The organism is Sphaerisporangium sp. NPDC049457, from assembly GCF_055586705.1.
The window spans coordinates 1-57,671 of the sequence record NZ_JBVJHR010000015.1; the positions used below are offsets into that span (position 1 = coordinate 1).

General features: G+C 72.4%; 36 protein-coding genes (1 of these 36 running past the window's edge). 17 read left to right on the top strand and 19 right to left on the bottom strand.

What is annotated here, in order from left to right:
* Nucleotides 1-92 precede the first annotated feature (92 nt).
* Nucleotides 93-392, bottom strand: coding sequence for a hypothetical protein (locus tag ACZ6QO_RS23165; RefSeq protein WP_465853666.1), 300 nt, complete (start codon nt 390-392; stop codon nt 93-95).
* A gap of 333 nt (nt 393-725) precedes the next feature.
* On the opposite strand from ACZ6QO_RS23165, the gene ACZ6QO_RS23170 reads away from it, so the two are divergent.
* Nucleotides 726-1,649, top strand: coding sequence for an aldose 1-epimerase family protein (locus tag ACZ6QO_RS23170; protein ID WP_465853667.1), 924 nt, complete (start codon nt 726-728; stop codon nt 1,647-1,649).
* Between the two features lie 48 nt (nt 1,650-1,697).
* Here the strand turns inward: ACZ6QO_RS23170 and ACZ6QO_RS23175 are convergent, their stop codons facing one another.
* Nucleotides 1,698-2,171 carry a hemerythrin domain-containing protein gene (locus ACZ6QO_RS23175; RefSeq protein ID WP_465853668.1) on the bottom strand — a complete coding sequence of 158 codons (474 nt, stop codon included), beginning with the start codon at nt 2,169-2,171 and terminating at the stop codon, nt 1,698-1,700.
* A 201-nt stretch (nt 2,172-2,372) separates the two neighbouring features.
* Between ACZ6QO_RS23175 and ACZ6QO_RS23180 the strand changes: the two genes are divergently transcribed.
* Nucleotides 2,373-3,389 (top strand): zinc-dependent alcohol dehydrogenase family protein, encoded by a 1,017-nt coding sequence (locus ACZ6QO_RS23180; RefSeq protein WP_465853669.1) that lies wholly within the window; start codon nt 2,373-2,375, stop codon nt 3,387-3,389.
* Between the two features lie 80 nt (nt 3,390-3,469).
* Here the strand turns inward: ACZ6QO_RS23180 and ACZ6QO_RS23185 are convergent, their stop codons facing one another.
* The 7 genes from ACZ6QO_RS23185 to ACZ6QO_RS23215 all read right to left on the bottom strand — a co-directional run bounded on the left by ACZ6QO_RS23185 (nt 3,470) and on the right by ACZ6QO_RS23215 (nt 15,090).
* Nucleotides 3,470-4,384 (bottom strand): NAD(P)-dependent oxidoreductase, encoded by a 915-nt coding sequence (locus tag ACZ6QO_RS23185; RefSeq protein WP_465853670.1) that lies wholly within the window; start codon nt 4,382-4,384, stop codon nt 3,470-3,472.
* A 65-nt stretch (nt 4,385-4,449) separates the two neighbouring features.
* Nucleotides 4,450-5,319 carry an SAM-dependent methyltransferase gene (locus ACZ6QO_RS23190; protein ID WP_465853671.1) on the bottom strand — a complete coding sequence of 290 codons (870 nt, stop codon included), beginning with the start codon at nt 5,317-5,319 and terminating at the stop codon, nt 4,450-4,452.
* 210 nt (nt 5,320-5,529) lie between these two features.
* Nucleotides 5,530-6,012, bottom strand: coding sequence for an HIT family protein (locus tag ACZ6QO_RS23195; protein WP_465853672.1), 483 nt, complete (start codon nt 6,010-6,012; stop codon nt 5,530-5,532).
* Nucleotides 6,013-6,117: 105 nt separating this feature from the next.
* Complete coding sequence (locus ACZ6QO_RS23200; protein WP_465853673.1) at nt 6,118-7,014, bottom strand: glycosyltransferase family 2 protein; 897 nt, start codon at nt 7,012-7,014, stop codon at nt 6,118-6,120.
* On the bottom strand, nt 7,011-7,922 hold the full coding sequence (locus ACZ6QO_RS23205) for a glycosyltransferase family 2 protein (protein WP_465853890.1): 912 nt from the start codon (nt 7,920-7,922) through the stop codon (nt 7,011-7,013). Before ACZ6QO_RS23205 ends, ACZ6QO_RS23200 begins: the two co-directional genes overlap by 4 nt.
* Nucleotides 7,923-8,113: 191 nt before the next feature.
* A complete protein-coding gene (locus tag ACZ6QO_RS23210; RefSeq protein WP_465853674.1) occupies nt 8,114-13,318 on the bottom strand; it encodes a hypothetical protein in 5,205 nt (1,734 codons plus the stop codon).
* A gap of 152 nt (nt 13,319-13,470) precedes the next feature.
* Nucleotides 13,471-15,090 carry an FAD-dependent oxidoreductase gene (locus tag ACZ6QO_RS23215; RefSeq protein ID WP_465853675.1) on the bottom strand — a complete coding sequence of 540 codons (1,620 nt, stop codon included), beginning with the start codon at nt 15,088-15,090 and terminating at the stop codon, nt 13,471-13,473.
* Between the two features lie 86 nt (nt 15,091-15,176).
* Here ACZ6QO_RS23215 and ACZ6QO_RS23220 point away from each other — a divergent pair, with 86 nt between their 5' ends.
* Nucleotides 15,177-15,866 carry a TetR/AcrR family transcriptional regulator C-terminal domain-containing protein gene (locus ACZ6QO_RS23220; protein WP_465853676.1) on the top strand — a complete coding sequence of 230 codons (690 nt, stop codon included), beginning with the start codon at nt 15,177-15,179 and terminating at the stop codon, nt 15,864-15,866.
* A gap of 86 nt (nt 15,867-15,952) precedes the next feature.
* Here ACZ6QO_RS23220 and ACZ6QO_RS23225 read toward each other — a convergent pair whose 3' ends face one another.
* On the bottom strand, nt 15,953-16,414 hold the full coding sequence (locus tag ACZ6QO_RS23225; RefSeq protein ID WP_465853677.1) for a PPOX class F420-dependent oxidoreductase: 462 nt from the start codon (nt 16,412-16,414) through the stop codon (nt 15,953-15,955).
* 458 nt (nt 16,415-16,872) lie between these two features.
* On the opposite strand from ACZ6QO_RS23225, the gene ACZ6QO_RS23230 reads away from it, so the two are divergent.
* Nucleotides 16,873-19,911 (top strand): helix-turn-helix transcriptional regulator, encoded by a 3,039-nt coding sequence (locus tag ACZ6QO_RS23230; protein WP_465853678.1) that lies wholly within the window; start codon nt 16,873-16,875, stop codon nt 19,909-19,911.
* A 119-nt stretch (nt 19,912-20,030) separates the two neighbouring features.
* On the opposite strand, the gene ACZ6QO_RS23235 is transcribed toward ACZ6QO_RS23230, so the two are convergent.
* The 4 genes from ACZ6QO_RS23235 to ACZ6QO_RS23250 form a co-directional block, all read right to left on the bottom strand.
* Nucleotides 20,031-21,326, bottom strand: a complete 1,296-nt coding sequence (locus ACZ6QO_RS23235; RefSeq protein WP_465853679.1) for a serpin family protein — start codon at nt 21,324-21,326, stop codon at nt 20,031-20,033.
* A 122-nt stretch (nt 21,327-21,448) separates the two neighbouring features.
* Nucleotides 21,449-23,080, bottom strand: coding sequence for a glucose-6-phosphate isomerase (gene pgi / locus ACZ6QO_RS23240; protein WP_465853680.1), 1,632 nt, complete (start codon nt 23,078-23,080; stop codon nt 21,449-21,451).
* A gap of 50 nt (nt 23,081-23,130) precedes the next feature.
* A complete protein-coding gene (locus ACZ6QO_RS23245) occupies nt 23,131-25,485 on the bottom strand; it encodes a glycoside hydrolase family 65 protein (protein ID WP_465853681.1) in 2,355 nt (784 codons plus the stop codon).
* A complete protein-coding gene (locus tag ACZ6QO_RS23250) occupies nt 25,485-26,225 on the bottom strand; it encodes a beta-phosphoglucomutase family hydrolase (RefSeq protein ID WP_465853682.1) in 741 nt (246 codons plus the stop codon). The genes ACZ6QO_RS23245 and ACZ6QO_RS23250 overlap by 1 nt, the downstream gene beginning before the upstream one ends.
* 196 nt (nt 26,226-26,421) lie before the next feature.
* Between ACZ6QO_RS23250 and ACZ6QO_RS23255 the strand changes: the two genes are divergently transcribed.
* Entirely contained in the window at nt 26,422-26,838 is a 417-nt protein-coding gene (locus ACZ6QO_RS23255) for a DUF6157 family protein (protein ID WP_465853683.1), read from the top strand.
* 25 nt (nt 26,839-26,863) lie between these two features.
* Here the strand turns inward: ACZ6QO_RS23255 and ACZ6QO_RS23260 are convergent, their stop codons facing one another.
* Together ACZ6QO_RS23260 and ACZ6QO_RS23265 are read right to left on the bottom strand one after the other, a co-directional pair.
* The gene (locus tag ACZ6QO_RS23260; RefSeq protein WP_465853684.1) at nt 26,864-28,966 is read right to left on the bottom strand and encodes a hypothetical protein; all 2,103 of its coding nucleotides are present in this window, start codon (nt 28,964-28,966) and stop codon (nt 26,864-26,866) included.
* 30 nt (nt 28,967-28,996) lie between these two features.
* Nucleotides 28,997-42,982 carry a hemopexin repeat-containing protein gene (locus ACZ6QO_RS23265; protein ID WP_465853685.1) on the bottom strand — a complete coding sequence of 4,662 codons (13,986 nt, stop codon included), beginning with the start codon at nt 42,980-42,982 and terminating at the stop codon, nt 28,997-28,999.
* Between the two features lie 286 nt (nt 42,983-43,268).
* Between ACZ6QO_RS23265 and ACZ6QO_RS23270 the strand changes: the two genes are divergently transcribed.
* Nucleotides 43,269-43,928, top strand: a complete 660-nt coding sequence (locus ACZ6QO_RS23270) for a winged helix-turn-helix transcriptional regulator (RefSeq protein WP_465853686.1) — start codon at nt 43,269-43,271, stop codon at nt 43,926-43,928.
* 44 nt (nt 43,929-43,972) lie between these two features.
* Nucleotides 43,973-44,548, top strand: a complete 576-nt coding sequence (locus tag ACZ6QO_RS23275) for a dihydrofolate reductase family protein (protein WP_465853687.1) — start codon at nt 43,973-43,975, stop codon at nt 44,546-44,548.
* Nucleotides 44,549-44,553: 5 nt separating this feature from the next.
* Here ACZ6QO_RS23275 and ACZ6QO_RS23280 read toward each other — a convergent pair whose 3' ends face one another.
* Nucleotides 44,554-45,729: an FAD-dependent monooxygenase gene (locus tag ACZ6QO_RS23280; protein WP_465853688.1), complete on the bottom strand. Its 1,176-nt coding sequence runs from the start codon at nt 45,727-45,729 to the stop codon at nt 44,554-44,556.
* 427 nt (nt 45,730-46,156) lie between these two features.
* Here ACZ6QO_RS23280 and ACZ6QO_RS23285 point away from each other — a divergent pair, with 427 nt between their 5' ends.
* From ACZ6QO_RS23285 to ACZ6QO_RS23300, 4 genes are read left to right on the top strand one after another with little or no spacing between them, the layout of a single operon-like run.
* Nucleotides 46,157-48,727: a sensor histidine kinase gene (locus tag ACZ6QO_RS23285; RefSeq protein ID WP_465853689.1), complete on the top strand. Its 2,571-nt coding sequence runs from the start codon at nt 46,157-46,159 to the stop codon at nt 48,725-48,727.
* Between the two features lie 27 nt (nt 48,728-48,754).
* A complete protein-coding gene (locus tag ACZ6QO_RS23290) occupies nt 48,755-49,180 on the top strand; it encodes a roadblock/LC7 domain-containing protein (RefSeq protein WP_465853690.1) in 426 nt (141 codons plus the stop codon).
* Complete coding sequence (locus ACZ6QO_RS23295) at nt 49,177-49,527, top strand: DUF742 domain-containing protein (RefSeq protein WP_465853691.1); 351 nt, start codon at nt 49,177-49,179, stop codon at nt 49,525-49,527. The genes ACZ6QO_RS23290 and ACZ6QO_RS23295 overlap by 4 nt, the downstream gene beginning before the upstream one ends.
* Nucleotides 49,508-50,113, top strand: a complete 606-nt coding sequence (locus ACZ6QO_RS23300) for a GTP-binding protein (protein ID WP_465853692.1) — start codon at nt 49,508-49,510, stop codon at nt 50,111-50,113. The genes ACZ6QO_RS23295 and ACZ6QO_RS23300 overlap by 20 nt, the downstream gene beginning before the upstream one ends.
* 228 nt (nt 50,114-50,341) lie before the next feature.
* Here the strand turns inward: ACZ6QO_RS23300 and ACZ6QO_RS23305 are convergent, their stop codons facing one another.
* Nucleotides 50,342-51,193, bottom strand: a complete 852-nt coding sequence (locus ACZ6QO_RS23305; protein WP_465853693.1) for a M23 family metallopeptidase — start codon at nt 51,191-51,193, stop codon at nt 50,342-50,344.
* 300 nt (nt 51,194-51,493) lie between these two features.
* Here ACZ6QO_RS23305 and ACZ6QO_RS23310 point away from each other — a divergent pair, with 300 nt between their 5' ends.
* The 4 genes from ACZ6QO_RS23310 to ACZ6QO_RS23325 all read left to right on the top strand — a co-directional run bounded on the left by ACZ6QO_RS23310 (nt 51,494) and on the right by ACZ6QO_RS23325 (nt 55,672).
* A complete protein-coding gene (locus tag ACZ6QO_RS23310) occupies nt 51,494-53,047 on the top strand; it encodes an alpha/beta fold hydrolase (protein WP_465853694.1) in 1,554 nt (517 codons plus the stop codon).
* A gap of 122 nt (nt 53,048-53,169) precedes the next feature.
* Nucleotides 53,170-53,346: a LuxR C-terminal-related transcriptional regulator gene (locus ACZ6QO_RS23315; protein WP_465853695.1), complete on the top strand. Its 177-nt coding sequence runs from the start codon at nt 53,170-53,172 to the stop codon at nt 53,344-53,346.
* A gap of 100 nt (nt 53,347-53,446) precedes the next feature.
* On the top strand, nt 53,447-53,917 hold the full coding sequence (locus ACZ6QO_RS23320; protein WP_465853696.1) for a nitroreductase family deazaflavin-dependent oxidoreductase: 471 nt from the start codon (nt 53,447-53,449) through the stop codon (nt 53,915-53,917).
* 282 nt (nt 53,918-54,199) lie between these two features.
* Nucleotides 54,200-55,672 carry a hypothetical protein gene (locus ACZ6QO_RS23325; protein WP_465853697.1) on the top strand — a complete coding sequence of 491 codons (1,473 nt, stop codon included), beginning with the start codon at nt 54,200-54,202 and terminating at the stop codon, nt 55,670-55,672.
* A 95-nt stretch (nt 55,673-55,767) separates the two neighbouring features.
* Here the strand turns inward: ACZ6QO_RS23325 and ACZ6QO_RS23330 are convergent, their stop codons facing one another.
* The gene (locus ACZ6QO_RS23330; RefSeq protein WP_465853698.1) at nt 55,768-56,754 is read right to left on the bottom strand and encodes a scabin-related ADP-ribosyltransferase; all 987 of its coding nucleotides are present in this window, start codon (nt 56,752-56,754) and stop codon (nt 55,768-55,770) included.
* An 80-nt stretch (nt 56,755-56,834) separates the two neighbouring features.
* Here ACZ6QO_RS23330 and ACZ6QO_RS23335 point away from each other — a divergent pair, with 80 nt between their 5' ends.
* Nucleotides 56,835-57,197 (top strand): hypothetical protein, encoded by a 363-nt coding sequence (locus ACZ6QO_RS23335; protein WP_465853699.1) that lies wholly within the window; start codon nt 56,835-56,837, stop codon nt 57,195-57,197.
* A gap of 411 nt (nt 57,198-57,608) precedes the next feature.
* Nucleotides 57,609-57,671: the 5' portion of an Lsr2 dimerization domain-containing protein gene (locus tag ACZ6QO_RS23340; protein ID WP_465853700.1), read on the top strand. It continues 327 nt past the right edge of the window; 63 of the gene's 390 nt are visible here — the first part of the coding sequence; it begins with the start codon at nt 57,609-57,611; its stop codon lies beyond the right edge, outside the window.

Below are 57,671 nucleotides of genomic sequence, written 5' to 3' on the forward strand. Positions count from 1 at the left end.
GGTCACACTGGCGACGCCGACACCAACGCCACGCAAGCCGATGCCACTACCAGCGCAGATCCCAACGCTGATCTCAAAATGCCACTGGAGTACTAGAAGATCCTCCCCTTGATGTAGTCGGCCAGCGCGAGCGCCGCGCCGGCGACGTCGGCGACCGGATGCCGCTTTTCGGCCGACTGCCAGGAGAAGTAGGCGCCGCCGTACCCGACGAAGACCCACAGCGGCAGCCCCACGTCGGCGCGGTGGATCAGCAGCGCGGGCATGTGCTCCCGCAGTTCGGCCGCTACGCCAAGGTCTGCCAGGCAGTCGTGCAGCCGCAGCAGCTTGGCCCCCTCTTCGCGGACCTCAGGGGTCGTGCCGTCTGTCGCCTCCCGCATGATGATCACGTCCATGCCGTGTCCTTCCACACCCCGCAGTGCCGGGACTGTGCGCCCTCGGACGGCCGGTGGTCGCCGACCCTGTACTGCGCTGGAGGGCCGGACGCCGCACCGATATGCCTGATTCAAGACAAACACCGCATTCCCTAGGGCAAGACCCCATCAAGGCCCCACACCCTCGCCGCAGCATCCCCCTAGAAGCGGGGCCGCCGGCGATAGCGCGGGCCCTGCGGCGATAGAACCCCTGGTGGCGGCCATGGAGAGCGCGGCGGCGACGAGGACGCGGGCGGTGTCGGGCACCGGCCGGGTCGCCGGTCTCCGGTGCGAAGGATGGTGTTGAATTGGCGGGTGACGACCATCGCGCCCACCGGAGAGCAGCACACCATCGAGGCCGGCGGCTTCCGTGCCGTCGTCACCGAGGTCGGAGCGGGGCTGCGCAGCCTCACGTACGAAGACCGGCCGCTGATCACCGGCTACTCCGAGCACGAGACCCCGCCCGGGTCGGCCGGGGTTCCCCTGCTCCCCTGGCCCAACCGCGTCGAGGACGGTCGCTACACCTTCGACGGCCAAGAGCGGCAGCTCGCGTTGACCGAGCCCAAGTACGGCAACGCGGCGCACGGCTTCACCCGTACGCTTCCCTGGCAGGTCCTCTCACGCGACGCGGGGTCGATCACCCTGGGCCTGCGGCTGTTCCCGCAGACCGGCTACCCGCACATCCTCGATCTGTCGGTCTCCTACACCTTGAACGGCTCGGGTCTCGTGGTCGAGATCGGGGCGCGCAACGCCGGCGGCACCGTCGCGCCGTACGGCTTCGGCGCCCACCCGTACCTCACCGTGGGCGAGCCGCTCGACGGCGCCGTCCTGCGGGTCCCCGCCGCCGAGTGGGTCGAGGTGAACGAACGCAAGATCCCGGTCGGCAGGCATCCGGTGGATGGCACCAGGTACGACTTCCGCGACGCCCGCCCGATCGGCGAGATCTCCTTGGACACCGCGTTCACCGGGCTTACCCGCGACGCCGACGGGCTGGTCCGGGTGCGGCTCGCCACCGCGGACGGCAGGCGCGGCGTGGAGCTGTGGGGGGGCGAGGGCGTCGAATGGCTCCAGCTCTTCACCGGCGACACCCTGTCCGGCGGCTACCGGCGCGGCGGCCTCGCCGTGGAGCCGATGAGCTGCCCGCCCAACGCCTTCCGCACCGGCGAGGACCTCATCCGCCTCGCTCCCAGAGAGAGCGTCGCCCACCGCTGGGGCATCACCCCCTTCGAGCTGCACTGACGCCCCCGCCGGGCCGTTCCCCGTAGCCGCGCCCGGGGCCGCTTCGCGCTACTTCTGGGCGCTGATCAGGTCGAGTGGGTTGTCGGGGGCGTCGGCCTTGGCCTTCTCCATCTGCTCGCCGAGCTCCTGAAGCTGCTTGCGGCCCATGACCTCGCGCACCTTCGGGAACCACTCCTGCTCTTCTTCCTCCACGTGGTGGCGGACGTTCTCCATCAGGACGGTCATCTTGGCGTCGTACCGCTCGTCCTTCGGGTCGAGGTTCTTGAGCTCCGACAGCATCCACACCACGACGTGGTGCTCCTCGACGCTCTCCAGGACGTGGTCCTCGGTGTCGGGGACGTCCTTGCGGGCGACCGGATAGAAGATCGTCTCCTCGATGTAGGCGTGGGTGGTGAGCTCGCGGACGACCTGCTCGACGATCTGCCGCTTCTCCTTGTAGGCCTGCTCGCCCGCCTTCTCGAACTGCTTGAACAGCTTCTCGACGGTCTTGTGGTCGTCCTTCAACAGCACGATGGCGTCCATGCGCCGCTCTCCCTCTGCTCGTGTGACCTCTGCACCCCCGCTTCCTCCTGTGAGTGATTTGAAACCGCGAGGCCATCGGGCTCTTCCGCCCTCGGGGGGACCGCCACCCCTGACCGCCGCCCCTGACCGCCACGCCGCCCCCGGCCGCCGCGCCGTCGCCCAAGCCCGGCGAGCCGGTGCCCGGCGTGTGACCATGGAGGCATGGCCGAGACGATGACCGCCTGGGTGGTACGCCACCCCGGCCCCATGCAGAGCGGGCCGCTGCGACGCGTGCGGCTGCCGGTCCCTTCGCCGGCACCCGGCGAGGTGCTGGTCAAGGTCGAGGTCTGCGCCGTCTGCCGTACCGATCTGCACCTGGCCGAGGGCGACCTGCCGCCGAAGCGGCCGGACACGGTGCCCGGCCACGAGGTCGTGGGACGGGTCGTCGCCCACGGCGCGGGCGCGGAACGCCTGGAGCTCGGCGCCCGGGTCGGCGTCGCCTGGCTGCACTCCACCTGCGGCGAGTGCCGCTACTGCCTGCGCGGCTCCGAGAACCTGTGCCCGTACGCCGCCTACACCGGCTGGGACGTCAACGGCGGGTACGCCGAGTACGTCACCGCGCTGGAGGACTACGTCTACGAACTGCCCGGCGACCTGCCGGCCGAGCGGCTCGCCCCGCTGCTGTGCGCGGGCATCATCGGCTACCGCGCCCTCGCGCGCGCCGACCTGCCGCCGGGCGGGCGGCTCGGCATCTACGGCTTCGGGGCGTCCGCGCACCTCGTCGCGCAGGTGGCGATCGCCCAGGGCGCGGCGGTGCACGTGCTGACCCGGTCTCGCCAGGCCCGGGAGCTGGCGCTGGAGCTCGGCGCGGCCTCGGCGGGCGAGGCGTACGACCCTCCGCCGGAGCCGCTGGACGCCGCGATCCTGTTCGCGCCCGTGGGGGACCTGGTGCCGGTGGCCCTGAAGGCGCTCGACATGGGCGGCACCCTCGCCGTGGCCGGCATCCACCTCACCGACATCCCCTCGCTGACCTACGAGGAGCACCTGTTCTACGAGCGCACGCTGCGCAGCGTCACCGCCAACACCCGCGAGGACGGCGCCGCGTTCCTCGATCTGGCCACCCGCCACCCGCTGCACGTCACCACGGCCCCCTACGACTTCGACCAGGCCGACCAGGCCCTGGCCGACCTCGCCGCCGACCGGGTCACCGGCGCCGCCGTCCTGCGCGTCTCCGGCTGACCGCCCGCGGGTCCGGGGGGCCGGTACGGCCCTGGCCCGCCGGACGCGCGTGCGTCCGCCGGGACCCGTAGGTCCTGCGGCTACCGGTCGGGGTCGTGGGAGCGCAGGAGCTCCACCACGGCGGTGATGTCGGCGTCCGCCCAGCCGCCCGCGGCGGCCTCCTCGTAACGCCGTTCGACCAGCCGGGCGATCGGCGGCGAGACGCCGTTGGACTCGGCGACCTCGGCGAGCAGCCGGACGTCCTTGGCGCCGAGCCGGGTGGCGAACCATCCCTCGTGGCGCCCGGCGATGAGATCGTCGAGCCGGTTGTGCAGCCCCGCAGCCACGGTCGGCCAGCTGTGGAGCACCTCGCGCAGCAGCGTCCTGTCCAGTCCGGCGGCCTCGGCCGTGGCGACCACCTCGCCGGCGACCGCGACCCCGGCCATCAGCAGGTAGTTGTTGAGCAGCTTGAACGCCGAGGCGTCCCCGGGGTCCGCGCCGCAGTACCAGTGGGCGGAGAACAGCCGCGACCACACCGGCTCCAGGGACTCGGCCAGCGCCCGGTCGCCGCCCACGAGCCCCGCGGCGGACCCGTTCAGCACGGCGTGCGGCGCGCCCAGGATCGGCGCCGCGAGGAACCGCCGCCCGGGGGCCATCTCGCGCAGGCGGCGCGAGGTACGCGGCGAGACGGTGCTCATGTCGACCAGGACGCCCGCGCCGACCGCGTCCTGGCCGGGCTCCGGCTCCCGGCCGTGACCGGTCTGCGCCTCGGTCCGCGCGTCGGCCAGGGCTTCGGTCACGGCGAGGGCGGCCCGGTCGTCGGTGAGGGACATCAGCACCACCTCGGCGTCCCGGGCGGCCTCCGAAGGGGACGACGCCTCCACGGCCCCCGACTCGACCACCTCGGCCGTCCTGCCCGGCGTCCGGTTCCAGACGGTGACGTGGTAGCCCTGGGCCAGCAGCCGCGCGGCCACCGCCCGCCCCATGTTGCCCATCCCCAGCACGGCCACCCGCATGAGCGATCCCCCCTCACCGCCATTGTCCCGGTCGCCTTGCGCCGGACGGGGCGGCAGGGGGTGGGTCACGGTTTGCGGGCGACGCCTCCGACGAAGGTGTAGTAGGTGGCGCTCGTCTCCCAGTGATCGTCCGGTCCTGGGTGCCATTCGGCGAGCGGGACGAACCCGGGCTCCAGCAGCTCGAAGTCGCCGAAGTAGCCCATCAGCTCCTCGCGGGTGCGCCACCGGCCGGTGCCCAGGTGGTCGTTGAAGAGCTTCTCGGCGGCCAGGGCCTGCTTGGACGACTCGGGGCGCTCGTCGCCGGGATTGTGGAAGTTGGACGTGGCGATGAAGCTGCCGGAGGGCAGCGCATCCCGCAGCGTGGCGGCGATGCCCTGCGGGTCCTCCTCGTCGTTGAGGTGGTGCAGGATGCCGAACATCAGCAACCCGATGGGCCGGCTGAAGTCGATGAACGTCCGCAGCGTGGTGTCGGCGAGGATGGCCTCCGGATCGCGCACGTCGGCCTGGATGACCGTGGTGGTGCCGTTGGTGGCCAGCAGCGCCCTGCCGTGCGCGAGGACGATCGGGTCCTTGTCCACGTAGACCACCCGCGTGGCCGGGTCGACCGCCTGGGCGATCTGGTGGACGTTGCCCTGTGTGGGCAGCCCGGACCCGAGGTCGATGAACTGGCGGACGCCCTCCTCGGCCGTCAGGTGGTGCACCACGCGGCGCAGGAAGGCGCGGTTCGCCCGCGCGGCGTTCCTCGCGTCAGGGGCGATGCGCAGCCCCATCTCGGACAGTTCCCGGTCGACCGCGAAGTTGTCCTTGCCGCCCAGCATGTAGTCGTAGACGCGGGAGACGCTCGGCTTGGAGGTGTCGATCTCGGGCGGCAGAGCGGCACGCTCGTCCCTCACCCAATCCGAGTCTTGGTTGCGCTCGTCGTTGCGCTCAGACACGCCCGTCCCCACCTCGCTCGATCGGCTCGCGGAACCGATACCGGACCGAGGAAAATGGTAACCCGTAGTTATGCGAAATATCCCATGATTCCCTAGTCAAGGGCCGCGACCACCCTGTTGCGGCAAGTCTCGCCGATGGCCGATGAAAAAACCTCGCGTCCCGTATGACACGCGTCGACTTTTACCCCAAACCCGACATATACCTCGAATTCATACCATCGGGATGTGTTGTGGGAACATCTCCGCCGAAGGCGCCGCGACCAAGGGCTTCATCGCCTCCTGGAGCGCCCACGCCTCGTTGTGCAGCAGCCGTCGCTCTCTGGGCTCGCAGTCGGCGTCGACCACGACGTTGTCGCCCTCGAAACGCGGGAAGACGTGGATGTGGGTGTGGAACACGTCCTGCAGCGCCACCTCGCCGTCGGCCACGAAGATGTTGACGCCCTCGCACCGGAGCCCCGAACGGCGCAGGCCCCGCGCCACCCGCTGGGCCAGGCGCCACATGTGCGCGCCCACCTCCTCGTCGAGGTCCTCCAGCCCCGAGGCGTGCGCCCGGGACACCACCAGGGCGTGCCCCGGGTTCACCGGGTTGGCGTCCATGACGACGACCACGACCTCGTCCTGGAATACCAGAGTGGCCTCGGCCCGTCCCTCAAGAATGTCGCAGTAAGCACATGGATCAGATGAAATGTCCATATCTGTATGTTCCCTTGTGCGGGAGCGGGCATTCCATCGGGGTGCCACAACGGCCGAGGCCGCCCGGCCGGTCGGCGGCGCGAGCGGAGCGAGGCGACCGGCCGATCAGTCGACGTAGCGCCGGGCCACCGAGGTGCGCTGAGGTTCCTCCAGCAGGCGCAGCCCTCGTTCGACCTCCATCGGCACCACCCGCCTCTCGCGCAGCACCCACGGCAGCCCGGCCAGCGCCGCCGCCACGGCCGAGGCGCTGGCCCGGTCCTTCGGGATCGAACGCAGGACGGCCACCGTGCGGCGCAGCGCGTCGAACGCCGGACGCCGCAGCCAGGCGGTCCACAGCGTGTTGCGGATGCCGAGCCTGCGACGCTGCCTGCGGTCGCGGACGGTGGACGCGGCGTGGTGCACCACGACGTCCTCGGCCCAGCACAGCCACCATCCCCGGGACGCCAGGTCGAGGCTGAGCAGTTCCTCCTCGCCGCCCAGCCACAGCCGCGGAGAGAACCCTCCCGCCTCGCGGAACGCGGTCACCCGCAGCATCGAGGCCCCTGCCAGGATGCTGAGCAGCGCCGGGCCGGGCAGCCACGCAGGGCCGGGGATCGGCGAGTACCGCAGCTCCGGCGTGATCGGATCCTCGCGCAGGATCGGCTCGACCAGGATGCGGCCGGTCACCGAGGCCAGCCCGGGATGGGCGTCCAGCAGGTCGGCGGCCCGCGACAGGGCGCCGGGCTCCCACCAGGTGTCGTCGTCGCAGAAGGCGACGTACGGCGTCGTGACCTCCTCGACCGCGACGTTGCGGGCGACCGCGCCGAGGTTGCGCGGGCTGCGGATCAGCCGCACCCCCGGGAACGCCCGCGCCACCGCGTCCGCGCTCCCGTCGCGGGAGCCGTTGTCCACGACGATGACGCGCGGGCGCTCGGGCACCGCCGTCATGTGCCCGAGCGTGCGCAGCAGCTCGTCGCGCCGATCCATGGTGATCACCACGACGGTGACCCGCCCGTCGGTCATCTACCCGCCTCGACGCCGGACTCCAGGAGTCGCGCGACGGCCTCGACGTGAGCGGGCAGCCGGCGGCGTCCGGCGACCACGAGCGGCAGCCGGAACAGGGCGGCCAGCACGGCCAGGCCGCACGCGGGGTCGCGCCGCGCGCGGGCGGCCATCCGCACGGTCTCGCGCACCACGACCGCGGCCGGGCGGCGCAGCCAGACGGTCAGCAGCGCGTTGCGCGCCTGGACCCGGCGCCGCCCGGCCGGCGCCTCCCGCAGGAGCGACGGCTCGTGCACGGCGACCACGTCGGGCACATAGCACCGGTCCCAGCCGAGCACCGCGAGGTCGTAGGCCAGCAGTTGCTCCTCACCGGGGAAGAACAGCACGGGACTGAAGCCTCCGGCGGCGAGGAACGCCTCGCGGCGCACCACGGACCCGCAGGCCAGGAATCCCAGAACCGGCGGGCCGGGCCGGCCTGGGCCCGCGCGCAGTGGGGTGTCCGCCATCATCGCGTTGATCGGGTCGGGGACGCGTTCCGGCCCGACCAGCATGCGGGCGGCGACCAGGCCGAGGCGGGGGTGGGCGTCGAAGGTCTCGGCGGCCGTCCGCAGGGCGCCGGGCTCCCACCAGGAGTCGTCGTCGCTGAAGGCGACATAGGGCGTGCGGGCGGCCAGCGCTCCCACGTTCCTGGCGGGCGCGCCGAGGTTGTGGGACAGCTGGATCACCTCGGCCTCGGGGAACTCCGCGCGGGCGCGTTCCGCGGTGCCGTCGGAGGAGCCGTTGTCCACCACGATCACCGGCGGGCGCTCGGGGAGAGCGCGCAGCCGGCCCAGCGTGCGCAGCAGTTCGTCCCGGCGGTTCCTGGTCGCGATCACGACGGTGACCGGCACGACGCCGGCCCCGGTGTCCCCCTCGGCAGGCGTCGTCATCACGGTCCCCGTTCTCCCGGTGCGCGAAAGCCCTCGTCGCGACCCATAACCCACGCTGAGCTGGGCAAACCCCGCCGGCATCCCGTCTCCCTGTGACCGTCGGTGATCACATCCGTCCCTGCGGCGAGGCGGGCAGGCGGCGGACGGGAGGCGCGGTCGGAGGGCGGTCGCAGGTACGGGCAGAGGTGCGGTCAGCGGCAGCGGCCGGCCGTAAGGCGGGAGACCTCCCAGCCCGCGCCGTCGAAGGGCGACATGAACTGCGACAGCAGGTCGAGCGCGTAGCCCTGCGTCCGGCCGCCGGGGTCGAGCAGGCTGACCACCTGAGGGCCGTCCGCGCCGCGCAACGTGATCGCGTTCGCCCGGCGCGGGGCGGCCAGCCCCGGCCTGGTGCCGATCGTGAGGCAGGCGATCGGCGTGGCGCCCACCTTCAGGGCCTGCTTCGCGCTGATGGGACGGGTGCGCTGGTCGTAGCGGCGGAACGCCAGCGAGGTCGCCGGGCCGAGCTCGAAGGTGTCGGAGAAGACGTCCTGGCCGATGTCGCGGGCGATGCGGACGCCGAGCCGCACGTCCGGCCGCAGGTCCACCCCGCCCGCCCGCAGGTCGAGATGGTCGTAGTGTCCCTCGAAGCCGGGCGAGACGTAGCCCAGTTCGGCGGGGGCGTGCATCCCGAAGGGGATCCTGCCCGGCCTGATCCGCAGCCACGAGGCGCCGTGGACGGCCAGCGAGAGGTCGCGGATCGAACTGCGGCGCAGTCCGAATCTGCCCTCCATCTGGAAGGCGAGGAAGCCGCTGGTGTAGGGGATGTCCTTGCGCACACTGATCCGCTGTGGCGCGATCGGGCTCACCGACAGGCCGGCGTGGACCTCCAGCAGCCGGGTGGGGACGGGCTTGGAGGACAGGTCCACTGATAGATCGGGATTCATCCGGATGGTGGTGTCGGAGGCCAGGTCCCTGACGGCGAACGAGGCGCCCAGCAGTTCTCCCTGCGCCGGCCGGTACACCCGCGACACCAGCGCCCCCTCGACCGCGAACAGCCCGTCCAGCGTGTTGGCGCCGCCGTCCGCCCTGTACGACAGGCGCGGCACGACAAGGCCCTTGCCGGAGGCGTCCCCGCCCTCGATCGTGAAGGCCGCCGGCACGTCCGCGAGCCGCACCGCTCCCGACGCCGTTCCCGTGGCCGTTCCCGAGTCGTCCCGCCCGGGAGGGGAGGCGGGCGGGACGACGGTGACCTTGGCGTCGAGCCGCTTGACGGGGGCGGAGTTCTGGACTCGGACGCGGGTCTTCCTGCCGTACGTGCCGTCGATCGCGACCACCCCCGGGACCGGATCGACCGCGGCCCGCCCCCGCACGACGCCGTACGCGGCGCCGGTGTCGGCCTCCACCGCCGCGCGCAGCGAAGTGAGGGTCGCCGCCGGCTCCACCCGGTAGTTCACCTTGATCACGTTCGCGTCCCGGCCGTCCGGGTCTTTGCCCATGCCCGTCTCGAACGGGCCGAGCGACATGCCGGTGACCGCCGGCGGCAGCCCGTCCAGCGTCGCGTACGCCCTGATCGGCACCGGGGCGACCACCTTGCTCGCCAGGTAGACCGCGAGCCTGCGGTCCCTGGGCCGGTAGCCGGAGAAGGAGAACGTCTTGCGGGCGAGGTCCACGGTCACCTTCGCGGGCAGTCCCTTGAGGCGCACGAACCCGCGGACGCCGAAACAGCCTCTCCCCGCGGACCCGGCCGCGCTCCCCGCGGACCCGGTCGCCGTCCCCACAGGCCCAGCCGCCGTCCCCGCGGATCCGGTTGCCGTCCCCATGGTCCCTGCCGCCGTCTTCTGGGGGGCGCCACCTGCGGGCGGGCCGCCCAGGCAGAAGGCGCCTTGGTCGGCGGCGCAGCCCGCGGCGCCGGGAGCGCAGCCGCCGTCGACCAGGGCCAGGCCGCTCGCCACCCCCGGCACGCCGGGAATCGCGCTGATCGCCGCCGCCTTGCCCAGCCACACCTGGGCTTTCAGGTCCATCCGATCCCCTGTGGCGCTGTAGGTGACCGGACCGCCCGGGACGGCCGAGACCTCGATGCCGCCCGGGAGCGGGCCGAGCGTCCCCAGAACCCCGAAACGCAGATCACCGTCCAGGCGCACGTCCGCGTCCAGCGCCATGGCCCGGCCCACGACCTTGGCCGCCACCGGCGAACCGCTCTGGGACCGAGAACCGCTCTCGGCCGGAGCACCGGCCCGGGAAGGGGAACCGCTCTGGGACGGGGAACCGCTCTCGGACCGAGAACCGGTCTCGGCCGGGGAACCGGTCTGGAAGGACGCCTTGAAGCCGCCGGCGCCGCCGCCGAACTGGGCGCCGGTCAGCCCGTCCACGCGGACGCTGCCGTCCAGGTCACCGGTGGAGCGGTCGTAGTGCGCGGCCAGGTGCGGGCCGCGGGGCGCCCGCGCGCCGTCGTGGTTGGCGATCGCGACCGTCGCCGACCCGACCGGCCCGGACAGGCCCTGGAAGCGGTAGGTCCCGCCGCCCCAGCCGGCCTCGAAGCGGGCCGGCACGTCCTCCACCTCGGCCGCGACGCGGAAGGCGCGGCCCTGGAACCGGGTGCGGGCGAAGGCCAGGACGGAGGTGGTGGGCCGGTCCGCCGTCCAGCTCAGGCGCCCGCCGGCCAGATCGGCCAGCATCGCGACGCGCCGGTGCACCCCCCTCACAGTGATCCAGACGTCTTCCCCACCGTCCGCCCCGCCGTCGGCGCCGCCACGCCCGGCGCCGCCGGCGCTTCGGCCCGCACCACTGCCTGAGGCGCGCGCCGTGCCGCCGGCCCGGGTGACGTAGACCCGGTTGACGTAGACCTCCGCCTTCTTCAGGCCGGACGTCGCCGTGACCTCCGCGGTGGGCCGCTCGCCGAGCTGCCAGGAGCCCTCGACGGTGGACCGCAGGCCGTACAGGGTGCTGTCGATGGTGGGCCCCTGCCGGGAGCCCGCATAGGCGGCACGCAGCCTGCCGATCGCGCCGCTCGCCTGGTACCGCGCCTTCCTGGCGGCCGGGTCCAGGTCCACCTCGACCCGGCGCGGCGTGTTCGACATCTCCATCCGCAGCAGATGCGCGCCGTCGATGCTCGCCGCGGCGAGGAACGGCCGTCCGGCGGAGGCGAGTTCCAGCATGGCGTGCGGCCTGTCGCCGTAGGTCAGCTCGAACCCGGCCAGCGCCGACAGTCTGGCCGAGACGCCGAGCCGCCCGCCGTCCTTGATGACCGTGACATGACCGCCCGCGGGGGTCGAGACGGCGCCTCCGTCGCGTTGCAGGACGACCTCGACGCCGCCGATCGGCGCGCTGGAGGTGTGCGTTATGCGGCTTCCCGCTATGTCGTAAAAAATCCGCATTGAGGCGGGCAGGGCGGTCAGCGACGCACGGAAGACCGTCCCGGCCGCCGCCCGGTCATAGAACACCACCTCCGCCGCCCGCGCCCCCACGACCGCCCCGGCCGCCCACCCCCGCGACCCTGCCGCCACCCGATCAGGCGAAGCCACCCGGCCCGCCCGCCGTGACCCCGCCATCACCCCACCAGGCGAAGCCGCCCGGCCCGTCCGCCGTGATCCCGCCATCATCCGATCGGGCGAAGCCGCCTGCGCCACTCGCTTCCGCGACCGCGCCGCGACCCGGACAGGCGAACCGGCGCCGGCCGCCCGTTTCTGGGATCCCTCCTGCCTCGCCCCCCTTTCCGAAGCGGACCCGCCGTCGGAGCCGCGTGGGGGCGTTCCGACCGTCAGCGCCTGGGACCTGCCGTCCACCGCCTCGTAGCGGGCGCGGAAGTCGGCCGGCACGCCGGTCATCGTCCCCGCGACCACCCTGTCCAGCCGGCCGTCACGGTAGGTGTAGTCGCGCAGTCGCGCCCTGCTCATCGGCGAGGGCCCCGTGAAGCGGATCTCGGTGGCGCCGCCCGCCGCCTGCCGGGCCAGAGCGGCCGTGACCTTCGAGGCGACCTTGTCCAGCACCACCTGCGTGTACCGGCCGCCCGTCCTTCCCTGCCCTCTGGTGTCCAGCACCAGAGCGTCCAGCGTCGAGGGCCGGGAGACGGCGGCCTTCAGCGTGCCCTCCCCCTTGCCGGCGTCGAACCGCGCGCCGATGGTCAGCTTGTCGGGCGCCGGCGACTGCCGCAGGCTGACCAGCACCGGATCGGACGGCCGCCCGCCCTGGGAGAGGTCCGCGAGGCCGGCCACGGTCGCGATCGAGGCGCCCGGCTTGGACCTGTGCACGCTCACCTGGACCTCGGCCACCCCCCGGCCGCCCCCGCCGTCATGACCACTCCCACCCCGGCCACCGGTGTCCAGCCGGTAGACCCCCCAGTCGAGGCCGGACAGCGACGTGCCGCGCCGGAATCCGTCGAAGCCGATCGACAGCCGCGTGGCGCCGGCGACCGACGCCGCGGCCGGGATGTCGTACCGCGCCCACACTTGGGCCTTCAACGCCTTGTCACGATCCGCACCGGTCGCCAGCCGTGCCGTCGCCAGGCCGAGACCGTCGGCGACGCGGACCGCCAGGTCGTCCCGTTGCCGATCGCGCCTGCGCTCGGCTTCGCCGCCCGGCGAGCCGCTCTTGTCCGAGGAGCCGAGGAGCGAGTCGACGGTGCCGCCGACCGGCGCGTGTAGCTTGCGCTGAGCGTCCGCCAGCGCGCCCGCCCTGCCGACCAGATCCGCGCGGTCGAGCGTGGGGACCAGGCTCGCGACGAGGTCCGGGGAGCCGTCCCCGGTCACGTCCGCCGCGACCGGCTTGGCCAGCGGCTGGGGCGCCGAACAGGACACCGCCAGAGACGTGGCCTGCGCGCACAGCCGGTACGTCACCAGCGGCACGCCCTCCGGCAGCGCACGGTAGAGCCCTGGCAGGTCGAAGCCCGACAACTGCTTGACCTTGGCCGCCATCGTGTTCACCGCGCCGGCCGGGGCCTTGGACACGCTCAGCGCCTCGGCCTCGCCGTCGGCGGGCAGCAACCGGTCCGGGTCGGGGGACGGGCCGCCGTCTCCCAGCACGCCCTCCGCGCGCAGGTGGGAGGCCGCGTCGGCGGCCAGCCTGCCGGCCAGCGCCGGGCCCGCGGGGGTGGTGACCTCCGGGGCGGCCGGGCCTACCGTCCGGGCCTGCATGGGACGGTCCGCGAGCGACGGCCTCATGGGGACCTCGGCCTTCGCGGCCGGAGGGACGGCGATCGGCGGCACCGGAGCGATCTTGCCCGCGCCGGCCGAGCTGCCCGCCACCTTGGTGCGGGTCGCGCCGGGAGACACCGACAGCGCCGAGGACCCGGAAGACGCCGAAGACGCTTGGGACGCGGTGCGGCCGGCGTGCGCGGCCGGACCCGTGGTGATCACCATGGAACCCGCGATGGACGCGGACAGCAGAATCCACGCGAGCGAGTGCCGTTGGAGACGCGGCATGGGTGGCTCCCCGTTGTCCGGACACCGGCCGGCAAGAAAGACGGAAGGCAAGAGCCGATCACAAGGTGACACCAGTCGTCAAACTCATCAATATCCCCAGAAAAGTGGCACGTTCCCATCAGCCCCTTATGCCCGGCCCACCCCGTACGCCGTCATCCGTGCCCCGGCCCGAACCAGGTGGTCAGCGCGGCGCGCGCGCCGTCGAGGTCGGGGTGTCCGTCCGCCGCCCAGGCGATGTGACCGTCCGGCCGGACGAGAAGCGCGGCGGGAGCGGGCACCAAGCCCAGCACCGGGACCCGCCACGCGTCGGCCGAGGGCCACGCCCGCACGAGATCGACCCGGTCTGCCCACTCCGACGCGATCCGCGCCGTCGGCGCCGTCCCGTCCGCCCGCGCGCCACCGTCCAGGCACAGCAGAAGCCCGCGGGCCTTGTGCAGCAGTTCGAAGACGCGGATGTCACCGGTGCCGGTCCTGAGCTCGACGTCCGGCACCCGGTATCCGACGAGCGGATGCCCGCCGTCCACCGAGGACGCCTGCGGGCCCTCCAGCGGCCGCGTCCGCGCGCCGTCCACCGGGTGCGCCTGCGTGGCGCGCATCGGGTAGCGCACGTCCAGGGCGGTGATCATGCCGGACAAGCGGGCGTTGACGTCGTCCAAGGAGACGAGGTCCGCCAGCGTCGCGCGCAGCGCGGTGGTGTGCGCGTCGACGCGCGACAGCGCGGTCTGCGCCCGTGTGTTCGCGAGCACCCGCGCCCCGACCGGATGCCGCTCGGCGTGATAGCTGTCCAAGAGTGAGTCGGGGGCATGCCCGTGCACCACCGAGGCGAGCTTCCAGCCCAGGTTCACCGCGTCCTGCACGCCGAGGTTCAGGCCCTGTCCGCCCGCGGGGAAGTGGACGTGGGCGGCGTCTCCCGCCAGCAGCACCCGGCCTGACCTGTACTCGACGGCCTGCCGGGCCGCGTCGCCGAACCGGGAGAGCCAGCGGGGGGCGCGCATGCCGTAGTCGGTGCCCGCGATCTTGAGGCAGGCCCGGCGCAGCCCCTCGAAGGTGACCGGCTCGTCCTTGCCGGCCACGTGGTCGAACTCGGTGGTCATGACCCGGTACCAGCCGGGCTCGAACGCGAGCACGCTGATCGTTCCGTGTTCGCGCCGCTCCTGGAACAGCGGGTGCTCCGGTGGAGCGTCGAGCTCGACGTCGCCGAGCATGGCGGTGAGGGTCGCGGGGGTGCCGGCGAAGCCGATGCCCGCGAGCCGCCGCACGGCGCTGCGCCCTCCGTCGCATCCCACCGCGTACCGGGCGTCGATCCGGCGCCGCTCGCCCTCGCCGCGTCCTCCGTCCCCACGGGGAGCGAACAGCACCTCCACCTCGACGGCGGACCCGTCCTGGCGCAGGCCGACCACCGCGGCGCCACGCCACAGGCGGACGCCGAGCCGCGCGGCGCGCTCTTCGAGGAGCCGCTCGATGCGCCGTTGCAGCAGCATGAGCATGTACGGGAAGCGGGTGGGCAGGTCGCGGAAGTCCAGCGGCAGCGCCGAGAAGTGCCCGCCGGCCAGCGGACGCCCGGCCTCCAGGAAGGGCTCCACCATGCCCCGCTGGTCGAGCACCTCCAGGGTGCGGGCGTGCATCCCTCCCGCCCTGGACTCCGCCTCCGCGCGTTCCGCGTCCCGCTCCAGGACCAGCACGTCCACGCCCGCGAGCCTCAGCTCGCAGGCCAGCGTCAGGCCGGTCGGACCGGCCCCCGCGATGACCACCTGTGCCGTCGTGCCGCCCATCGGATCCCCTCTCATCGCCCTTAACGCCGTTAAGGATTCATTGAACACTGTTAATCTGTCAAGCGCGCGCACGATCAGGAGGACCGATGAAGATAACCGCCGAGCTCATCGCGCGGACCGCCCTGCGCCTGCTCGACGAGGTCGGCCTGGACGGGCTCACCATGCGCCTCGTGGCCAAGGAGCTGGAGGTGAAGGCCCCCGCCCTCTACTGGCACGTCAAGAACAAGCAGGAGCTCCTCGACGCCATGGCCACCCTGGTGATGGTCGAGGCGGACGAGGGCCTGGAATCACCGCGCCGCGGCGTCACCTGGGAACAGTGGCTGGCCGAGCGGGCCATGCGGCTGCGCCGCACGATGCTGCGGCACCGGGACGGGGCGCGGGTCGTCGCCGGCACCAACGTCGGCCACCCGGTGGTCATCAGGACCATCGAGCTGACCCTGCGCACGTTGCAGGACGCCGGATTCACCCTGGAAGAGGCCACGCGCGCCGTCCCCACGCTCTTCCACTACACGATCGGCTTCACGATCGAAGAGCAGGCCAGGCCGGGCGAGGCGTACGGCGAGGGCGAGAACCCCTACCAGGCTGAGACGATCACCCGGCTCGTGGACGCCGAACGCCATCCACTGGCCGCCAGGATGCTCGGCGACCTCCTCACCCCCGACACCGACGCGCAGTTCGAGCACGGCGTCGCCACCATCCTCGCCGGCATACGCGCCCAGCACTCCGGCGCCCTGGCGCCGTTCAGCGCACCGCCTCAGGAAGGGCGCACACGGTGACGGTGGATGCCGGGCCGGGGGCGAGGGTGGTGCCGGCCAGGCGGGTGGGGGTGGTGCTCAGGCCAGGCGGGCGGGGGTGGTGGTGCTCAGGCCAGGCGGGCGGGGAAGCCGCCGGTGGCCACCGGGCCCCACTTGGAGGGGGTGATGCGCAGCAGTGACTTGCCCTGACGCTCCATGGCCGCGCGGTAGTCGTCCCAGTCGGGGTGCTCGCCGGCGATGGACCGGTAGTAGTCGACCAGCGGCTCAAGGGCGTCCGGCAGGTCCAGGACCTCGCAGGCGCCGTCGATCTGCACCCAGGGCCCGTCGAAGTCGTCCGACAGGATCACGATGCTCACCTGAGGATCGCGCCGGGCGTTCTTGGTCTTGGCGCGCTCGGGATAGGTGGAGACGACGATGCGGCCCAGCCCGTCGACGCCGCAGGTCACCGGAGACGCCTGCGGGCCGCCGTCGCGCCGCGTCGTGATGAGCAGGGCGCGATGGCGATCACGGATGAAGTCGAGAAGCTGGTCACGGGTGACGGCGTCCGCGGTCGCGATCTTCGGGCTCATGCCCTCACTCTACGGCCAACGTTCCCTCCGTCCCTTAAGGCACCGCCGAGGTCACCAACGGCACCACCGATGTCACCTGCGACACCACGGACGCGTGGCCGGTCCCTCGCGCACCACGTTCTTCCCTTGCGCACCACGGACGTTCCGGCGTCGCGTGGTGATTCGCCGTCCGGAAAACGCGGTGGGGATTGTCGGTGCGGGGTGGCATCCTGGTCACGTGGTTGAGACGGTGTTCAGGTGACCGGTCGCGATGGTGCCGTCGCGACCCGCCGAAACCCTCCCTCCCCCCAGACGCGGTCGACCGCAGCCAGTGCCGGGTCCCTCGTCGCACAGGCTGAAGCGACCGTCGTGCGGGCCGAGGCGAGCGACGCGGAGGCGGAGGCCGCCGTCGTGCGGACGAGGAGGACCGGTGTGCTGACGGAGGCGACCGGTGTGCGGGCGTGGGTGGGGGCGGGGACGTGAGCGTTCATCCGGTCAGCCCGTTGTTGGTGGGGCGGACGGCCGAGCTGACCTTTCTGCTCGACGCCTTGGCCCGGGTGCGCGCCCGGTCGGCGACCACGGTTTTCATCGGCGGCGAGGCCGGGGTTGGCAAGAGCCGGCTCATCCGCGAGTTCACCCAGCGAGCCGGCGAGGCCGGCGAGTCCCCTGAGCCCCGCGACGACCGCACAGCCGGTGACGTCCGCGCGACCGGTGCGGTCCGCGCGACCGGTGAAACCCGCACGGCCGGTGAGGTCCGACAGGCCGGTGAAGTGCGGGTGCTGGTTGGTGGCTGCCTCGAACTGGGCACCGACGGCCTGCCCTTCGCGCCGTTCACCGCGGTGCTCCGGCAGCTCGCCCGCGACCTCGGGCATGACGGGGTCGCCGCGCTGCTGCCCGGCGGGCGCACGCGCGGGCTGGCCCGCCTGCTGCCCGAGTTCGGCGAGCCCGACGACGACGGCGCCGAGGCCCGCGCCCGGCTGTTCGAGCAGGTCCTCGGCCTCATCGAGCGGCTCGCCGAGCAGAGCCCGGTCGTCCTTGTGATCGAGGACGCCCACTGGGCCGACCGCTCCACCCGCGACCTGCTGTCCTTCCTCACCCGTTACCAGCGGCCCGACACCCGCGTGCTCACCTTGGTCACCTACCGCTCCGACGAGCTTCATCGCACCCACCCCCTGCGGCGCCTGCTCGCCGAGCTCACCCGCATCGACTGGGTCACCCGTCTCGACCTGCGCAGGCTCAGCCGCCGCCATGTGGTCGAGCAGGCCGCGAGCATCCTCGACCGCGAGCCCTCCGCGCTCGACGTGGACGTCATCTACGCCCGCAGCGAGGGCAACCCCCTGTTCGTCGAGGCGCTGCTCAGCGGCGGCGAGGAGGGGCCGATGCCCGAGTCGCTGCGCGATCTGCTGATCGCCGGCGTCGAGCGCCTCCCCGAAGAGACCCAAGATCTGCTGCGGGTGGCGAGCGCGGGCGGCGCCCGCATCGAGCACAACCTGCTGACCGCGGTGACCGGCCTGGACGACGGCGCGTTGTCGGGCGCGCTGCGCCCGGCGGTGGCGGGCAACGTCCTGCTGGTCGACGGCGAGGGGTACGCCTTCAGGCACGCGCTGATCCGCGAGGCCGTCCACGACGACCTGCTGCCCGGCGAGCGCGCCCGCCTGCACACCCGCTTCGCCAAGGCGCTGGAGCACGACCCCGCCCTGCTGCCCGGCACGCGCGGCGCCATCGAGCTCGCCCACCACTGGTACATCGCGCACGACGCCCCCTCCGCGCTCAACGCCGCCTGGCGCGCCGCCACCGCGGCCCGCAGGTCCGCGGCCTTCGACGAGCAGCTGCGCATGCTCACCCGCGTGCTCGAACTGTGGGACACCGTGCCCGACGCGGCCGAGCGCGTGGGCCGCGACTACATCGATGTGCTGCGGCAGACCACCACCGTGGCGCACCTCGCCGGCGAGTACGAGCGCGCCATCTCGCTGGCCAAGGCCGCCCTGCGCGAGATCGACCCCGCCACCGATCCCGTGCGCGCGGCCAAGCTGCTGCGTCAGCGCGGCCTCACCAGGTACGACCTGGGCCGCGCCGGGCACATCGAAGACCTCCGCGCGGCCGCCGGCCTGGTCCCGGCCGACCCGCCCTCGTCGCTGCGGGCCCAGGTCCTCGAGACGCTGTCGCGCATGCTCCACGGTCCGGGCACCTGGGCCGAGAAGGAAAGCCTCGCCGAGGAGGCCATCCGCGTCGCCCAGCAGGTGGGCGACGCCCGCACCGAGGCCAACGCGCTCGTCACCCTCACCTGGACGCAGTGCCAGTACTCGCAGATGGAGACGCAGGTCGCCGCGTTCGCGCGGGCGCGCGAGATCGCCGAGCACGCGGGCACCTACAACGCGCTCATGCGGGTGGCGATCTCCGAGTCCGACGCGCTGGAGGGGGCGGGCTGGCACGAGCAGGCGGCGCAGGTCGCCCGCAGGGGCATCGCCGACGCCGAGGCGTACGGCCTGGCGCGCACCTCCGGGGCGTTCCTGGCCATCAACCTGGCCGAGCCGCTGGTGTCGCTCGGCCGCTGGGACGAGGCCTTCGAAGTGATCGAGCGGGGCGTGGACGTCGTGCCGCCGCCGCCCTACCGCGCGAGCCTGCAGGGCTTCGCCGCCGACATCATGATGGCCCGCGGCGACCTCGACGCCGCCGAGGCGCTGTTCCGCGCCACGGCGAAGGTCATCGCCGTGGGCACCCATCGCGACCAGGCCATCCTGCCGCACCTGCGCAGAGAGATCGAGCTGCTGGTCGCGCGGGGCCGCGACGGCGAGGCGTCCGAGCGGGTCGCGCTCGCCCTGCACGAGCACGATCTCACCGCCAGCCCTCGTTACGCGTGGCCGGTGCTCATCACGTGCCTGCGGGCGGCGGGCCCGCTGCTCGACGAGCTGCGGGCCCTCGCCGGGCGGCTTGAGGTGCAGGGCGCCCTGCAGGAGGCGCACAGCCTGACCTTCGCCGCCGAGGCGGCCCGTCTGGCCGGGCATTCCGACCGTCCGACGTGGGACAAGGCCGCGGGCGCGTGGGCCGCGTTGCGCCAGCCGTACGCCGAGGCGCAGTGCCTGCTCGGCGCGGCGTGGGCGGCGCTCGCCGCCGGTGAGCGAGAGGAGGCGGCCGAGCGCGTGTCCCGGGCGGCGCCGCTGGCCGCGCGCCTGCGCGCCGCGCCGCTCAGCGCCGAGATCGACTCCTTCGCCCGGCGTGCCCGGCTCCAGATCGGCTCGCCAGAGACGTCCTCCTCGTCCCCTTCGTCGCCGTCATCGCCCGCGTCCGGTTCCTCCGCGTCCGCCGCCGAGCAGGCCGGCCTGGGGCTCACCGCCCGCGAGCGCGAGGTGCTCCGCCTGGTGTCCGCCGGCCGCAGCAACCGCGAGATCGCCGGCGAGCTGTTCATCTCCGCCAAGACCGTGAGCGTGCACGTCTCCAACATCCTGGCCAAGCTCGGCGTCTCCTCCCGCGGCGAGGCCGCCGCCAGAGCCCACCGCCTCCACCTCTTCGACGCCTGACCACACCTGACCACGCCCGACCACGACCACGCCCGACCACGCCCGACCACGCCTGACCACGCCTGCTCGTGCCTGACCCGCCGGCCGGGCCCACCCCTCCTGGGTCCGGCCGGGCGGGGCTACGCGGCGGCCGTGGGGTCGGCGACGTGGCCGATGAACAACGGCGCCGATGTCGGGCGGTGGACGATCGCGAACGCGAAGGGGTGGTCGGCGCGCACCTCGACGCTCTGTTCGGCGAGGGCCGAGGTGGGGAAGGCCAGCCCGGTCACCGCGGCCGCCTCCGTGCCCCACTCGTCGACGCTGATGTTCGCCCGGTGGACCGCCTGGCTGAGGAAGGCGCCGTCGGCGATGCCGGAGAAGTCGCCGCGGAACACCGCGCCCAGCCCGATGCGCCTCAGCGGCGCCGCGAGGTCCAGATCGGTGCCGAAGTCCCACCCCGGCAGGGCGAGGTCGACGCTCCGCGACCGCAGCCCCGCCGCGACCTGGGCGAGCGTCCCCGGGGAGAGCAGCGCGGCCGGGGACGCGCCGGGGCGCGGGACGAGCACCCACATGGCCAGTTCGCTCTTCGCGTAGGGCAGTTCGACGGCCTGCCAGCCGGCCCCGTCGGCGTACCGCAGGCCGGACTTCAGCCGCATGAGGTCGGCGCGCACGGTGGAGCCGTCGGCCCGGGTGAAGGCGGCGCCCGCCTCGGGAGGGCTCTCGGCGAACGGGTGCTGCCAGTCGGCCTTGAGGTACACGGCGTTGGCGATGACCACCCGGGTCGCCGGGTCCAGCCGGTCGAACAGCTTCTTGATCCGCCCGGCCGTCTGCTGATCGACCCAGGCGTTGATGGCGCCGGCGGCGTCCCCGCTGAAGTCCACCGTGCGCACGCCGGCGCCGTACTGCTCGGCCAGGACGCGCAGGAACTCCTGCCGGACCGGCAGGCCCTCCTGGGCGAACAGCCCGTTCGCGATGGCGGCGACCGGGGCGGCGCTCGGCTCGCGTGCGTCGCGCTCGGCTCGCCGGCCGGGCGGGGGCGGCGGGCCGTCGATGGTGACGATCCGCCGGGTGAGCGCGTTGAACGCCGTGTGCGGCCCGGCGGCGGGGAAGCCGAACACCTCGTCCAGCGCCGACGCGGCGGGGCCGGCGGCGCCCGCCCTGGCCATGGCGAAGGCGCAGGCGATGCTCAGCGGCGAGAACACCAGGTTCCGCTTCGCGTCGGCGGCGGCGGTGTAGAGGGCGTGCCCGAAGGCGGTGACGCCCTTGACGACCTCCCCGACCGGCGCGTCCGCCACGGGAGCCTGCCGGCTCACTCCTTGGGCCGTGAGCACGCGCGTGTCCCCTCCCCCTGTGCCGCAGCCGGCCGCGGCCGCCGCGGCCAGCGCGGCCACCAGGAACTCCCGCCTGCGCAACCGCCCCGGCTCGTCGATAGGCATACCCCTTCGACGTGTCAGGGCGGCGCGCGGTTCAAGCACGGCGACGACCGCGGGGCCGGCCGTCTCGGACGGCGGTGGCGCCGGAGGGCCAGGAGTCCTCCAGGCGCCGGTAACGCCGCAGGCTAGGAGTTCTTCAGGTGGCGGTAGCGGCGGATCAGGGTGTTGGTGGAGGAGTCGTGGGCCAGGTCGGGCTCGGTGTCGCTCTGCAGCTCGGGGGCGATCTGGCCGGCCAGGACCTTGCCCAGCTCGACGCCCCACTGGTCGTAGGAGTCGACGCCCCAGACGGTGCCCTGGGTGAACACGCTGTGCTCGTACAGGGCGACGAGCGCGCCCAGCACGCGCGGGGTGAGCCGCTCGGCGAGCAGCACGTTCGTGGGGCGGTTGCCCGGCATCACGCGGTGCGGCGCGACGCGCGGGTCGGTGCCCTCCGCGCGCACCTCCTCCTCGGTCTTGCCGAAGGCCAGCGCCTGGGCCTGGGCGAAGACGTTGGCCATGAGCAGGTCGTGGTGGTCGCGCAGCGGGTTGAGGCTCTTGCCGAAGCCGATGAGGTCCACCGGGATCAGGTGGGTGCCCTGGTGGATGAGCTGGTAGAAACTGTGCTGGCCGTTGGTGCCCGGCTCGCCCCAGTAGACCGGCCCGGTGTCGTAGTCGACGGGTTCGCCGTCGCGGGTCACCCGCTTGCCGTTGGACTCCATGGTGAGCTGCTGCAGGTAGGCGGGGAACCGCTTGAGGTACTGCTCGTAGGGCATGACGCCGATGCTCTGCGCGCCGAAGAAGTCGACGTACCAGACGGCGAGCAGGCCCATGAGGACGGGCAGGTTCCGCTCAAGGGGCGCGGTGCGGAAGTGCTCGTCCATCTCGTGGAAGCCGGCCAGCATCTCGTGGAAGTTCTCCGGCCCGATGGCGACCATGGTGGACAGCCCGATGGCGGAGTCCATGGAGTACCGGCCGCCGACCCAGTCCCAGAAGCCGAACATGTTGGCGGTGTCGATGCCGAAGTCGGCGACGCGCTGGGCGTTGGTGGACACCGCGACGAAGTGCCGGGCGATGGCCGCCTCGTCGCCGAGCCGCGCGACCAGCCAGTCGCGCGCCGAGTGGGCGTTGGCCAGGGTCTCGGAGGTGCCGAAGGTCTTGGAGGAGACGATGAACAGCGTCTCGTCGGCCGACAGGTCGCGGGTGGCCTCGACGATGTCGGTGGAGTCGACGTTCGACACGTAGCGGAACGTCAGGTCGCGGCGGCTGTAGTGGCGCAGCGCCTCGTACGCCATGACCGGGCCGAGGTCGGAGCCGCCGATGCCGATGTTGACGATGTTCTTGATCGGCTTGCCGGTGTGGCCCGTCCACTCGCCGGAGCGGACCCGCCGGGCGAAGTCGGCCATGCGGTCGAGGACCTCGTGCACCTCGGCGACGACGTCCACGCCCTCGACGACCAGCGAGGAACCCTTCGGCATGCGGAGTGCGACGTGCAGCACCGAGCGGTTCTCCGAGGTGTTGACGCGGTCGCCGCGGAACATCATGTCGCGGCGCTCCTCCACGCCGCTCTCTCGGGCGAGGTCGGCGAGCAGGCGCAGCGTCTCGGCGGTGACGCGGTTCTTGGAGTAGTCCAGGTACAGCCCGGCCGCCTCAGCGTTCATGCGGTCACCACGCCCCGGGTCCTCGGCGAACAGCTCGCGCAGGTGGCGGCGGCCGATCTCGGCGTGATGCTCTTGGAGCGCCTTCCACGAAGCGCGCTCGCGGAGCGGGGTGGTGGTCATGGTGCTTCCTCCGGTGAATGGTCAGGCGGCCGCGGGGCGGCCGTTCGATGTCAGCGCGTGTGGCGCGGGGCCGGCTCTCTGCCCGGCGGCTGGCGGATCTTCACCTCCGGCTCCGGCACCTTCACCGTAGGGCGGGTGACCGGCCTGCCGTCCAGCGTGAAGCCTTCCCCGTGGTGGTCGAGCGTGAGCGGCGGGCCGGAGACGAGCCGGTAGGTCGTCGAGGTGGGCGTGACGCCCACCCGCAGCAGCCTCCCGCGGTACCTCATCCGGAAGGCGAGCCGGGTGATGCCCGGCGGCAGTCTGGGGGCGAAGCCGATCTTGCCCCGGCCGGCGCGCATGCCGCCGAACCCGCACACCAGGGCGATCCACGCCCCCGCCAGCGAGGCCATGTGGACCCCGTCGTCGGTGTTCCTCTCCAGATCCGCCAGGTCCATGAGCGCGGCCTCGCCGAGGTAGGCGTGGGCGAGCGGCAGGTCTCCCACCTCGGCGGCCATCACCGCCTGGGTGCAGGCCGACAGCGAGGAGTCCCGCACGGTGATCGCCTCGTAGTAGGCGAAGTTCCTGGCCTTCTGCCCGGCCGTGAACGCGTCGCCGCGCAGGTGCATCGCCAGCACCAGGTCGGCCTGCTTGACGACCTGCTTGCGGTAGAGGTCGAAGTAGGGGAAGTGCAGCATCAGCGGGTACTGATCGGGCCGGGTGGCGGCGAAGTTCCAGGCCGCGTGCCCGGTGAACCCCTCGCTCTGGCAGTGCACGCCGAGCCGCTCGTCATAGGGCACGTACATGGCGGCGGCCGCGTCCCGCCAGACGGCGATCTCTTCGAGGGTGACGCCGAGCCGCTTGGCCGCGTCGATGTGGCGGGTGGCGACCTCGGCCGCCTCGCGCAGGTTCTCCTCGGCCATCAGGTTGGTGTAGACATTGTCGTCGGCGACGGCGCTGTACTCGTCCGGCCCGGTGACCCCGTCGATGCGGAACCGTCCCCGCGCGTCGTGGTGGCCGAGGGCGCACCACAGCCGCGCCGTGTCGGTCAGCAGGGGCAGCCCGGTCTCGCGCTCGAACTCGGTGTCCTCGGTGGCGTGGACGTAGCGGGTGACCGCGTGGGCGATGTCGGCGTTGACGTGGAAGGCCGCGGTGCCGGCCGGCCAGTAGCCCGAGCACTCTTCGCCGTTGATGGTGCGCCACGGGAAGGCGGCCCCGGCGAGCCCGAGCTGGGCGGCCCGCCGCCGCGCGGGCGGCAGGATCGACTGCCGCCACGACAGCGCGTCGGCGGCGGCGCGGGGGTAGGTGTAGGTGAGCACCGGCAGCACGAAGATCTCGGTGTCCCAGAAGGCGTGGCCGTCGTACCCCGAGCCGGTCAGCCCCTTGCCGGGGATGGGGCGGTCCTCCAGCCGCGCGGCCGACTGCACCAGGTGGAACAGCCCGAAGCGCACGGCCTGCTGCACCTCGGGGTCGCCGTCGAGCTCCACGTCCGCGCCGGCCCAGAACTCGTCGAGGAAGCGCCGCTGGTCGGCGAGCAGGCCGTCCCAGCCGACCAGCCGGGCGGCGGCCAGCGCCGCGACCACCTGGTCGTGCATGGCGGGACGGGACCGCTTGGCCGACCAGCCGTAGGAGAAGTACTTGACCAGCCGCAGCCGCTGACCGGCCCGCAGGCGCGTGGCGATGGTGACCCGGCTGACGTCACCCGAGCCGTCGGCGTCGATGACCGTCCGTTCCGGCCCGTCTATGTCGTGGCACATGGCGGCGGCGACCCGCAGCCGGCTGGCCCGCGTGGAGTGGATCATGATGGCCACCCCTTCCTTCGCGGGCACGTTCTCCTCCAGCGCCAGCGGCGACTCCAGCACCGCCGCGGCGCGCGGGTCGGCGGCCTGGTACGCCACGGTCTCGTTGGCGACCAGCTCCGACTGGACGACCACGCCGCACGTCCGGCCGATCGGCTCGACCTCGTAGTGGATCGCGGCCACCGCGCGGTGGGTGTAGGACACCAGCCGCGTGGAGGTGACCCGCACCTCGGCCCCGGTGGGAGAGCTCCAGCGGGCGCGGCGGGTGAGCGTCCCGGCGCGCAGGTCGAGGACGCGCTCGTGCTCGTGCAGCGTGCCGTAGCGCACGTCGAACGGCTCGTCGTCGACCATCAGCCTGATCAGCTTGCCGTTGGTGACGTTGACCACCGTCTGGCCGGACTCGGGGTAGCCGTAGCCGGCCTCGGCGTACGGCAGCGGGCGCAGCTCGTACACCGAGTTGAGGTAGGTGCCCGGCTGGCCGTGCGGCTCGCCCTCGTCGAGGTTGCCGCGCAGGCCGATGTGCCCGTTGGACAGGGCGAACACCGACTCGGTCTGCGCGATCACGTCGAGGTGGAGGTGCCGTTCGCGCACCGCCCAGGGCTCGACCTCGAAGGCCGGGTGCTGGATCATCACTGCTCCAGGAGGTCGGCGAGGTCGGTGACGACGATGTCGGCGCCGTTCTCGCGCAGCGCGTCCGCCTGCCCGGCCCGGTCGACGCCGACGACGACGGCGAACTTCCCCGCGCGGCCGGCCGCGACCCCGGCCAGGGCGTCCTCGAACACCGCCGCCTCGGCGGGCGCGAGGCCGAGCGCCTCGGCGGCGGCCAGGAACATGTCGGGCGCCGGCTTGCCCGCGAGGTCGCGCCGCTGCGCGACCTGGCCGTCCACCCGCGCCTGGAACAGGCCGGCGATGCCCGCGGCGTCGAGGACGCGCGCGGTGTTGGCGCTGGAGGACACCACGGCCCTGCGCAGCCCGGCCCGCTCGACCGCCTTGAGGTAGCGGAGCGAGCCGGGGAACACCTCGACGCCGTCCCTGTCCATGATCTGCTGCACGAGCGCGTTCTTGCGGTTGCTCAGCCCGTGCACCGTGGGCGCGTCGGGCGGGTCGTCGGGCGAGCCCTCGGGGAGGGTGATGCCTCGGGCGGCGAGGAAGCTCCGCGTGCCGTCCAGCCGCTTCTTGCCGTCGACGTACCGGTCGTAGTCGGCGGCCTCGTCGAACGGCACGAACGCGTCGCCGGTGCGCTCGGCCCGTCGCCGCAGGAATTCGTCGAACGTCGCCTTCCAGGCGGCGGCGTGCACCGTCGCCGTGCGTGTGAGCACGCCGTCCATGTCGAACAGGCATCCGCGGACCCCGTCGGGCAACCCGAGCATCGGCCCTCCCGATCATGTTCTCGGCGGATCTCCCGCGTAAGAGATCTCCCCTCCAACGTACCCCTGACGCCTCGGCCGCCTCACCGGACGCCGCCCTCGGCACCTTCGCGGCCGATGCCCGAAGCGGTAAAATCCGGCCACGCGCGTAGGCCACGCGTGTACAAGTGATCAACGGCCTCGGCAGGAGTCCTCCCCCATGGATGTGAACTACTACCAGACCTTCATCGCGGTGGCCGACGACTGTCCGGTGAGCGAGAGCGTGGTCCCGCAGGCCCGCGGCGGCAAGAAGACCGTCGCCGTGATCCAGCACGAGATGCTGGAAGGCAGCCCATATGTGCACACCTCGGAGGACGTGCTCTTCGAGTCCTGGCTCGCACGGCAGGGGCTCGCCGACCCCTCCGACGACGAGATCGCCCGGCTGCGCCACGAGTTCTTCGCCAGGCCGCAGGCCTGCCTGCGCGCCTCGCCACTGGCCAAGAAGTTCGGCTGGGGCCTCGCCTTCGACGACAAGGGCCGGGTGGCCCTCTACCCGATGGAGTCCGAGGAGTATCGCCGCCTCCTCACCGACGGCACCCACAAGGTCGTCAAGGCCATGCGCTCCGCCCGCGGCTGACCGTCCACTCTCGGACGCCAGGGGGTCAGCGGCGGCTCCCTGACGCGGCGGTGCGGACGACGGGCTCCCCCTCCTCATCCACGTCGACGATGTCGTCTTCGTCCGCGGAGTCCTCCGATCGGGTGCCGTCTTTGGACTCCTCCGTCGGGAACATGCCACCGGCCTCGTCTTCGGACGACGTGCCCTCGCCGGCCCGGGACCGCTTCGACGACCGGCGCGTCTCCTCGGCGTCGGACGAGGACTCCTGCCGCCTGTCGCCCCGGTTGAGCTCGACATCGCCCTCGTCCTCGCTGGAGAAGTACCCGTTCGGCGACATCCCGCCGCCGTCGGCGTAACTGTTGATCGCCGCGACGATGGCGAGTCTCAGTGTGGGGTTGTCGATGGCCTTGGCGAGATCGATGTCCTCCTGCTTCTCCGGCTCGTCCGGCACGTCCAACAGCGCGCGGAGCAGAGCCGGGGAGTCGGCGAGCGAGGCGGGCAGGGCCCATTCGTAGCTGCGGTAGTGCGTGTCCGCGACCGACAGGGGGACACCGTCGACGTCGCGCAGTGCGCGGATCGCGAGCCAGCACTTCAGGCAGCACAGCTTGGAGATGCCGATCGCGATCTTGACCTGGTCGAGGTTCCGCACCCGCTCCCCGAGCGTTTCCCGCTCGTCGGGCGGGAGGGCGTCCAATATCCGGTGCAGCCGGGCGCGCAACTGCTTGAAGCCGTCGGCCGACTGCGTCTCCGCGTGCACCGACTTGCTCAACTTGCCGGCGTAGGTGTACCGCGCGGTGGAGGCACTGGTGTTGATATGGCCCCACTCCGCTTCCAGCTCGGCGAGAAAGGCGATCGTCTTGCGCAGGCGCCGCTCGGCGATCCGCCAGTCGTCCTCGGTAGGAGTATCGCGCTGATCCAGCTTCGACTTCCCCAGGTCCGCCCAGATGGTGTCGAGGAGCTTTTGCAGGTCCCCTTCGGCCTTCCCGATCGAGACCCTCGCCGCGTCGAGGAGGGTGTCCAGCTGCCTCACCAAGGCGCCGTCAGGGACGTTGGCCCAAACCCGCAGTTCGTTCCCGGCGTGGGCGACGGCGACGCATTGCCGGCTGTCCCTCAGGTGCTGCATCACCCACGCCAGCCGGTCCAGCGACCGTTGCGCTTTGCTCGTCGCCCCGACCTTCGCCTGGCGGTAATCTTCGACGCCCCCTTTCCCCTGGACGCGGTCAGCCAGGTCGTCGTGCTTGGACTTGAGCCGGTCGTGGACCATCGATCTCACGGCCTGGTACTGCCGGTCATTGGGGAGCGGCGTCACCGGCAGCACGGTGTTCAGCTGGATGCGCCTCAGCAGAGTGATGGGATTGGCCTCGGCGCTGACCACCTCCGCGTAGCGGAGCGACGCCTCCCCCGAGTCACCCTCTCTCGCGGAGAGGGCTTCCAGCTCCGCGATGATGGACGGGTCATGCTCCTGGTTCCGCTCCCACGCCAGCTCCGCCAGGATCTCCGGCATCTCGCCGTCGGTGAGAAGCAGCGCATCGCCGAGCGATCGCCACAGGGCGGGGTCGGCCGGCGCCGGCATCTCTTTCGCGACCGAGATGACGTACTGAGGGGAGGAGAAGGGGGAGATCTTGCGGATATTCCTGATCCAGAACTGGACGAGATCGACCGGCCCGGTGTGGCCGACGAGTCTGGGCAGGGCGTTCACCCACGTCTGAGCGCGCCTGTCCACCCCTCGCAGCTGCACCAGAGCCGCGAAGTCGAGGTACTCCAGGACGTGCACGGCCAGCTCGATGGGCAACGCCTCCAGGAACGCGACCGTGCCCGGCGCGTCCAGAGCGGTGAGGCGGGGGATCGCCCGCAGGGTCCGGGGCGGATTCCGCGCCTGTTTCTTCTTCTTCAGCAAGCCGGCCGCCGGCTTGCTCTGGCGCGCGGGCCCCGGTGCGGCCTGCTCGGTCTCCATGGACGTCGCCGTGCCCCTGCCCGAGTCGCCGCCCGAGTCCCTGGCGGAGGTCTTCTCGGCCCGGTCCTGGTCCGACGATTCCTCGGCGGAGGCCGCCTTTTCCGCGTCCCTTGCCGCGTCCTTCGGCGCGGCCGCGTTCCCGGTCTGCTTGCGGGCGGTCTTCCGCGGCCTCTTGGACTTCTTTTCCTTGCCCATCGCCGGATCTCCTGTTCCGCCGGGCGCGGGCTAACGCGTGCCGGCCTTGTAGGTGAGGACCAGTCCGATGTTGCGTAGCGCCGTCTTGTCGCCTTCCAGGGTGAGCGTCCAGCCGGGGCCGCCGGTGGCGGCGACCCGCAGGCCCGGCGTCGGCACGTACCCGCCGCCGGGCAGCGCCAGTGAACGGCCGCCCGCGCCGAGCGTCAGGCGCACGGGCGCGCCGCCGGCGACGTCGGTCACCGCCTGGACGCCGGTGACACGCGGGTCGGCCAGGCCGGGGAGCAGCTCGGCGGTGACCGGCAGCGCCAGCGACCGCGCGTCGCCGGCGGTGAACTCCTCCCACTGCTCGGGGAAGTCCCGGGCGAGGTCGAGGAACCGCGCGGCCGGATAGGGACGCAGCATGCCCTTGACCGCGTTGGCGAAGACCTCGCCGCCGTTCCTGGCGGTGTACCTGACGGTGATCACGACGTCCCTCAGGGCGGCCGGACGGGCGCCGGACAGCGCGAGGCGCCAGGTGGACACCGCGCCGGTGCCCTCGAACGGCAGGTAGCGGTCGTCGTCGAAGCGCAGCTCGAACAGGCCGTCGCCGTCCGCGCCCTCCTCGACGTGCGAGACGGCGATCTGCCGGCCGGCCCGCCAGTCGGCGCGCACCGTGGCCGGGGCCGCGCCCTTGGGGTCGAGCAGGTGCTTGACGGCCTTGGCGTCGGCGTCCAGCACGGTCTTGTGGCCGAGCTGGGTCAGGGTCGCGTTCAGGTCGGGACGCCCGCCCTCCGCGTCCTGGAACGACAGCCCCACCGTCCTGATCTGGCGGCGGTAGTGCCCGGGGAAGTCGCGGTCGAACAGGGCCTCGGTGAGCGCGAACTCGCACGTGCCGGTGTCCGCCAGGCGCAGCATCGCGAGCGGGTCGAGGGCCAGCAGCGACACCCGTTTGACGATCTCCAGGTCGCGGGTGTCGGCCGCGAGGTAGGCGTTGGCGAGCACGTCGAGGTCCATGCCGAGGCTCTCGCCGGCCGTCAGCCCGGCGCGGCGGCTCTCCCAGTGCAGCGGCCGGACGCAGACGGGCCCGTCGGAGACGCCCCGCTCGAACCGGAAGGCCCGCTCGGCGGCCCGCGCCATCTCGTACGCCATCCCGTACGCCTGGAAGTACATGCCCGACAGGCGGCCGGCCATCCACTGGTAGAGGTCGGCGCCGGAGAACTTGTCCTTGAGGAACGCGGCGACCGCCTGCTGGTGCGCGATCTCCTGTACCTGGACCTCCAGGTCGCGCTGCGCGGCGGTCAGCGCGTGCCCCGCGCCCGTCACCTGGTGCTCCGCCTGTGCGAGGTCGTTGCGCGCGACGTCGACCTGGAACCGCCAGTCCTGCTCCGTGCGCTGGTACTCGGAGACCACGCCGAGCAGCTCGCCCAGCACGCTGAACGACTCGCCGAACTGCTCGGGGACCTCCGCCGCCTTGTCCAGCGCCTTGCCGACCTGCTTGCCGCCGTACTCGGTGCCGAAGATGAACGGGCCGAACAGCACCTGGGGGACGCCGTGCGCGATGGAGGCGCCGAGCTTGAGCCCGCCGGCGGCCAGGTGGGTCGCGGAGGCCAGCGCCATCGTCGCGATCTGCGCCTGCTGGATCTGGGACATGCCGTCGTCGACCAGCCGCTGGTAGTGCGCGAGCCGCGCCTTGATCGTGTCCCGGCCGGCCTCGGCCTCGCGCACGTTCTCCTCGGCGGCCCGCGCCTGCGCCTGCTTGACGGCGAGGGCCTGGGCGAGGATCACGGCCTCCTGCCGGGCCTGCAGCAGGGCGAGTTCCTCGGAGTCGCGCCGCTCCAGGACGCCGAGCAGGGCGTCGCCGAGGGAGCGCACTTTGTCCACCAGTTCCTGGGCCCTGCGCAGCAGCACCGCGAACCGGTGCTCGGGCACCGGGACGGGCGGCGCGGCGGCGGCCGCGGCCGCGCCGGGCTCGGCCCCGCCGGCGACGGCGCTCACCAGGGCGGCCGGGTCGACCGGCGGGTCGAACAGCGGCACGGGCCGGCCGACGCCCATGATGTCCAGCGACTGCCTGATCTTGCGCAGCCGGTCCTCGACCCGCGTCCAGTACTCGGCGAACACGGCGTTGCCCGGGATGGTGAAGTAGGGGTCGGCCACCCCCGCGTGCACCGCCCCTGGGCCGGTGAGCATCTCGCCGCCTCCGGTCAGCTCCGGCAGGCGCTCCTCGCGCTCCAGGTCGGCGTAGCTGCGCGCCGTCCCGGTGCCGACGGCCGGCCGCAGCCGGCCGGGACGGTCGCCGAGCAGGTCGTGGGCCAGGATGTACAGCATCCGCGCCTCGTCCACGCTCTCGGCCGTGTACTGGCGGAACAGCATGTCCCCCCAGTCGAGCAGGTTGTCGACGTAGGCCATGACGACCGCGCGGCGGTAGGCGACCGGGCGCAGCGCGGCGATGGCGTGCGGGTCGAACGGGTCCTCGCGGTAGGCCGCGAGCAGCCGGCCGTTGTCGCCCACCAGGTCGTACTGGCGCCGCAGGCCGTTGACCAGCGCGACGCGCTCGCGCAGCTCGGCCAGCACCGCCCGCGCCCGGGGCGTCTCGGCGCCGGTGACGGCGTCCACGGTGGGGCCGAAGTCCCGGGTGGCCAGGTCCCTGAGGTGGTCGACGTCCGCGTCCTCCAGCGCGCGGTCCTGGAACGCCGCCGCGAGCGACCTCAGCCGGTCCAGCTCCGGGCCGAGCTCGGCCTCCGCCCGGGACACGTCGGCGCCGAGCCGCCGCAGCTCCGCCAGGTCGCCCGCGCAGCCGTCGGCGAGCGCCCGCGCGTCGATCGCCAGGAACGGCAGGAACCGCCAGTACGCGTCCGGCTCGGTGGGGTCGAAGATGTACTCGTACCACCGTCGCGCGTCCTCGAACCGCTGGGCGCCGTTGAGCGCCTGCGCGATGAGCAGCGGCGCGTGGAAGAAGATCTCCCAGTAGTAGACGCTGTTGGCGCTCTGGAAGTCCAGGTAGGAGCTGGTGGGCAGCCGTTCGGGGGTGACCTTGTCGCCGCGCACCCGCACGGTCGTGGGTCCCGCCTCGCCGGCGCCGAAGGCGGGCAGCTCGTCGGTCTCCTGCGTCTCGGGGGCGAGCAGGGCCGCCACCCCGCCGGCCAGCAGCCGCCGGTTCAGCACGAACGCGGTGCTGGTGGTGAGGCGGACGATCTCCTGCGGCAGCGTGGCGAACTCGTACGGGACGGCCACCTCGGCGTCCTTGGCGTAGCGCGCGTACCGGTCGCCCATGAACAGGAACAGCTCCGCCGGGGTGTCCAGCGCCCCGGTGAGGCCGGTCTCGACGCCGTCGGGCAGTTCGCCCCAGTTCCCGGCGATCGGCGCGTACGCGGTGACGGCGTCCAGCTCCTGCCCGGGTTCCCAGACGGCGTAGGAGTCGCCGCTGAACACATACCGGTGGCCGGACTGCCGGAACACCGCGGTGACCGGCCGTTCCATCGCGCGCGGGTAGCCCTGGTCCGTCACGCCGGAGGGCGCGCCGTCCGGCCCGAGGGTGTAGCGGGCGAACTCCGTGCCGCTCGTCACGTACAGCAGGCCGTCCTCGACGTAGGCCGCGTCGACGGTGCGCCAGCGGCTGCCGAGGTCGCGCGTCTCGTACGTCTCGGGCTCGCCGTCTCCGGCGCGCAGCTCGTAGGTCTGCGCGGTGTTGTCGAAGAAGCAGGAGAAGCCCTGGGTGACCAGCGCCGCGCCGATCGGGCTCCAGGCGGGCAGGCCGTCGGGGTTGCCGGCGAGCGTCTTCGGGTACCCCTCGTCGAGCCTCAGCCGGCCGTCGTCCCCGGCGAGTGTGTACCGCAGGTAGCGGTCGCCGAAGACCATGTAGGTGCGGCCGTCGCGGACGAAGGCGGCGTCCAGCCGGTCGACGGCGAAGGCCATGTCGTCGCCGCCGTCGGTGCGGTCGCGGGGCGGGGTCCAGCGTTCGCCCATCGGCCAGACGGTCTCCAGCGAGCCGGACATGGCGTACCCGCCGCGTTCTGCGGAGAAGAAGTACTCGGTGCCGTCCGGGCCGGTGAACGCGGCGTCCACCGCCGACCATCTCGGCAGGTCGTCGCCGTTGTCGCGCATCCGCTGGGGGAAGCCTGGGTCGGGCGGCCCGATGGGGGCCCCGCCCGTGCAGCGGACGTACTCGTCGCCGGAGAAGAGATAGACGTGCCGGGCGCGCACCAGCACGGCGTCCACGACGCCGGTCGTGGTGAGGTTCTCCGGCGGCCTGCCCCAGTCGCCGGCGATGGGCAGGTCGGTGTTCGACCGGGTACGGCCGGAGGCGATCCTGACGTACCGGCCGCTGTGGTCGTCGAAGAAGTACCGGGTGCCGTCGGGCAGTTCGAACGCGGCGTCGATCCGGTCCCACGCGGGCAGCCTGTCCTTGTTGCCGCGCAGCCTGGTCAGCCGCGTCTCCTCGTCGGGGGCCGGGATGACCGGCCTGATGAGGAAGCTGCCGCCCTTGTGGTCGACGCTCAGCCAGTGCCGGTCCGGTGAGGAGGCCGGCCGGTTGAACCGGACGACGGCCCCGGCCCCGACCGCGGCGGCCTCCTCGGGCGCCAGGATGTCGGCGACCTCGCCCGGCCTGCCCGTCTGCGCCGCCAGGCCGGTCACCGGGACGGCGTACAGCTCGGGGGTGAGCGCGAAGGAGATGGCGCCCGGCGCGGCGGGCAGGGCGCACGAGACGAGGATGGCGTCGTGGCCGGCGTCCTGGCCGGGCGGCGGCGCCTGCCACGCCGGCGGCGGGGTGCCGGGCGGCGCGCCGTCCCACGGGCCGGGCAGCGGCGCCGACCACACCGACAGCGGGATGTCGGGCGGCGCGCCGCTCCACAGGATGTCCGCGGACCCGACGACCTGGGCGGGAACCCACTCCTGGTTCAGGTTGCGGAAGGAGTAGAAGATCTTCACGCGCTGCGCCGAGGGGGGCGCGGAGACCTTCTGCTCGTCGCCGACGCGGGTGGCCGTGATCTTGGTGTCGGAGGTGTTCCGCGGGACGACCGCCTCCACGCCCACCCAGAAGACGAACACCCGGTCGAAGGCGTAGATCGGGTAGACCTTCTCGGCGTCGATGCGCAGGTCGATCTTCAGCCACGGTCCCCAGGTCGTGGAGAGCCGGACGCCCTCGCGGAACTCGGCGTGCCGGTAGTAGAACCGCTGGGGGGCGGTCCTGGTGCGACCGAACAGCACCAGCCCGCGCGTGCCGCGCCCGGCGCCCTCGGGGACGTAGACGTAGCCGCCCGCGATCGCCAGCCGGGACACCTCGGTGTACTCGTCCAGGTAGCGCTTGTAGGCGCGCTGCGCGGTCTCGTCGGTGATCTCGCCCTGGAGCAGGTCGTTCTCCAGTTCCGCGAAGGCCGGGGTCTTGGTGTCGCGCAACTCGGGACGCAGGTAGTTCTCCGGGTACAGGAAGACCTTCCGGTTGGCCTCCCAGGTGCGGTAGCCGCGCATCCAGCCCCACAGCGCGCGGATCCGCGCGCGCACCTCGCCGGCGTCCAGGCCGGGGTACACGGTGACCGGTTCGAGGTCCAGCAGGTAGCGGTGCAGGTAGAGCTGGACGGCGGCGATGGCCTCCTTGACCCGCGACGTCATGCCCCGGGCGCCCATGTCCACGTCGACCAGCAGGTGCTCGAACAGGTCGCGCGAGGTCCGCAGCCCAGGACGGGCGGCGAGCACGGCGGAGACCAGGGCGTCCCGCTTGCGCAGGTTCAGCTCGTCGTGCACCTGCCGGGACAGCTCGGCCCGCTCCTCCGGCGGACGCGCCCGCGCGAGCAGGCCGTACAGGACGGACGCGGCGCGTTCCAGGTCCGCGGCGCGCTCGGCGGCCGAGGCGTGCTCGCCGTGCGCCCGCGACCAGATGTCGGCGTACACCGCGGACGGGCCGAGGCCCAGCCGGTCGGTCATCCGGAACAGCTCGGCGAGCTGGAGGACGAACTCGATCTCCAGGCGGTCGCCGGGGCGCGGCGCGCCCGGCAGCAGGTCCCGGTGCCGCTTGGCCCACCTCAGCTCCTCGACGTCCCAGCCGAGCAGCCCGGCCAGGCCGCGGTAGGGGTCCTCGACGGGGACGGGGCCCGCGCCGAGCTGGACGGCCGGCCCGCCGTCGCCGGGGTGCTCGCGGGACAGCGCGGCGAACCGGGCGATGATCGCGACGTCGTCCAGCCGGTAGTCCGCCGCGGCGGACCAGCGCCGCGCGAACGGCTGCGGGTAGGCGCGGTCCACGGCGGCGTACCGGCCGGCGCCGTCCGGGCTCCCCTCCCGGGACGCGCCCGAGTAGCGCACGTACTGGTCGCCCTTGACAAGATAGGTGCGGCCCTCGAAGACGAACGCCCCGTCGATGCCCGCCTCGAACGGCGCGGGCAGGTCGCCCCAGGCGTTCCTGACGGCGCGGGGGTGGCCCTGCTCGACATGGTCCAGGTCGCCGGGCGCGTAGCGGGCGTACTGGTCGCCGCGGAAGGCGTACAGCTCGCCGGCCGGGGTGACGAACGCCGCGTCGATCCCGGGCGGGCCGGCGTCGGCGAACGCGTTGCGCACCCTGCCCCACACCCCGGCGACCGGGCGCGCGGCCGGGTCGCCGGCGCGCAGGTAGTGCCTGCCCTTGAACAGGTAGACCTGCCCGTCGCCGCCGGTGAACGCCGCGTCGATGCCGTCGTGGAACTCCTCGGGCAGCGCCGCGACCCCGAGCTCGGCCGGCAGCGCGGCGGCGATCGTCCGCGGGTACCCCTCGTCGGCGAAGGACAGGTCGGTGCCCGAGTAGCGCACGTACTGGTCGTCGGAGAACAGGAAGGCGCGCCCGCCCGCGACCAGCGCCGCGTCCACCCGGCCGCGCTCGGCCAGGGCGTTGCGCACCCGGCCGGCGAAACCCAGGTCGTAGGTGGCGGCGGCCGTGCGCGACACCACGTGGCACTCGCCGCCGACGAACAGGTACACGGTGCGCTGGTTGGCGACCACCGCCTCGACCAGCCGGTCGTGGCCCGCGGCGACGCGGTCGGCGAGCACGTCGTCGAACGATTCGGGCAGGTTGGCGAACGCCTCCTCCTTGCGCAGCTCGCCGATGATCGGCTTGGGGTAGCCGGGGTCGGCGTAGCGGTACTCGGCGCCGGTGTAGCGCACGTACCGGTCGCCGGAGAACAGGAAGGTCGTCGAGCCCTGGTACACGAACGCGGCGTCGACCCGCGCCACGTCGTCCACCTGCCCGGAGCCGTCCGCGTCGGCCGCGCCGTCCGCGCCGAAGAGGCCGCGTGAGCCGCCCCACCGCTCCCTGGTCGACGCGGGCGGCGAGAACACGCCGTCGCGGTAGGCGGTGAAGCGGCCGGCGAAGAAGAAGTACGTCACGCCGTCCCCACCGGTGAACGCCGTCCGCACCACCTCGCCCGGCCGCAGGTCGCGGCCGAAGCCCCGCCAGATCCGCTCGATCGGCCGGGGGTAGGACCACACGCCCGCGGCCTGGTCGTACTGCAGGCATTCGTCGCCGTGCAGCAGGAGCATGGTGCTCCCCTCGAACAGGACGGCGTCCGGAATGGTGAAGCCCTCGGCGCGGTAGGCGTCCGGTATGTCCCAGAAGCCGGCGTCGGCGGTGCGCGGGTACCCCGGGTCCGGGGCCCGGTAGTCCTCACCCGAGTAGACGACGTAGCGCATCGACCCGTCGGGGCCGGGCTTCTCGAACAGGTACGTCCTGCCGTCCCGCACGTAGGCCAGCGCCACGCTCGCCAGCCCCGCCCAGTGCTCGCCCACCGGACGCGGGCCGCCCACGTCTCCGGGACCCGGTGTGCCGGTGTAGGTGACGAACTGGTCGTCGCTGAACAAATAGGTGTTCCCGTCGCTGCCGACGAACGCGGCGTCGACGATGCCGCGCTGGTGGATGTTGTCGCGCGGCCACCCCCACTCCTCGGCGAGCGGGTAGTCGCGCCCGAGCCGCACGTTGTAGCAGGACGCCCCCTTGAACAGGTACGTGGTGCCGTCGGCGCCCCGCAGCACGGCGGACAGGCCCGTGCGGTACTCGGGCGGAACGGCGCGCAGCGTCCTCGGCCGCACCGGCGCCGAGGTGGGCGCGATCCCCTCCAGCGCGCCGAGGTGGCGCCAGCCGTCCGGCCCCTGCGCGACCACCCGGCCGTCCTCGATGAACGCGCAGGTGACCCCGGCCAGGTCCAGGTGGGTGTAGCGCCGGTAGAGGCCGTCGGAGACGACGTGGCAGTCGTTCCCCTTGAACAGGTAGACGTTGCGCCGGTCGGCGAACGCGGCGTCGAGGCCGCCCTCCAGCGGCACGTGCAGGTTCCGCAGCCGCGGCTCCTCCGCGAGCGCGGCGATCGGGCGCGGGTACCCGTCCTGCACCGCCGAGTAGTCGTGGTCCTGGTAGCGGACGTACTGGTCGCCGGAGAACAGGTACGTGTGGGTGCGCACGACCTCCACTCCGTCGACGGTCTCGGTCGTGTCCGCGACGAGCGTCGCGTCGACCCGTCCCGTGCGCGCGACGGCGTTGACGACGTTGCCCCAGAACGGCGTGACGGACGCCGGATAGCGGTCGTCCACCCGCGTGTAGTCGGCCGTCGAGTACCTGACGTACCGGCGGCCGGAGAAGAGGTAGGTCTTGCCGTCCTTGCCGACGAACGCGGCGTCCACCCGGTCGAACGGGAGGCCGTCCCAGTCGTCGCGCAGCGTGCGCACCTCCGACCACCAGCGCCGCCTGGCGTCGAACACCACGAACCGGTCGCCGGAGAACAGGTACGTCAGCTCGTCGCGGCCGGTGAAGACGGCGTCGACCCTGGCGAACCTCGGGTCCCCGGCCAGCCCCGAGGGCAGGTTCCACCAGTCGTCCGACAGCGGCCGGGGGTGGCCGGGGTCGGGTGTGGCGTAGTCCCTGGTGGAGTAGCGGACGTAGTACGTCGTCTCGTCGCCGGGGGCGCCGCGCACGGCCAGCCGGTCGCCCTCGCGGCGCACCTCGACGCCGACGCCCTGCTCGGTGGTGAGCCGCCAGGCGCCGGCCCAGCCGGTCGCGGTACGCGGACCGTCCGGCGCGGCCTCGGCCGTCTCCGCGCGCGCCGACGGAACGGCGCGCGCGTCGTCGGCGAGGGCCAGCCCGTGCTCGGCCAGGCGGTGGCGCAGCGTGCCGGGGACGCGGCCCGCGTCCAGCTCGCCCTCGGCGGCGGCGGCCTCCTCGGGGGCGAGCGGGACGTCGAACAGCCGGCCGGGCAGGCCGAACAGATAGGTCCTGCGGTCCAGGACGAACGAGGCGTCCACCCTGCGCAGCCCGCCCCAGTCGGGCTCGACGCGGCGCGGGTACCCCTGGTCCACGACGGAGTAGTCGGACGTCGAGTACCTCAGGTACCGCTCGCCGCTGAACAGGTAGGTCTTGCCGTCCATCCCGACGAACGCGGCCTCCACGACGCCGCCGGCCAGCACCTCCGGCAGGACGCCCCAGCGGCCGGCCACCGGCACCGCCTGGTCGGCGGCCGCGTCGGCCCCCGTGCCGTCCGGAAGTGCGATCGTCCTGCCGTCCTTGAACAGGTGGACGACGCCGTCCGCGGTCGCGAAGGCGGCCTCCAGACCGCCCTCGAACGCGACCGGCGCGCCGGGGAAACACGTCTCGATGCGCAGCGGGTACCCCTCGACGGCCAGGACGCCGTCGTTCTCGATGCTGTCGGCGTACCGCGTCACCTGGTCGCCGGCGAACAGGTACACCGCGCCCGAGGCGTCGGCGTACGCCGCGTCCACGCGGCCCGCGCCCGCCAGCGTGTTGCGCACCCTGCCCCAGGCGCCGGCGATCGGACGGTCGGCGGCGTCGCCGACGGTGAGGAAGCGGTCGCCGCTGAACAGGTGGACCGCGCCGTCCCTGTGCTCGAACCCCGCGTCGATCGACCGGCGGAACGGCGCGGGCAGCGGGGTCCGCCGGTCCTCGCCCTCCCACCATTCGCCGATGCTCCGCGGGTACCCCTCGTCCACGACGGTGTAGTCCGCGCCGGAGTAGCGCACGTACTGGCCGCCGCGGAACAGGTAGGCCCTGCCCTCCTCGTCCACGAAGGCCGCGTCCACGCGCTCGGGGTCGTCGAACGCGTTCCGGACCTCGCCCCACACCCGTCGCCGCTCCACCCAGCGGGCGCTGCCCGGCTCCCTGACGAACGTCCGCGAGGCGCCGTCGTCCCCCCGCGCGACGATCCACTCGGCGCCGCCGGGGACGGTGAAGGCGGCGTCCACGCTCCGCAGGCCGGCGAACCTGCCGGACAGCTCGGTGAGCGGCCGCGGCCGCGGGTCGGCCAGGGCGTAGGTCACCGGCGAGTAGACCCAGTAGGCGTCGTCCAGGAACAGCAGGACGCCGCCGTCGGCGCTCTCCAGCAGGGCGTCGAACCGGTCGACACCGGGCGGCAGCGCCAGCGGCTCGGGATACCCGCCCGTCAGGTCCTGGTCGCGGAAGGCCACGACCACCTGCGCGGCGTCCATTCCCAGCTTGGCCGCGAGCAGGGCGAACCCGCGGATCCGCCGGTAGGCGCGCCGGAAGCGCGGCCCCACACCGCCGGCCGTGCCGGCCGGGCCCGTCCCGCCCGGGACGGCGTCCTCTGCGGCGGCGTCCCCCGCGGCGAGCGCGGGGACCACCAGGACCTCCATGGTCTCCGCCGCGTCGCCGCCGGTGACGCCGGAGCAGATGGCGGCGGCGGTGTCCGCGGGCACGCCGAGGGCGTCCTGCAACAGCGCGAACACCAGCGTCCTCTGCCGGTCGGCGAGCTCGCCGAGGGTCGCGACGATCTCGGCCATCCCGGCCGACACCTCGATCGCCACCGCGTGCAGCAGGTGGAACAGGTCCTTGGCGAAGTCCTCCAGGCCCGCGACCGTGTAGTCCAGTGCGTTGCCCGCGTCGCCGAAGTACCCGAGCCGCGGCAGGGGGACGGCCAGCGCCCGGTTCAGGTCGCCCTTCTGGACGAGCATGTCCACCAGCCGGGCGCGCTCACGCTCGTCGAAGTCCAGCGCCGCGAGCGCCGTGAGGTCCAGCCGGTACGGCCGCTGCTCCTCCAGGACGGCCGCGACGCGGGCGGACACCATTGCCGCCTCCGCGTCGGTGAACCACGCCCCGACCAGCGACGCGCCGGGCCCGCCCTCCAGCGCCCCGGCCAGCGCGTCCACCCGCGTCAGGCCGTCATCGGTGAACGCGCCGTCGAGGTCGGCCAGCACGCGCCCGGCCACCGCCGCGTCGGCGATGTCTGAGAAGTCCTCGGGGACGAACGTGCACAGCGTCGCCCGGAACTCCTCGACCTGGGCGCGCAGGACCGAGAGCACGGCGCCGCGATGGGGGTGGAACTCGGGCGGCAGCGCCAGGTCGTCGGCGCCGGCGGCGAGCAGCGCCTCCTTGTCGCGGTAGGAGCCGTCCCCGTCGAGGTAGCCGTTGAAGCGCAGCGCCTCGACCAGGGCGCCGGCCTGGGGCTCGGTCAGCGGAAGCGCCGCGAAGACGGCGGGGTCGAGGACGAGCCGTCCGGTGTGGAACCGCTCGACCCGCTCGCGGAGCCTGTCCAGCACGGCGGGGGCGACGTCGCCGAGGTCGGCGTTGACGACAAGCAGTTCGATGTCGGCGTCCTGCGGTTCCTCCTTCATGAAGGGACCCGGCCAGAGGATCTCGCCATCGGGGTCGACGTAGCCGTTGAAGACCAGGTTGTCGTACAGCTCGGCCTGCTCGTCGGGGGAGAGCCCCAGCGAGACCAGATCCGACGGGTACAACCCGGCCCCGTCCGTCCCCGCCACGTCCGCATCCGCGTCCGTCACCGCCGCGTCCGTGCCGGCCGTCCCCGTAACCTCAGCATCCGCGTCCGTGGCGGCCGTGCCCGCCGTCTCCGCGTCCGTCGCACCCGCCGCCTCCGCGTCCGTGCCGGGCGCCGGTGCGCCGCACAGGCGGGCGATCAGCTCGAAGAGCGCCCGCCGGTGCGGGGAGAAGTCGCGGGCCAGGCGCAGCTCCTCCCCCTCGCCGGGAAGCCTCTCCGGCACCAGCACGCCGTCCGCCCGCAGGTACCCGGCGGTCACGAGCCCGGCATAGATCTTCGCGGTCAGCCGCTCGTCGAGGCCGAGCTCCAGGAAGTCGTCCACGGTGAGCACGGCGAGGTCGGTCAGCGCGTCGTAGGCCGCCGGCTCCGCCTTGGCACGGTCGAGACGGAGCACCCGGTCGTCGCCCGGCGAGACCACGCCGTCGTCGTACGCCGTCAGCACGTCATGGACGACCTGGGACGCCCGCTCCCCGAAGCGGTCGGAGACGAAGGCGCCCGGCCCGAACGCCACGCCCTGGAACTCCCGGGCCAGGTCCGCCGCGACCTCGGCCGTCCCGTCGCCGTCGCCGTCACCGGCCCCGGCCCCACTCATGATCTCGGCCAGGTCCTCGACGCCGAACCCGTCGGCCCGCATCCACTCGACGACGCCGAAGAGCGTCCGCGCCAGCCACAGGCTCGCGGCGGCGTCCCCGCCCTCCAGAATGCGGTGGCAGTCGCGCGTGCCCGGGTCGTCGCCGAGCGGCAGCCCCCGGAACGGCGTGTAGCCCTGCCGTTGCGGCGCGGGATCGCCCTCCACGGCCGCGAGCACGCCGAAGAACTCGCCCGTGCTGAGGCCGAGCGCCGCGCTCAGCCGGGTCACGCGGTGCAGCAGCGACAGGGCGGCCAGCCCGATGTCCTCGCGGTCGAACGGGCCCGGCTCCAGCGGCATGCCCGCGTACCTGCGGCGATAACGGGTGACGATCTCCACCAGGTCCGCCTCGCCGACGGCCAGGGAACGTGCCACACGGCGGCGGTAGGCGGCGTTGCGCGGCGCGAGGATGTCTCCCGGGCACCGCAGCGCCTCCCCCGCCGGGGGCGGGTCCGGCCAGGGCCAGATCAGGGCGTGCTCGTCCCCCGCCGGCTCGTCCCCCCGTCCCCACGGCGCCGCCACCAGGTCGTTGAACGTGCGGGTGAACAGGTCAGCAGGGTCGGCGCCGTCGCGGGCACCGGTCGTGTCCATCGGGGCGGCGAGCCCGCAGACCACGTCCACCGGCAGATCGCAGGTCCGGTGCAGGTACACCGCGGCGGCGAGCACGCGGAGCGCCGCCGCGTCGATGCGGTTCTCGCAGCAGTTCCTCAGCACCAAGTCAAGATCGGCCATCGGCAGGCCGGTCCCGCGGGCCAGGCGGACGAACCGGTGCGCCCGCTCGAACCACTCGAAGGGCACGGGCGTCTCCCCGTCGCCCCGCACGAGCCGCCGTCCCTCCCCGTCCACGCTCACGGGCGCGCCGCCCTGGTGGACGAAGAAGGCCGACGCCTCGGCGTGCGGCGGACGCGCGATCGGGAGGAGGTTCCCGAACAGCAGGTCCCGCAGTTCGGCGGCGGTCAGCATGGTCGCCCGCATGAACCGGTCGACGTCCTGGAGCGCGGCGAGCGGCTCGTCCGGGCCGAGGCCGTAGCGCTCCTTGAGCGCCGGCTCGTCGGTGAGCGCGGTCGTCACGATCGCGGCGTCCTCGGGGGTGAGGCCGAGGTACTCCCGGGCGACCACGTCGGCGCTCACCCGTGCCGCGAACGCGCGGTAGAAGTCCTCGGGGGCGATCTCGAACCGGCGCAGGTACGCCTTGAACCGCTCGTCCTGCAGCGAGAACGGCTTGTCGAACGGGAACCGCAGCTCACGCAGCCGCGCGTACGCGTCCGCGGCGGCTTCCGGCCCGGCGCCGCCTCCCGGCGCCGCGTCCGGATCCGCGTCCGGGTCGGTCTGCGTGTCCGTCTCCGCCGCCGGGCCCGCAGCCGCGTCCGGGGCCGAATTCGTGTTCGCGTCCGCCGTGACGAGCCTCGCCAGCACCTCGTTGACGATGTCCAGGTACGGGACCTCGGCGTAGGTGCCCGCCTGATCGAGGATCACGTCCTTCAGCCCCGGCCGCCGTTCGAACAGCGACGGCTCCTCGAAGTTCTCCTCCACGAGCCGGATCAGGTCGGCCAGGTAGGCCGCGGGCGAGCTGACCGACCGGGACGCGTCCTGCTCCCCGAAGTCCAGTTCACCGAAGAGTCGTTCGTAGCTCGGTAAGGAGCCTTCTTCGCGCAAGAGATCCTCCAGCCCGGATCCGATGGAGCGAGACCACGTGCCGCCGACGGCCGTCGGCCTCCCCTGTGGACGGCGCACGAGATCACATGGTGCGCCGGCCGGCGGACACGATCCCCGGACCCGCGCCGCCCGGTCATACTCGCACCCGCGCGGTTGGAACGAAACATATTCGGACAAAACAAGGTCGCCCGTGATCACGTCGAGGAACGACCCGGCCGTCCGGCGACAACTCCTAATAAGAAAGCATAACTCCTTAAATAGGAGTGACTGTGCTAGCCTGACGGGCATGAGCGACAGACGGAGCTACGGAGACTCGTGCGGCGTGGCACGCGGCCTCGACGTCATCGGCGACCGGTGGGCCCTGCTGGTGGTGCGCGACCTCCTCCTCGGCCCCAAGCGCTTCAACGACCTGCTCGCCGGCCTGCCCGGCGTGAGCCCGAACGTCCTCACCCAGCGGCTGGCCGACCTGACCGGCCATGGCGTCGTCCGGCGTCGCGACCTCGGGGCGCCCGCCCGCGTGCACCTCTACGAGCTGACCGAATGGGGCCGCGAGCTGGAGCCGGTGCTCCTCCGGCTCGGGCGCTGGGGAAGCGAGGCGCCCTCCCCGCCCGACCGCGAGCTCGGCCGCGATTCCCTGATGCTCGGCGTCAAGGCCCGTTTCGACGCCGCGCGAGCCGACGAGCTGCGCGGCACCTACGAGCTGCGCGTCGCCCCCGAGACCTACGTCGTCGACGTCGCCGACGGGTCGATGGAGATCCGCCGCGGCGACGCCGGGCGGCCCGACGCGACGCTCACCACCGACCTCGACACCCTGCGCGCCGTCTGCGCCGGCCGGCGCACGGTGGCGGACGCCGTCCGCTCCGGCGACCTGCGCCTGGACGGCGACCCGCGTGCGGCGCGCAACCTGACCGGCATACTCCAGGCGCCGGCCTCGTCACCCGCCTGAGACATCCAGAGAAACGGACGGACATGGGCCGCCTCATCCTCCACATGCAGACCTCCATCGACGGATGCGTCGACAGCCGCGTCCCCGGCTCCACCTGGAACCTGTGGGACTGGGGTCCCGACTGGCCCTGGAGCCCCGACCTCAGGAAGCGCTTCAACGGCCTTCTCGACTCCGTCACCGGCATCGTCCTGAGCCGGCCGATGGTCTCCGAGGGATACCTCGGCCACTGGGGGCGGACCGCCGACGAGCACCCCGGCGACCCCGACTACCGGTTCGCGCACCGCATCGGCGAACTGCCCAAGTTCGTCATCACCGAGCGCGGCACCGCCTCGACCTGGCCGAACACCACGGTCCTCACCGGGCCGCTCACCGAGTCCACGCGGCGGGCCAAGGCCGCCTCCACCGGCGACCTGGTGTGCTTCGGCGGCGCCGGCTTCGCCCGCGCGCTGTTGCGGCACGACCTCGTCGACGACCTGCTGCTCGCCGTCAATCCCGGCGTCGCCGGCGACGGTCCCCGCATCTTCGACGCCTCGATGGCCCACGACTCCTACGACCTGGCCGAGGCGTTCCCGTCGGCCTGCGGGGTCCTTCTCGTCCACTGGACGAAGCGCCACCGGTGACCTGGTCAGCGCGCCAGGGGCTCGGCGTCGACGTCGTGGCCGTAGAGCCAGGCGATGTGCCGCAGGATGCCCCCGCGTCGCAGGCCGGCGTCGCGCTCGCGCTGTTCGGGGCCGTCCGGCAGGTGGTTGTACTCGGCGCGGCCCCGGCTCATCGACTGCACCCGGCCGGCGCGCGGCCTGCGGGTGGCCTCGTAGGCGAGCAGGGCCTTCGGCACCGCGTCCGGGCCGGCGTCGCGCAGGCAGCGGGCGAGCACGACGGCGTCCTCGACGGCCTGGCCGGCTCCTTGGGCGAAGAACGGCAGCATGGCGTGCGCGGCGTCGCCGAGCAGGGTGACGCGGCCGGTCGTCCACCGTTCCAGGGGGACGCGGTCGTAGAGCGCCCAGCGTTTGGCGCCGGGCGCCGCCTCGATGAGCCGCCGCAGGCTCTCGTCCCATCCCTCGAACTCGCGGGCGAAGTCCGACAGGTCGCCGTCCGCCGTCCATGACTCAAGGCGCCACCCGCCGGCGGGCACGACGCCGGCGACGTTGACCAGGCGTCCGCCGGACACCGGATAGTGGACCAGGTGCCGCCCGGGGCCGAGCCAGAGCGTCTGCACCGGCCGCCGCGCGTACTCGGGGGCCTGCTCGGCGGGGACCAGGGCGCGGAAGGCGCTCAACCCGGAGAACCTGGGCGCGACCTCGGTCACGACCAGCGGCCTGATGGCCGAATGGATGCCGTCGGCGCCGATGACCGCGTCGGCGCGCACCTTGGTCTCGCCTCCGGTCCGGTGCGCGAAGGTGATCTCGACCTCGGAGTCGTCCTGGTGGAGCGCCACGCAGCGGTGGTCGAGGTGGACGACCTCCTCGGGCAGCGCGCTCTTGAACAGCGTCAGCAGGTCGGCCCGGTGGGCGGTGTGCAGGTTGGCGCCGTACAGCCGCTCGCACGCCTCCCCCATCGGCTGCGTGGAGATCACCCGCCCGTCCGCCCAGCGGCGGAACTCCCATGCCTCCTCGATCCAGACCGCGAACCGCGACAGCGCGTCGCCCAGTCCGAGCCGCGCGATCGACCGCACCATGTTCGGCCCGACCATGATCCCCGCGCCCACCTCGCGCAGCGCCGGCGCCTGCTCGTACACCAGGGCCTCGACCCCGGCCCTGCGCAGGTGGAGCGCCGCCGCCAGACCTCCGAGCCCACCTCCCACGACCGCCACCCGTAAGCCCACACATGCCCCCAAGCCAGGAATCCCCGGTAGATCACCCTTGTTGATCGCATGTTCATCTTGACGCGTGCGGCGAAGAGGATCCAGAGTCGTACGGCAGGCCGGGATCAGGGGACCGCGTCCGAAATCAGTGACTCACCGTGGCGCTCCCGTCACGGCCATCACCGTGCGTGTACGGTGGGCCACTCTCAACGAACATCGATATACAATCTTCGCTAACCCATCTTGATGCACTTGTACCCCAGTGGGCATAGTTGTCCAGATCATCGGCGCAGTGGTCGTCCCGGGGAACGGCTCCAGCCCGCGTCCGCCCACGGCGCGCCGCACAAGAAATTGGACACGATAGATGAGCTCGCCCCCACCGATCCGCACGAAGCTCCTCAGGATCCTCGTACTCCCACTGGTATCCATGGTCGCCTTCTGGGGCGTGATCGCTTACTCCAGCATCACGGAGATCACCGAGATCTCCCGCACGCAGAGCCGCTGGCAGGCCATCGGAGCGCCGGTCCTGCAACTCGTCTACGAACTCCAGCGGGAACGCCAGGTCTCCGCCCAGGCCCGCAGCACCAGCAACGACGAGGCGCTGGCGGAGCAGCGGCGGCTGACCGACGACCGCGTCGAGCAACTGCGCGAGCTGATCGGATCGCTCGGCCAGCAGAGCCAGGACGACACCCCCGCCGAGGTGCGCACCCTCGTGACGGCGCTGGACTCGGTCGAGACGCTCCGCCGGTCCGCCGACACCGGCAGGCTGTTCCCGCCCATTCGGGTCATCGAGGCGTACAACCGGCTGATCGACGACGTCAACCGGCAGCTCAACACCGGTGACGCGCTGAGCGACGTCTCGTCCGACCGTGCGGTGCGCGGCATGGCGGCCTACAACAGCAGCGCCGAGTACCTCGGCAGGGAGAACGCCGTCCTCACCAGCACGATCGTGCAGCGCCGGATGACCCCGGCCGACCGCGCCGCGTTCGTGGCCGCCATGACCGGCCGGCGCATCGCCATGTCGGACGCCGGCCGCGACATCGGGTCCGACCTGCGCGTCCAGTTCGACAACCTCGTCGGCGGCCTTCCCTACCGGCGGCTGGTGGAGGTGGAGAACAGGATCTACAGCTGGAGCACCAACGGCGTGCCGCCCGTGAACGCGGACGACTGGAGGAGCGACACGAGCCTGCTGCTGCAGACCATCAACCGCGACACCCAGAACCAGCTGTTCTGGACCGAGGAGGCGCGGCAGGCGACCAAGGTCGCGGCGTACTGGCGCATCGGGCTGATCCTCGGCCTCGGCCTGCTGGCGGTCATCGCGTCGACCCTGCTCTCCTACCGGTTCGGCAGGTCCATGATCATCGAGCTGAGGCGGCTGCAGAAGTCGGCCGTGGAACTGGCCGAGCAACGGCTCCCCCGGCTGGTCGAACGGCTGCGCGCAGGTGAGGACGTGGACCCGGCGACCGAGGCCCCGCCCCTGGACTCCGCCCGCACCGCCGAGACACAGCGGGTCGTGCAGGCGTTCTCGGCCGTGCAGCGCACCGCCGTGGAGGCGGCGGTCAGCCAGGCGACGCTCCGCAAGGGCATCGGCCAGGTGTTCCTCAACCTCGCCTGGCGCAACCAGGCGCTGCTCCACCGCCAGCTCACCCTGCTCGACGCGATGGAGCGCCGCGTCGAGGAGCCGGACACGCTGGAGGACCTCTTCCGGCTGGACCACCTGACCACCCGCATGCGGCGGCACGCGGAGAACCTGGTCATCCTGTCCGACTCGACCCCCGCCCGCCGCTGGCGCGACCCGGTCCCGATCTTCGACGTGGCGCGCAGCGCCGTGCTGGAGGTCGAGGACTACACCCGCGTCGTCGTGCCCCCGATGCCGCAGGCCCCGCCGCTGCTGGGCGTCGCGGTCGCCGACGTGATCCACCTGCTCGCGGAGCTGGTGGAGAACGCCGCCGTCTTCTCGCCGCCGGAGACCACCGTGCACGTGCGGGGCATGACGGCGGCCAACGGCTTCGCCCTGGAGGTCGAGGACCGCGGCCTCGGGCTGAGCGAGGCGGCGCTCGACGAGCTGAACGCCAAGCTCGCCGACCCGCCGGAGTTCGACCTGGTGGACAGCGACCGGCTCGGCCTGTTCGTCGTGGCCAGGCTCGCGGCCCGGCACGGCATCAAGGTGTCGCTCCGGCGCTCCCCGTACGAGGGCACCACGGCCATCGTCCTGCTGCCCGTCGGCCTGCTCGCCACCCCGGACGCGCCGGCCGTCGAGATCGCGCCGGATCGCACGGCCGCCCCGGCTCCGGCCGTTTCCGGCTGGTGGGAACGTTCCCAAATACCTTCGCCGCGGGACGCCACGATGGCTCCCGGCCGCGCGGACCGCATCCCGCCGGGCGGCCGGCCGGACACGGCCGGCGGGCCGGGCGCCGCGGGCCGGCCCGTGCGGGCGCTCCCCACGCCGCCGATCGCCGGCCAGCGGGCGCTGTCCGCCCCGGACGCGCCACCGGCCTCCCCCGCCCGGCCACCCGCGTCCGCCCAGCCGTCCTCGTTCGACCGGCCATCCACGTCCGCTCCGCCGTCCTCGTCAGGCCGGCCGTCGGCGTCCGCTCAGCCGTCCCCACCGGGCCGGCCGCCGATGTCCGCCCAGCCGTCGGGGGGGGGGGGGGGGGGGGGGGGGGGGGGGAAAAGGAGGGGGGGGGGGGGGGGGGGGGGGGGGGGAGGGGGGGGGGCCTACTGGTCTCTCTTTCAAGGCCCTCCCCCCCCCCCCCCCCCCCCTCCCCCCCCCCCCCCCCCCCCTTTTTTTTCCCCCCCCCCCCCCCCCCCCCCCACGACCTGGACGGCCTGCCGATACGGGTGCGGCAGGCCAGCATGGCGCCCCAGCTGCGCAAGACGCGGGCCGCCGAGCAGCGGGAAGTCACCGCGCGGTCCCCCGAGGAACTTTTCAAGATCATGTCGTCCATGCAGCGCGGCTGGCAACAGGGCCGCGGCGAGGCCGAGCAGAAGTAGATGACGCGCAACCGAAAGGAGGGCCATTCCAATGCCCGAACCCAGACCTGAACTGAGCTGGCTGCTCGACGACCTGACCCAGCGCGTCCCCGGCGTGCGGCACGCCATCGTGCTGTCCGGGGACGGCCTCGCCATGGGCGGTTCCCGGGGTTTGACCCGGGAGGACGCCGAGCACCTGTCCGCCATCTCCGCCGGCAGCCACAGCCTCGCCCTCGGCGCGGGACGCCACTTCGGGCTCGGCGGCGTCCGGCAGACGATCATCGAGATGGAGGACGGCTTCCTGTTCGTCACCGCGGCGGGGCAGGGGGCCCGGCTGGCCGTGATCGCCGCGGGCGACGCCGAGCTCGGCATGGTCACCTACGAGATGGCCCTCATGGTCAAGCGCGTCGGCGAGCACCTGACCGCGCTGCCGAGAGGAGCCGCTCCCGCGCCCGCGTGGAACGGCACACGACAGTGACAGGAGACGATCCCGGGCCGCTGGTCAGGCTCTTCGGACTGACCGGCGGCCGTGCACGCCCACCTGGCGAAACCTTCAACTTGGTGGCCATCGTCACGACCGTCGGCATGCCTTTCGAACAGGCGGACCTGACCCCGGAGTACCTCGCCATCCTGAAGACGTGCCGCACCCCCACCCCGGTCGCGGACGTCGCCGCCCAGCTCAAGCTCCCGATCAACATCACCCGGGTGATCCTGGGCGACCTGCGTCGCGAGGGCCTCGTGACCATCGACCGACCCCAGCCTGCCGCGCAGGCGATCGACGAACGCATCTACAGGGAAGTGCTGCATGCGCTACGCAGCCTCTGATCGGGCCGCCGCCCCCGGCGCCGCCCCGGCGATGGCAATCAAGATCCTCATCGCCGGCGGCTTCGGGGTGGGCAAGACGACCATGGTGGGCACGATCAGCGAGATCCGCCCGCTGCACACCGAGGAGCTGCTCAGCGAGCGCAGCGTCGGCGTGGACGACGTGTCCGGCGTCGAAGCCAAGATCACCACGACGGTGGCCTTGGACTTCGGCCGCATCACCGTCCGCGACGGACTGTGGCTCTACCTGTTCGGCACCCCCGGCCAGGACCGGTTCTGGTTCATGTGGGACGAGCTGGCCCTCGGCGCCCTCGGCGCCGTCGTGCTCGCCGACACCCGGCGCCTGGAGGACTGCTTCCCGGCCGTCGACTACTTCGAGCAGCGCAACCTGCCGTTCGTGGTCGCCGTCAACTGTTTCGACGGCGCGCGCCGCCACGACCCCGTCAAGATCCGCCGAGCCCTGGGCCTGGACGGCGTGGCGCCCATCCTCCTGTGCGACGTGCGCGACAGGGACTCGGTCGCCCACGTCCTGACCACCCTGGTCACCTACGCCGTCGGCGACAACTTCGACCCCTTCGTCCCCGCCTGATCCCGGCCTGTTCCCCATCCGATTTCCGGCTGATCTCCGGCTGATCTCCGGCTGATCCCGCCTGATCCGTCCGATTCCGCGGCTTCGGCTAGCGGGGCGGCGCTCCTCATCCCCCCAGACGACGCAGGGAGCAGGTCCCCGCGAGGGACGAGGAGCGCCGTTCACCGCATGGACGGCGGGACGGTCACGAGATCCGGACGGCCGGGTCGGCCGCCCGCCGGCCGCGTGTCAGCCGCAGTGCTCGAACGGGCTGTCGTACTTGGCCGTGCCGATCGAGCCGCCCCACTTGACGCAGGTGCGGGCCGCCTTGGCGCGCACCGGGCCGGCGTAGTACTGGTAGGTGCCCGAGTCGGTCTGCCGGGCCTTGCCCCGCACCTGCAGGTAGGCGCTGGCGGCGACCTTGCCGCTGCCGCCGTTGCGCAAGGTGGCCACGCAGTTCTGGCCGGTCGCCGAGGAGTACATCAGCACGACCCGGCCCTGCGAGCCGAGCGTCGCCGCGTCCACCTGCTTGAAGCCCGAGCCGCACACCTTCGCCGCGGTGTAGGGGTTGGAACCACCGGAGGTCGTCCGCTTGACCGCGCCGCCACCGCAGTTCCTGGAGGTCACCGACTGGCCGGGGTACTTGAACGTGGCGCCGTTGAAGGACGCGCGGACGATGCCGCCCGAGGCGGAGCGCTGCTCGTAGTGCAGGTGCGCCACCAGGCTGTACTTCGCCGAGCTCTTGCCCACCGTGCCGATCTTCTGGCCCTGCGCCACCGAGGCGCCCTGCGAGACCGTCCGCGAGTTCAGGTGGGCGTACAGGGTGCTGCTGCCGTCGGAGTGGCGGATCTTGACCAGGTTGCCGAAGCCGTTGCTCCGCTGGTACGCGGAGATCACGACCGTGCCCGCCGCCGCGGCCACGACGGTCCGGCCCAGGTCCTTGTTTCCGTCGTTGGCGCTTCCGTTGAAGTCGATCTCGTTGCCGGTGTGGGCGAAGCTGCCGCTGCTGCCCACCCACTTCTCGCCGCAGGGGAACGGGAGCTGGAAGGCGGGGCCGGCGGCGCTGACCGCCGCGTTCGCCGCCGCCGTCGAACCCGTCAACGCGGCCAAGGAACCACAAACACTCACTATCAGGATCTTCGTTCGCACAAGTGGAAAGATTGTCAGTCAGATGATCAGGTTGTCCAGAAGATCCGACAAAGTGCCGCCTGCCCGAGAGGCGTCCCACCCGTCCGACGCGGAGCGCCCCGCACACGCATCCTCGAACCGCCGTCCTGCCGCAGTACGACATCACCGCCGCGACGGGTGGTATCCCATTTTTTCCTGTTTCTCCTTGCAAGTATGCGCTGATCCGCTACGGTCCCACGTTCCGACAGAGGATCGACTAGAGACTGGAGCATTGTGCGAAGAAGAGTCTCCTGGTTCGCCGCCATCCTCGCGATGGCGACGGTTTTACCGGTCTCGACGGCCAGTGCGGACACCGAGGTCCTGACGGCGCAAACCATCGCTTGGGCGCCTTGTGAGGAGGAGCCTGCCGCCGAGTGCGGCACGCTGAGCGTGCCCATCGACTGGTCGAAGCCGAGCGGGGCGAAGGTGGACATCGCCGTCGCGCGGCGGAAGGCCACGGATCCGGCCGCTCGGGTCGGTTCGCTGGTGATCAATCCCGGTGGTCCGGGTGGGTCCGGGGTGGAGGCCGTGTACGGCGCCCCCGGGTCCTACACCGAAGAATTGCAGCGACGGTTCGACATCGTCGGCTTCGACCCTCGGGGCGTGGGACGCAGCAACCCGGTGATCTGCTCGGCGTCGGTGTACAACCGGATGCCCCACACCGTCATGAGAAGCCAGGCCGACTTCGACGCCTGGAACGCCTTCACGAAGAAGCTGCACGCCGACTGTCGCGCTCGTACCGGTCCGCTGTACGACCACGTCGACTCCGCCGACGTCGCCCGTGACCTGGACGCGCTCCGCGCCGCCCTGGGGGAGGAGAAGCTCACCTACTACGGCATCTCGTACGGCACTCTGATCGGCCAGATGTACGCCGAGCTGTTCCCCGGCCGCGTCCGGGCCCTCGGGCTCGACAGCAACATGGACCACAGCCTCGGCGTCGCGGGCTTCCTGGCCACCGAGGCGATCGCCGTCGAGGACGCGTTCGACCAGTTCGTCGGCTGGTGCGAGCAGGACACCGGCTGTGTCCTGCATGGACGTGACATCCGTGCGATCTGGAAGGATCTGCGGGCGAAGGCGCGGCGCGGTGAGCTGAAGTACCCCAGCACAGGCCAGACGATGACCGAACTACAGGTCATCTACAACGCCGCATTGGGCACCGAGGGGCCGGACTGGCACCTGCTCAGCGAGGTGATCAACTGGTTGAACGGTGGGCCGCCGCCGGAGTGGGTGCCCCCGCTGCCAGGCCGGCAGCCCGTGGAGGGTGACGTCGCGTATCTGCCGACCGCGGTTCTCTGCCAGGACTACGACCTCCGGGTGCGCAACTACGAGGAGTACGCCACACTCATGCGCGTCTCCGCCCGGCTCGCACCCGACACGGGGTACCACCCGTACCCGATCGACGATCTGCCGATCTGCATGAATCACCCGACCACCAACGCGCCGCACGCGCTGCGGTACACCGGCGACGCCCCGCTGCTGCTCGGGAATTCCGTGCATGACCCGGCCACCCCGTGGATATGGTCGGCCAACGCGGCCCGTCAACTCGGGCCCAAGGCGGTGCTGCTCACGTACGAGGGCTGGGGACACCGCATCTATGGCAAGGACAAGTGCCAGGACGACATCTTCGACGAGTACTTGATCTCGCTGAAGGTGCCGCCGCACGGCACGCGCTGCGCCGTGGGCACCCCCGAGGAGAGCCTGCTCAGGCGGCGGACGCCGTCGCGGACATGGCCGACCGGCTCGAACCACTGGGCGGCCGGCCGGGTCGCGGCTTCGCCCGTCTCCTGACTCCGGAAGCGGGCCTCCGCCCGGGCTGCTCGTCCGGGTGAGATTTGTGCGCCTATCAAGCGGGTGGGTGCCTTCGAACCACGGCACGTCCTGTGGTTCGAAGGCACCCACTTCTCGCCCTCATGGCCGAAGGCCGTACGAACGTCGGCATCACCCGGCGCCTGTGGCTCACCGACCGCACCGTGGAGACCCACATCGGCTCGATCATGTCCAAGCTCGGCCTCCCCACCACCGACGAGGACCACCGCCGCGTCCTGGCCACCCTGACCTACCTCCGCGCCTCGTCGCCACGGCCATAACACTCTCCCCAGACCCGACAACAGCGACATATAACCCGGGGCCGCCTCGTCGCCCGCGCCGCACATGCGCACGCGCGCGACGAGTGGTAAGCCGGTGTCCATGAACATCGCGGACATCATGGCCACGCTCGGAGCGCGAGCGTTGCGCAACCGCCGGCTGGTGCGCGCCCCCATCTGGCTGTACCGGGCCGGCCTGGGAATGCTGTTCGGATCGCGCCTGCTGATGCTGGAGCACATCGGCCGCACCACGGGCGCGCGCAGGTTCGTCGTCCTGGAGGTGGTCGAACATCCGGCGGCGGACGAGTACGTGATCGTCTCCGGCTTCGGCGAGCGAGCCCAGTGGTACCGCAACGTCACGGCCGACCCGCACGTCAAGGTCTCCTGCGGCCTCCGTCGCGACGTCCCGGCTCACGCGACCCGCCTGTCCCGCGAGGACTCGGCCGCCGCTCTCCACCGCTACGCCCGCGCCCACCCCCGAGCCTGGGCGAACCTCCGCGCCACCATCGAACGCGCCACCGGCGCCCCGGTGGAGACCCTCCCCATGATCCACCTCGAACTGACCCGCCGATGAGTTCCGCCGGTATCGCAGGACCGCAGCGCCACCCAACGCGCCATATTCCGACATGTCATGATTTACGGAGATTTCGCCTATCGATATATGGCCCACACAAAAAATCCGAAACGAAAGCCCAGATCAGAAGCCAATACAATTGCATTGGAACGCTTCACTAAATGCCGCGATCGGCTTAATGTCCTGGACATGTCCCCACATCACACGTCACTACCGTGCGCACTCATCGACGAGTCCGTACCGTGCTTTCAAAACCGCATCTCCTACGAGTACAACGGTCTCGTGACGCCCGTCCTGCCGGACGACCTCAGCCCTCTCGTCGCGGAGCAGAGGGTCGCCAAGAGCCACCTCAAGAACAAGAAATACGAGGTCACCTCAACCGTAGGACCGCTGACCGACATGGAGAGGGCGGCCCTCACCTGGCTGCTGGCCGGATTCTGCGGGGATGACAAGGCCGGGTTCGAGTACCGGCAGGTCTTCCCGCTCGCCGGCGGCCCCGGCGCCCCGGTCGGCCAGGTCATCCTGTCCTACGACCCGGACCTCAACGGCTCGGCCGTCCTGGTGGGCCGCGGCCTGCCGCTGGGCGGCCCGGCCGACGCCTCGTCCAAGGAGACCCTGACGCAGGCGCTCAAGCAGACCTACTCGCTCGGCGAGATCCGCGGCCCCTGGACCGCCGGGGAGCTGCTCAAGGTGAGCCGCGCGCTCGCCCTCACCAGCGCCGCCGACCGCGGGGCCCTCGTCGGCGTCGAGCTGGAGCGCGTCGCGAGCCTTTCCGACAAGGCCGAGCTGGCCGGGGAGACCGAGCACACACTCGGGCAGTTCTTCGACAGGGTCGGCCCCAACGCCGGCCATCCTGGCGTGATCCTCATCGCGAACAAGGCGTTCGACAACGACACCGTCGGCTTCTTCGGCGGCACCGACGGCGTGCCCACCCGCCCGCCGAGCTTCCAGGTGATCCTGCACGAGGTCGGGCACGCCATCGAGTCCGCCGTCCGCCGCGCCGACTCGCGCGTCAACGCCGAACGGGTGCTGGCGAGCGTCTCGGCGCAGGTCCCGCCGCGAACCGCCGTCCTGCCGCAGAACGACATCACCGCCGCGACGAACCTCAAGTTCAAGGACCTCGTCCGCTGGGATCCCATCACGGACCGGGCGAAGACCGCGTACGAGGCCGTGGCGAACAAGGCCGAGAACGCCGACCAGCTCATCGGCGAATGGCGCGCCACGATGCCGGACTACGCCGAAGCCCTCCAGGCGATGAAGGACGGCAAGGGCGCGAACGGCGCGATGGCGATCCGCAGGAAGCTCATGAGCCAGTGGAACAGCATGGTCGAGATCATGGAGTTCGTCGACGACCTGATCAAGTCCGTCAACGGTCCCAAGCCGTGGGCGGTCTTGCCCGGCAACTTCACCGACATCACGCAGGACCGGCTGCCCGAACTCAAGCAGGCGCCCTGGCTCGACTTCCACGACGAGATGCTGCGCTTCTGCACGCTCCAACACCACGCCGCGCTGTGGCGAGCCAAGTACCAGGGTGGCGGAAAGAAGATGACAGGCCGCGAACGGGAATTGAACAAGTACGTCAACGCCAAGTCGATCAAGATCGACCTGACCCCCTACACGGCCAAGATGAAGACCGGCGGTGAACTCTACGCCGAGTCCTACGGGATCTGGCGCGTCCACCCGCAGGCCCTCGCCACCCACAACGCCGATCTGTTCACCTACTTCAACGACGACCACTACCTCCAGGGCGACTGACCGCTCCCGAGCCGGCCGGGACCTGGGCCCACCCCGGCCGGCTCGCCGGCCGGGGGCGTCCCGCCACACGATGTACCGCATGATGCGGCCCTGGCTCACAGGTCCAGGTCGGGACGCGGGTCGTAGTGCGGGTTGGGGATGAAGTCGCCGAACCCCTTCTTCTCCGCGTCGTACGGCCAGGCGCCGCGGATGAACCTGCGGTGGACGCCTCCGGGGAACTCCTGGAAGGCGGCCCGCTCGGACATCTGGACCCCGCCGGGAACGTTCAGCTCGTACACGGCGCCGCTGCGGCCGTCCACCAGGTGATGGCTGTAGACCTCGGCGGAGCGGCGGTCCCGCGTGACGTGGACGATGGCGCCGTAGTCCTCGTGCGGATGGAAGCCCTGCTCGAAGACCGTCTGAGGGGGACGCATGTCGCCCCGATAGAGGGGCTCGGTGTCGGTGCGCCACCTCGGGCTCACCGGGATCCTCCTGCGGCTGCCGGCGTACCGGTTCGCGGTGTCCCGGTAGCGGGCCATGACCTGGTCGATGGGGACGCGGCGGTCCGCGGCGGCGGTCAGGTAGTAGCCCGGCTCCCGGGGGAACGGCTCCGGCCTGCGCAGCAGGTTGACGGCGCGCTGGAGCATCGCGACGGGCCCCCGTCTGGTCGCGTCGAGCAGGTCGTTGTGGATCCTGCGCATCATGACGCGCAGCGTGAGGCGGTGCGCCGCGAAACCGAGCGTCGCGACCGTGGAGGCGACGACCGCGATCGTGACGATCTTCTGGACCCGGATGATCTGCGAGCCGGCGATAAGGGCGTCGCCGATGTGGCGGGCGGCGCGGGCCCCGTCGCCGGCGCTGCCCGCGGATCCGGTCACCGGGTGGCTCCGGACGGCGGAGAAGGAAGCGACGGCGGTCCCCCCGTTGCGGACGGGCACGCCGGCGGCGCGGTCGTCCGCCTCCCTCCCCCTCCGTTCGAGGTCCTCCGCGAAGGTGATCCAGCGCCGCCCGACCGCGTCGAGGACGTCCTCGTCGACGTTGGGCCAGGGCACGCCGAGGATGTTGAGCGCCGAAGCGACTCCGTCGGGTAGCTGAAGCCCCATCGGGCGGCTCCTCCCACGCGAGGGTCATCGTGAGTAAGATCACCTTAAATCAAGGCATCGTAGGGCTGAAGGCGGTGGCGGTGCTGGAACCAGACGACAAGATCGACGTCTCGCACACCGATCTGCACACGACGGGCTCCGCGCTCACAGAGATCGGCGCCGGCCTGGCGGACGAGATCGCGAGGTTCCGCGACGACCTCATGGGCACGCTCAACCCGTGGGGACAGGACGAATCCCCCGTCGGCGTGATCGGCTCGGTCTACACCGCGCTCACCGAGCACGCGTTGGGCACCTTCGAGTCGATCGCCGACTGCTACCAGTCAGAGGGCGACAGGCTGGTCAGGATGTCGGGGAACTACGTCCGCGGACACGCCGCGACCAGCGAGGCCCTCGACCGGCTCGCAGATCCCGATCAACCTTCCTGGCCCACCCCGCCCCTCTGACCACCCGGCCCACCTGATCGCCGGCCCCACGTGTCCCATGGCCCACGTGTCCCGTGTCCCACATGTCCGGTGACCCGTGGGTCCGCCCGGCCCCTCGGCCGGCCGCACCATTGGGCGGCCGGTCCGCCCTCGGGCCTCGCGTACGAGCGTCGCCGCGCTCATGGTGCAATCGTCAGGTGGGTGATCCAGAGCTGGCGATCCTCGTCGGACTGCAGGGGACCGGCGAAGCCCGGACGAGCAGCCGCGTCTAGATCGCCGGCGCGACGAGAGTTCGGCCTGGCGCGGCTCCGTCTGTCCGGCGACACTTCCGGCGAGTCAATCACACGATCATCATTCGAACACCAGTATGATGCCACGGTTCAGACAGACAGACGATGATCCATCCGGAAAGGGCCGCACGTGGCGCAGAAGGTGATACTGGTTGACGACCTCGACCACTCCGAGGGCGATGACGTGGCGAGACGAGAGTTCCCG

Coding starts and splice junctions, on each gene's coding strand:
- ACZ6QO_RS23255 (WP_465853683.1), top strand. CDS start 26,422: ATGGATGTGAACTACTACCAGACCTTCATCGCGGTGGCCGACGACTGT.
- ACZ6QO_RS23225 (WP_465853677.1), bottom strand. CDS start 16,414: ATGAGCCCGAAGATCGCGACCGCGGACGCCGTCACCCGTGACCAGCTT.
- ACZ6QO_RS23210 (WP_465853674.1), bottom strand. CDS start 13,318: ATGCCGCGTCTCCAACGGCACTCGCTCGCGTGGATTCTGCTGTCCGCG.
- ACZ6QO_RS23300 (WP_465853692.1), top strand. CDS start 49,508: ATGCGCTACGCAGCCTCTGATCGGGCCGCCGCCCCCGGCGCCGCCCCG.
- ACZ6QO_RS23290 (WP_465853690.1), top strand. CDS start 48,755: ATGCCCGAACCCAGACCTGAACTGAGCTGGCTGCTCGACGACCTGACC.
- ACZ6QO_RS23250 (WP_465853682.1), bottom strand. CDS start 26,225: ATGCTCGGGTTGCCCGACGGGGTCCGCGGATGCCTGTTCGACATGGAC.
- ACZ6QO_RS23215 (WP_465853675.1), bottom strand. CDS start 15,090: ATGGGCGGCACGACGGCACAGGTGGTCATCGCGGGGGCCGGTCCGACC.
- ACZ6QO_RS23285 (WP_465853689.1), top strand. CDS start 46,157: ATGGTCGCCTTCTGGGGCGTGATCGCTTACTCCAGCATCACGGAGATC.
- ACZ6QO_RS23165 (WP_465853666.1), bottom strand. CDS start 392: ATGGACGTGATCATCATGCGGGAGGCGACAGACGGCACGACCCCTGAG.
- ACZ6QO_RS23220 (WP_465853676.1), top strand. CDS start 15,177: ATGAAGATAACCGCCGAGCTCATCGCGCGGACCGCCCTGCGCCTGCTC.
- ACZ6QO_RS23185 (WP_465853670.1), bottom strand. CDS start 4,384: ATGCGGGTGGCCGTGCTGGGGATGGGCAACATGGGGCGGGCGGTGGCC.
- ACZ6QO_RS23270 (WP_465853686.1), top strand. CDS start 43,269: ATGAGCGACAGACGGAGCTACGGAGACTCGTGCGGCGTGGCACGCGGC.
- ACZ6QO_RS23330 (WP_465853698.1), bottom strand. CDS start 56,754: ATGGGGCTTCAGCTACCCGACGGAGTCGCTTCGGCGCTCAACATCCTC.
- pgi (WP_465853680.1), bottom strand. CDS start 23,080: ATGACCACCACCCCGCTCCGCGAGCGCGCTTCGTGGAAGGCGCTCCAA.
- ACZ6QO_RS23260 (WP_465853684.1), bottom strand. CDS start 28,966: ATGGGCAAGGAAAAGAAGTCCAAGAGGCCGCGGAAGACCGCCCGCAAG.
- ACZ6QO_RS23175 (WP_465853668.1), bottom strand. CDS start 2,171: ATGGACGCCATCGTGCTGTTGAAGGACGACCACAAGACCGTCGAGAAG.
- ACZ6QO_RS23320 (WP_465853696.1), top strand. CDS start 53,447: ATGAACATCGCGGACATCATGGCCACGCTCGGAGCGCGAGCGTTGCGC.
- ACZ6QO_RS23205 (WP_465853890.1), bottom strand. CDS start 7,922: ATGACGACGCCTGCCGAGGGGGACACCGGGGCCGGCGTCGTGCCGGTC.
- ACZ6QO_RS23275 (WP_465853687.1), top strand. CDS start 43,973: ATGCAGACCTCCATCGACGGATGCGTCGACAGCCGCGTCCCCGGCTCC.
- ACZ6QO_RS23245 (WP_465853681.1), bottom strand. CDS start 25,485: ATGATCCAGCACCCGGCCTTCGAGGTCGAGCCCTGGGCGGTGCGCGAA.
- ACZ6QO_RS23200 (WP_465853673.1), bottom strand. CDS start 7,014: ATGACCGACGGGCGGGTCACCGTCGTGGTGATCACCATGGATCGGCGC.
- ACZ6QO_RS23180 (WP_465853669.1), top strand. CDS start 2,373: ATGGCCGAGACGATGACCGCCTGGGTGGTACGCCACCCCGGCCCCATG.
- ACZ6QO_RS23195 (WP_465853672.1), bottom strand. CDS start 6,012: ATGGACATTTCATCTGATCCATGTGCTTACTGCGACATTCTTGAGGGA.
- ACZ6QO_RS23315 (WP_465853695.1), top strand. CDS start 53,170: ATGGCCGAAGGCCGTACGAACGTCGGCATCACCCGGCGCCTGTGGCTC.
- ACZ6QO_RS23235 (WP_465853679.1), bottom strand. CDS start 21,326: ATGCCTATCGACGAGCCGGGGCGGTTGCGCAGGCGGGAGTTCCTGGTG.